Origin of the sequence: Lysinibacillus sp. NPDC056959, assembly GCF_042674095.1 — a bacterium.
GTDB classification, from domain to species: domain Bacteria; phylum Bacillota; class Bacilli; order Bacillales_A; family Planococcaceae; genus Lysinibacillus; species Lysinibacillus zambalensis.
The window spans coordinates 39973-97643 of record NZ_JBHURE010000017.1; the positions used below are offsets into that span (position 1 = coordinate 39973).

Genomic DNA, 57671 nt, shown 5'->3' on the forward strand with positions numbered 1-57671 from the left:
TTCTCAGAATTGTGGACAAATATCACAGAAATAGCCTCTATCGCATGGGAAGAGTTTAGCCTACTACTTTCAGAATTGTGGACGTCAATTGTAGACGGTGCTTTAGTAATATGGGAAGGCATGGTGACCTTCTTCTCAGAATTGTGGACAAATATCACAGAAATAGCCTCTATCGCATGGGAAGAGTTTAGCCTACTACTTTCAGAATTGTGGACGTCAATTGTAGAGGGTGCTTTAGTAATATGGGAAGGCATGGTAACCTTCTTCTCGGAGTTGTGGACAAGTATTACAGAAATAGCTTCTATTGCGTGGGGAGAGTTCAGTCAACTACTCTCAGACTTATGGACGTCGATTGTAGACGGAGCGATAGAAATATGGACTAGCTTTGTAGAAAGCCTATCAGAAATCTGGTCATCAATAGTTGGAGTAGCTACCGAAATATGGGGTACCATTTCATCTGCGATTATCGAAATCGTTACAACTATTATTAATGGAATAGAAGTTGGATGGAATAAATTAAAAGAAACTACCGAAATTGTATTTAATGTTGTTAAGTCATTTTTGAGTGATGTATGGAATAATGTGAAAAATATGATTGTAGGCACGGTAGGAAGTATTGTTGATTTAGTCGTATCGGGATGGACAAGGTTCAGCCAGATGACAACAAATACATTTAATACGATAAAAAACTTTTTGAGTAATGTATGGGAATCTATTAAAAATACGGTAGTAAATACAGCAACTCAATTAGTAACAAGCACTATCCAAAAATTCCTCGATATTAAAGTGGCAATAGAAACAAAGATGAATGAGGCTAAAAGAGTTGTTACTGATATTTGGGATAAAATACTTAGTATTTTCAAAGCCCTCGATTTGCGTAAAATTGGTAAAGATATTATTCAAGGTCTAATTAATGGTATTGGCGACATGGCAGATCTTGTTTGGAAAAAGGCTAAATCAATTGCAACATCAATAGGAGATGCAATAAAGGGAACTTTGAAAATCAATTCTCCTTCACGAGTAATGATTGCAATCGGTAAGGGCGTTGGTGAAGGCTTAGCAATAGGGATTGAGAAAGGCAGTGATGGAGTTAACAGAGCCGCTGAGAAATTAGCAGAGGCTGCAATTCCAGATTTCACCGAGCGTTTATCAATTTCTAAAGAGGCCATCGAAAAAGCCCAGCAAATCGTAAGCAATGTAATAAAAGTAAATGCAGCTGAAATGCAGGCCTTGCAGAAAGAAGCGGAGAATAAAAGAGCTGAGATTTCTCAACAGGCTTCAGACAAAATTACGGCAATCAAAAACAATGCAGCAAAAAAACATGTAGCTCTAACAGCAGATCAGGTAGCCCAAATCAAGAAGATAGAAGAACAATCATTAAAAGAGCGCGAAGCAATTACAAATCAATATGCTGATAAAATGGCAAAAGTGGAATCTAGGTCTGCAGCTGAAAAATTCAGAGCCTTAAAAGAATATGTTGAAGCTCAGAAATCTGCCGGAGAAATGTCGGCAAAACAAGAAGCTGAATTTTGGCGCTATAGTGCAACAGCGTTTAAAGAAGGTACAAAAGAAAAAACAAATGCATTAAAAGAGTTCAAAAAAGCGTATTCTGACATGGTTAAGGAACAATTCGAAAAAGAGAAGGACTACGTTGAAAAACGTAAAAAGTACAATTCAATCTCTCTAGCAGAGGAATTGAAAATTTATGAACGCTATCTAGGACAATATGAGGCTGGTACAGACGAACGCACGTATTATGAAGAAAAATTTTATAATACGAAAAAAGAAATAAGCGAAAAAATTAAAACTATCAACAATGATTATTTAAAGCAGACGCAGGATGTTAACAAAAAATTATTGGATGAAGAGAAAAAGCTTAATGATGATTACAATAAGGCTCTAGAAAGTCGTGTTAAAAGTATCAAAGGTTACTTTGGTTTATTTGATGAAGTGAAAGTAGCCGATCCTATTGATTCTTCCAGCTTAACGCAAAATTTAAGTGAGCAAGTGAATGCCTTATCTCAATGGCGAATTGAGTTATCAAAACTTGAAATTCGTGGATTATCAAGTGCGATTATTGATGAACTCGAGGCAATGGGCCCAAGTGTCCTTGCACAGCTGGAAGCTCTAAATCGAATGACAGATGCAGAAATGATGCAATATCAAGACTTGTATGAGAAAAAGCTACTAATAGCCCGTGAGTCAGCGATAAAGGAACTAGAGCCATTAGAAGCTGAAACGAAGGAAAAAATTGAGGGTTTACGTAAAACAGCAAACTCGGAATTGAACACACTAAATAGCGAATGGCAAATGAAAATCAAGGAAGTTGTTCTGGGAACAGAAGAAACCCTAGGCTCAATGAATGATATTGGGAAAAATGCGATTCAAGGTTTAATGGATGGCATGAAGGGAATGCAATCGGCCTTACAACAAACAGCAAATAACCTTGTCAGAAATGTTTCGGATACATTAAGAGATGCGCTAAATCTAAAACCAAAATCTTCTCTATTGAAAAAGGTTGGAGATGGTGTAGTCGATGGGTTTGACTCTATTATGAATAAAGCTACTAATGTTAGTAAACTTCTAGCAAATAGTGTTACCCACGAGTCTTCTTCTTTATTGCCAATACAAAAATCCAAGAATAACAAAGCATCACAAAATTCAGGGCCTTCAACTATTGTTGTGCAATCCATATTAGATGGACAAGTTTTAGGAGAATCTGTTGTAGATGTCGTAAGCGGCAAACAATATAGCAATGCAAGTATTCATGCATTGACGAGGGGGTTAAGTGGTATATGAAGATGATTTTAAAGGATGGCCGTGAAATACTGATGAGCGACTACAGTTTAAAATTATTAAAATATTACATTCCTTCTGTATCAATAGAGCATCAATCGTCTGAGGTCGATGGCAGTGATGGAGCAATCTTCACGAGCTCACGTTTTAGTGGACGAACGATTACTGCAAAATTTATGTATAAAGCATTTGATTATCATGATTTTAAATTATTCATTGCAGACATCAATATGCTGTTTGCTCGAAAAGAATATTTTTATATTATTTTTGATGCTGAGCCAGGAAAGCGCTGGAAGGTACGTCTGGCAAACAGCTATCAACCAAATGAGCTTTTACGAAAAGTTGGAGAGCTCGACATACAATTTATTTGTGAAAATATTTATGCTGAATCCGTTCCTACAACTTTAGATTTAAAGGAATGGGACATTGACAAATGGGCGTGGGGCATGGGTCTTGATTGGGATGAAGATTTAGCCTACTCATTTAATAGCAACCACTTCACCATTAAAAATTACGGAAATGTTGCTGTGGATCCACGCCAAAATGAGCTTGCTATTACTTTAAAAGGAATTTTCAACGATAGCGTTACTATTACAAATAACACTACAGGAGAAGTGTATCAATGGAATGGTGCTTTATCTTCTTCTGATGAATTAAACATTAGCGGTATTCAATCGTTTAAAAACGGTACTTCTGTTTTTAAACAGACAAATAAAAAACTCCTCTCACTAGCAGTTGGAGATAATAGTTTTTCAATCTCAGGCGGTACTGTTCACAGTATCGTTTTTAATTTTAGATTTTTATATATGTAAATAAGGATGGTGAAGAAAAAGACATGGTCATTAATTTACACACGACACAATCACCGGTCAGTCGATCAGAACGAATGAAAATAAATGAAAACTGGCAAAAGATTATTGAAGGGTTATCAAAATTGCAATTTCAAATAAATCTTTTGGCAGGAGGTGAAGAAGTTGAGGAATTACTTAAACGTATTACAGATGCAATTAATGGTGCAATTGAAGCAGCAACCAATGCCAACGCTGCTACATCAAATGCAAATGTAGCAGCAGACGCAGCAAATCAAATCGTGCAAACAGCAATAGAAAAAATTACAGTAGTTGAAGAATTACTAATTAAACTTGAAGTGCAACAAGACGAATGGGAGCATATAAAGTCATCACTAATTTTAGTATCGGAGGCTGCAAAAGAAGCGACAACAAACGCCAACAGTGCAACTATGAACGCGAATCAAGCCTCGGATGCTGCTAATGCCGCAAAAGAAAATTTAACAAATGCAGTAACTACAAAATTGAATGAAGCGGATACAGCTATCACAAATGCTAATACTGCAGCTACAACAGCTACACAAGCTTCGGAAAGTATCAAGGGTTGGGGCACTGCTACGGCTTGGAATAGTACAACAGGCTATCTCAAAAATAATGTCGTTACGTACAATGGCTCTACATGGCAGGCTAAAGCCGACAATACCAACTCTGTTCCAACAATTACAAATACCAATTGGATTATACTTGCACAGCGAGGGGTAGACGGTAAAGGCTCAGTGGCTTCCGTAAATGGAAAGCTACCTGACGAAAACGGTAACGTTACCTTAGACTTTGGTGCAGGTACAGTACAAAAAGTCAATGGTAAAAACCCTGACGAAAAAGGAGAAGTTACACTTGTAGCAGACGACTTGGGGATGTTTTCAGGAAATCTTCTAGAAAATAACTCAGTTTCGATGCAGAAGTTGACACAGGAAGTAATTGACGCTATTAATGCAGGCGGTTCAGGTGTTGGTAACAGCTTCTTCGTGCCGTACCCTTTAGTTACGACTGAAGTATCACAGAAATCATGGAGCCTGCCCGTAGGTGCTTATGACGCAGCTACAGACTCTCTACTAGTTTTCCATAATGCAGGTGTTTTAGCTCCTGAGTCTTGGACTATCACAGGCACGTCTTTAGAAGGCTATACGGTGAATATTCCTGACAATCCTATCGTAGCGATTGGGGATAATAATGTCTTACTATTAGTGCTGAAGAATACACCTAACAACCTTCCTGAAGACATTTCGGGTACGCGACTGATAGATGATTCTGTAGGTCTGTCCAAGCTTAATCAGGAAGTGCAGGATGCTATTAATAATGCAGGTACTAAAATCGACATTATACCAACTTTAGATTCTAGCCGTACAGATGCAGCATTAGCAGCTTCTGTAGGTAAAGATCTAAAGTCTAGAATCGACAATGTGCCAGTTGTTCAAATATCAGATGACTTTAATGGTGGAACTGAAAAGGCTGCATCTGCTGAAACTGTCAAAACATTAAATCAGAATGTATCTAGTATAAGTAATAAACTGACAACTCATGAAGGTGTGGTTGCAAGTACTAATAATTTAGGACACATGAAGCCTGACGGTACTACTATTACTGTAACAGCTAACGGTACGGCTACTGCTAAACAGGTCACAATTGTGAATGACCTAACTACAGGCGGTTCAGATAAGGCAGCGTCGGCTGAGACTGTTAAGACATTGAACACAAAAGTATCGCAAATTGTTAGCCCTAGTAATTTAATGAATGATACAGTGACAATCTACGTATCTAGTACTGGTAATGACAGTAATGATGGACTTAGTGCTGCTAAACCTGTAAAAACAATAGCTAAAGCTGTTTCGCTAATTAAACCATTAGGCGCAAAGAAACGCACAATTCAATTAAATGGCGGTGATACGTTTAATGAGGTTGTTACACTGGAAGGTGTACACGGAAGTACTATAGAGATTAATGGTACGTATGGCAACAAAGCAACTGTTAAAGGGTTTGACTTTACAGATTGTTCCGCCCCAATAAGGGTTTTGCATATAGACGTTAATGTAAAAGGCAATGTTACTTCCGTAGCAATGTACACAGCTATCATTGACACCTGTGCAAGAGTATCGATGTACTCAGGAAACTATAGTGGTTCATCGATAGGGATAATGATGACAAAATCATATGTGGAATTATCTGGACTAAATTTAAGTAACATAGAAGCTTCGGTAATAGAAGCTAAATCAGGTTCTTATTGCCTGGTAGACAATATAAGCGGTACAAATCCTAGTGCTTATAGCTATAGTTACTCAGCGGACGCTTCAATAATTATAGGAAGTGCAGGAACAGTGACTTCCAAAGTGGCACAACATAAAAGATCTGGGGGACAGATATTCTTCTAATTGAAGGGGGAAATGTAATGACAACATATAAAGGTAATCTGACAGCGAATGAGAACTTATCTCCCTCGCTACAACGAAAGCTAGAATCAATGGAAGTAGAAATCGTTAACGATCTCACAACAGGAGGTAACAATAAGGCTGCTTCTGCTGAAACCGTAAAGATTTTAAAGACCTCTGTGGACACACACTCAAAGGAAGTAGCTACTACCGGAAAATTAGGACACTTTAAACCTGATGGCTCTACTATCACGGTAGATCCTGAAACAGGGATAGGCAAGGCAAATTATGCATCAGCTATTACAACTGCAGTGAATACTTCGGAGCAAAAGATGGTGGCCAAGACTTCTATAGGGCAAGCAAATGGAGTAGCTAGTCTAGGTTCTGATGGTAAAGTACCTGCCTCCCAAATAGTAGCACCAGCACCAACTAACCTTGCTAATGATGCTGTAACGGTTTATGTGGATAATGTCAGTGGAAACGATAGTAATACAGGAGCCTCAGCGGGAACTGCCGTAAAAACTTTGGCTGAAGCCGTCCGCCGTATAAAAGTCCTTGGAGCAAAAGAACGAGAAATTATGTTAGTAGGCGGACGTACCTTCGATGAAGAACTCAATTTGGAAAATATTCACGGAAGTAATGTTCAAGTTAACTGTGAACCCTACAATAACAGGGCATCCGTAAAAACGGTTAAACTTGACGGGTGTTCAGCTCAAATAAGTCTAATGAATTTCGACGTAGAAAAACGTGGGACTATTGCGGCTCTTCCTTCTTATGGTGTGTATGTTTACAACTGTAGTTGGGTCGGTATATACAGCATGAAGATTGTAGCACAAGTGCGTGGAGTTGAGTGTAATCGGGTAGCTTATTGTCGAATGGATAGTCTCGAAATAAATAATGCCCAAGCTGAAGCAGTTCATTGTTCGAATAGCTATGCATTAGTGGCTGGTATGAAGGGTACTGGGAATAGCCGTGGTTACTATGCTACTTCGAGTATTATTATAGGGGAGGCGGGAACATTGTCTGCAACTACTCCTCAACTTAAATCATCAGGCGGGCAGATATTCTTCTAAACAAAAGAGTGGCAGCAATGACTATCAGACAGTCTGGAAGAAAGAACTTATCTCTTACGCTGCAAAAAAGGTAGAGATGTTAAAAATGAACATTGTAGATGGTAGTGATAAAGCTGCCTTAACAGACAAATGCAGTATATGTCTTGATGACATTACGAATCGGGATTACAAACAAGCGTGGAAGATTATAGTTTAACTTCTAATGAAGTGTATAAACATTGCATATTATTCAGTAAGCGTTACTCGATGGGAGTAGCGTATTTTTTATTATAAAAGAAGGTGATATCTTGCTCATTGTCACAAATGGCTCTCAAACAGAACCTCTCCTAGAAACAAATTATGAAAAACTTGAAGAGTTGAATGGAGCGCTACGTATCTCATTCAGCTCTTTTTTACATGAACAAAATTCGGGGCATCAGTTGTTAGATTTTGAAACAATTATTGAAGATGAAGATGGCCATGAATATGTAGTTAAAGACTTCGGTGGTGACACAATTTCTAAAAAGGCGACTGCTGTACACATTTATTTTTCGTTAGCTGATGATTTTAAATATGACATCTATGGAGGTACACGGACATTCGATGATTTCATGTCGTTTATACTTGCAGGAACTGGTTGGACGTTTATAAATGTAGATGTGGAAGGCAATCAACTGTTGCCAAATTTCGGCGAAGCAAATCCAATTGTTTTAATTGACCAATTATGTGCAGCGTTTAATTGTGAACGTCAAATATTACCTGGTAAAGTTCTTCGCTTTACTAAGAAAATTGGTGCGGATCATGACATTCAATTCCGCTATCGTCATAACATCGAAACCTTATCATACAGCGTAAATACTGCAAATTTAAAAACACAAATTCGTGGGTATGGTGCAGAGGGAATTGATATAACTTATACTTCGCCATTAGCCGATTCACCTAGAATTGGGATTCGCGTCGCGGATCCTATTCATGACGAGAAGATAGAATCTGCTGAAGAAATGACAATACGTTTAGCTAGTGAGTTGCCTCCAGCACCTGAAACGAGCATTAAAGTTAAGGTTACGACCGTGGACGGTAACGTAGGGGACATGGTTTGGCTTATACATGAGGATCTTGCGCTAGAATACCAAACTCGAATTCTAAGTAAAAAGACAAAAAGAGACTACAGTAATTCAGAGGTAGAGGTTGGGAATACACAAGCGAAAAGTATTGTAGATAGCCTGTTAAATCAACATGCAACTATTAATGCTAAAGATAAACGTTATCGTTCCAAATTTGAACAAACGAATAATCGAATTGATCTAGAAGTAGAAGAAATTGGCGTATCGATTGCTGCTCTTGATTTTCGTGCTGATAGTATTACTCAGAGCGTCACAAATTTAAATAACAATTTAAGTAGTCGCATCACTCAAACAGCCATTGAGATACGAAGTGAAGTAACTGCTCAAGTAACTACAATTAATAACAATATTCAATCAGTCCGAAATGATGTATCGGCTGTTACACAAACAGCCTCACAAATACAGTCAACTGTGACTAGTCAGCAAACTCAAATTAGTGGATTAGGAACACGAGTGAGTACAGCGGAAAGTAGTATTACACAACAAGCTGATCAGATAGAGTCTAAAGTTAGTGTCAGAGATTTTACGGGTGATACTGTTGTATCTAAGATTAATCAAACAGCAACGACTATTAGCATACAAGCATCTAAGATTAATCTTATAGGTGCTGTCACATTTTTATCTGATATTACCGGGAGATTAGGAAGTATCTATGCAGGTGATATTAACGGGACCAATATTAGTGGATCCACTATTACGGGTTCAACTATTTATATTGATACGGATGCCAGAGTAGGAAATAACCTAAGCATCGGACAATCTTGGAATAGCGGAAGTAAATCTATCATCTTTAACAAAACGTCACGCATTAATAGTAATGGTGATTATGTTGACATATCTGCACCCTCTATAAGTCTAGGTGGTGGAAATATAACAATTGGCAATAATTACTGTACAACAGCGTTTAACGGTACTGTTAATTTTGCTTATAGTAGTGTTGTAGGTGTAGCAAAAGCAGATTCAGAAGGTATTGGTATTTCGTATTCTGGAGGCTATTTATACGTAAAAGTAAATGGAAGTACAGTAGGTTCGGTTAAACTAACTTAAATAAAAGGAGAATGATAACTATGGATTATCAAGTACAACTAAACAATGGACAAGCAATTAATTTAAAAAATGCTGAGTTTGATGCTACGGCATTTACTGCAACATTAAACGATCAAAAAATTTCTTTCGTAAATATTGGTGGGGCTATCATTAATAAGCACATTATCGTGAGTGTATTACCAGCGACAGCCACACAAACAGAAACGCAGTCTTAAGACGGGCGTTATTTTTTTATTCAATTTTGAGTAGATGCCTTCCACATATGTGGAGGGCTTTTCTTATGGACTACAAAAAGGAAGAAGTGGTGGAGTGGACAAATGGATAGCGACTTGGAGTGGTTTTATTGGAGCACTTATTTCTTATTCGGTGAATGGTTTCGGCATGGCAGTAACGGTTTTAATAGGATTTATGGCGATTGATTATCTCACGGGTATTTTGTCTGGTATAGCTAATCATAATTTAAATAGCCGAATTGGTGTGAATGGTATTATTCGAAAAATCTATTATTTGATGTTAGTTGGATCGGTTTATTTATTAGCTTTAGTGATACCAGGGATTGAATATGCAGGGGATGGAGCGGCGATTGCTTTTTGTGTTATAGAGTTTATTTCTATAACAGAAAATGGCACAAAGATGGGGTTTCCTACACCAACTTTCATAAAAAATATTTTAGCGATTGTCAAAGATAAAACGGGTGAGGGGGACAATAAATGAGTACGAATAGTACAACAACGTGCAGAGATTTGGCACAATTATTACTGGCATCACAATTGGCATGTCGACTCTTATTTCAAGAGTGCTACAGGGCAGGCATTCGTAACATTTTTATTACCGAAACATATCGCTCACAGGAAAGGCAAAATTATTTATATGCCCAAGGACGTACTCGACCGGGGCAGGTTGTTACTTGGACGCTTAAAAGCAACCATAGTAGTCGTTTAGCTTGGGATATTGCCGTTGGTCCTCCAAAAACACTTTATGATGTAACTACACTTAATAAAGTAGGAACTATCGCACGCAAGCTGGGCATTACATGGGGCGGGGATTGGATCGGTAGCATTGACCGCCCACATTTTGAAGTTAAATCAACTTGGAAAATGCCAACAGGTTATAAGTTAGAAGGACAAGTAATCGTTCCTAGCAGTAGCAAAACAACGGTGCAATTACTTGTAGAAGACAAGAAGGAGGACAACAAAGTGACACAAGTATGGAATCCTGCATCACCAACAATGCGCACAGCAACAGAAAATTATATAGCGCAAGCAACCAAAGAAGGTATTATTCAAGATTCGCATATAAAAGATTTAAAAAATGGTGTAATGACAACTGACCGGTTATTAGGTCTGTATATTACAATTCAGCAACGTCGAGCTAATTAGTTTTAAAGACACCGCCAAAATAATGGCGGTGTTCATTAGCTTGGCGTAGGTTTATTTTTTGGCAAAGAGATTTTAGTTCAAATGATTCTCCATTATTTAGCCCCACAATCTACATAGTTTTACCCTCTGCTATTTCTTTAGAGTCTTTTTAACTGGTAATATATTCATAATTGCTATTCGTTACAATACTTTATACCTAATAAAGAATGAACAAGTTTACTAATTTTTCTACATAAATTAAAAAGAGAGATATAGCATATTTATAATAGGGTATTTATTCGAAATGAGAAATAATGATACAATTCGTTGGATTTATTGAAAAAAATTCGTAATATATTGTAGAATTATGCAATATATTTCCTGGGTTTACATGGGGATTTAGTAATTTTTTACGTTAGTAGAAATAGGACTTTCTTATAATTTTGAATAACTTACATAATTTTATAGATTTACTAACAGTTGTTTTAGTACACTAAATTTATGAATTGAAAGGGGCAAGAATAATAATGAAAAAGACACTTATAGCTGGTGCACTTAGTATTGCATGTTTTACAGGAGGTTTTGGGTTACAAGCTAATGCACAAGAACATGTACGAGAAAATTTAGATGTTGCTAGCATTATCCATCCAAAACAAGAAGTTGCTGTGGTTATTCCATGGCAATCATTGACTTACCAAGACCTTTATAAACAACTGTTAATTTCCGAATTAGCTATTGATCATCGTGGTATTGTAACAACAAAAAATAGTATTACAGCAAAGTGGACAATAGATCCTACAATGACTCCACAGGAACAAAAAGAATTTAAAGAGTTGTACGGTAACGCTATGCAAGTAAAATTTACTCCATCTGGGAATTCATTTAAAGGAGAAGTTTTGATTAAAGGAAAATGGATACCTTTAGATAAGGAAGAATTAAATGAGTTTATTAAAGAAATATTCCGAGATGAAACGATTGATTTAAAACCAGGCGGTTACTTCACAGATTCTATAGGTCACTGGGCTGAGAGCTATATCCAAGTACTTTATCAATTTGACATTATTAATGGTACATCCGCTACAACATTTAATCCAAACGGAAAAGTAACACGCGGACAATTAGCTTCTATGATTTTCCGTGCTTCTGGATTAGATGTGAAGGAAGAATATGAAGGTCCTGCTTCATATAAGGATTTGGAGAAATTTGCAGGTGCAAAAGAAGTAGCGGTTTTAGAAGCATATGGCTTACTTGATATTTTTGATGGTGCTAATTTTGAGCCAAATAAACCTGCTACACGTGAGGAAATGGCATTTGTAACAGCAAGATATATTGAAGGAACGGACTATGATGTAAGTAAGGTTAGCAAAAATAACCCATTTACAGACAAAGGTAAAATGCGTCAAGAAACTGTTGAATCTATCGGATTATTAAAGCAATTAGGTATAATTGATGGAGTGAACGGTCAATTTAATCCAAAAGGTAATCTTACACGTGCCGAGTTCTCTAAAATTTTCACACTAACATTAGCGTTATTTGATGATGCTGAGTAATTAATAAAAAGCAATCCACAAATTTGGTGGATTGCTTTTTTATTCGACTAGCATATGAAATACGTGACTTAATAAATAACCTAATAAAATATATGCTATAAAGGATGTTCGTGATACTGATCGAATATGATGCAAAATAAATTCTGAAATACTGGCGGTTGCGATTAACCCAATCGATACACCCATTAGTACGCCTTGTGCATTATCGGATAACTGCCAATATTGGCCGATCTGTATAAAAATACTGAAGAAAATCGAAAATGCTACAAAATAAATAAAGAGTCTCCATAGCCTTTCTCCCTGTGATAGTAAAGCTGTTGAAAGTGCAAAGCCTTCTGGTAGATGATGTAGAATAATGGAAGCTGTTATTGCAATACTTAATGCGGATTTCCCTAGTAACTGTCCGACAGTAAGGCTCATCGGAATCGTATGGATAATGATAGCGATGGCAAGTAGTGATACAGAGGGATTTTGTGTATGGGAAGTGTGAAATAAACTATTCAGTATTTCAAATATTAAATAGCCCATCAAAATTCCGAGTAAAAGGCCTAGTGAATTATATAATTGAAAAGAAGAAGGAATGACGTCTACTACAAGTAAGCCCACTAAAAATCCGCCACATAATAATGATAATCCATGAGTTGTATGTTGAAATAGCCTTGAGAATACCCAAGCTAGGGCTCCTCCAATGCTAGCACTAAAAAATAGAAAACCACCAAGTATCATTGCACTCAACTGCAAAATTCCTCCACCCTATATATACTTTAAGTTGTTTTAACTTCTTTCAGCAAATATTTTTTGTACCGAAAGCCTATTTGACACCCGCTGAAAGAGAGGAACTCAGTCTAAGAACGCCACATCCTGTGGCAATTTATCTGTGCGAAAGCGAAGCGACAGCAACACACGACTGAGTGACCAACATCATGTTGTTGCTGACGCTTCGCTTTCGCACAGGCAAAACCCTTTGCTGACGCTACGTTAACACTACGCTTTCGCACAGAAAATATTTGTTGGCCTAAAGCCTTCGGCAGAAGTCACGGAATCAGAAAGGAGTTCACATAGGATGTTAGCCTAAAATCATCGCATCCATGCGATAACGGCTAACTGACCTGCATCGGTAAAAACGCCACGTCCTGTGGCACTACCGAAATGACCGACCTCGTGTCGGCCCTCGTAAGCACAAAGCCGATTCCGGACGCAATTTTGCCGAGGCATAATTGATAAAATATATGCTAAATAGAAACGAATATGATAATAGTCAGTTTTTAGAAAAAGATTCTTTGTATTCATTACTAAAAATTAAAAGATCATTTTCTCGATATATCTCTTTTTAGGCGTTTTATTATCGAATTTTGCGTCTTAGACATGTTGGTGATATTAAATTGACTGAATATTATATAAATTTTATACTTTTTAGTAGTAATACCAGATTCATTGATTTAGTAACTACTAATGAAGGTGAGGAATGGAAGTATGAAATGGGATGCGAGTTATGATGTGGTAGTAGTAGGTTCAGGTGCAGCGGGGCTAACAGCAGGTCTGACAGCAAAGCTACAGGGGATGAAATCATTAGTCATTGAAAAGACAGAGCGTTATGGTGGGGCATTTGCCTTGTCTGGTGGAGCACTATGGATTCCAAATAATCATGTGATTAAGGCTGAAGGTGTTCCTGATACACATAAACTAGCGCGTTTATACTTAGATTCAACTATAGGTGATCGTGTACCAGAGGCTTTAAAGGAAGCTTATATTAAACGAGGACCGGAAATGTTAAGGTATTTCAATAATCATACTCGGCATATGCGTTTCCAATATGCAAAAGGTTATTCGGATTACTATCCTGAAAAACCAGGTGGCCTCCCTCAAGGACGGTCGATTGAGCCACTTATTTTTGATTTGAAGAAAATGGGGACATTAGCAGATACGATGCGTCGTTCTTCATTGTCCACTAAAGGCTTTACGATGAATAGCTCTGAATTTCATAAGGTAAATATGATTAGACGCACGACAGAAGGGAAAACAACTGCGTTAAAGCTAGGCTTACGACTAGTGAAATCGAAAGTAACGGGAAGTCTGCCTGTTGCATTAGGGGAGGCGCTCATTGCTCGATTACGAATGTCACTTGCAGAAGCGAATGGAGAACTGTGGATCTCGACTGCATTTAAAGATTTTATCGTCGAAAATAATCGAGTGACTGGTATTGTAGTTGTACGAAATGGGCAGGAGATGCGGATCGAGGCGAAGAGTGGAGTAGTCCTTTCTTCAGGTGGATTTTCTCATAATCAAGCATATCGCGAAAAATATTTGCCGGCACCAACAAACTCAAAATGGACTTCTACGCCAGAGGGACAAACGGGAGATATTATCGAGCCAAGTGTGAAAATAGGGGCGACGTTAGATTTAATGGATAAAGTATGGGGAGCCCCTTCCGTTATTGATCCACAAGGGCAACCTTTCTTCCTTGTTGCAGACCGCGGAGTGCCTAATATGATCGTTGTGGATGGTGTTGGGAAACGATATTTGAATGAAGCGGCACCTTATCATGAATTTGTAGATAATATGCATAGTCATCATCAAAAAACAAACCAGGCTATACCTTCTTGGATCGTCATCGATGCAACTGCAAAGAGCCGTTATATTTTCACAGGCTTATTCCCAGGACAAGCTTTCCCGAAAAGTTGGTTTGATAACGGTATAGTGAAAAGTGCACAAACAATCGAAGAGCTTGCAGAGCAAATGAATGTTCCAGCGGAAAATTTAGTGGAAACTGTAGAGCGTTTCAATACCTTCGCTCGTAATGGTCGAGATGAAGATTTCCTTCGAGGAGATAGTGCTTATGATAATTATTATGGAGATCCTACTTTGAAGAATCCGAACCTAGCAGAGCTTACTAATGCTCCATTTTATGCACTTGCCTTATATCCAGGAGATATTGGGACTAAAGGTGGCTTAGTGGTAGATGAGCATGCGCGCGTTTTAAAGGCAGATGGTACGGCAATTGAAGGGTTATATGCATCAGGAAATTGCTCAGCCTCTATAATGGGAGAGACCTATCCGGGACCAGGTGCAACATTAGGCCCTGGTATGACATTAAGCTATATTGCAACAACGCATATGGCGAAAGAAGGTAATAAAGAACAATTGACTTTGTTAAAAGTTTAACATGGTAATAATGCCTAAGTTCAGTATTTTACTGAATTTAGGTTTTTTCGTTTGATCTTCATTCAATTGATTATTGAATAAAGGGTTCTATAAGTTAATAGATACGAATATAGATTCAATTAAGTGTTAAATTGGTTCATGCCCAAAAATAGGGATGATATTTATCAAAATGCATGTCAACTATAGGTTATGGTGTAGAGCCTGAGCGACACTACGTAGGAATGGAGATCCCCACTTTATGGAGATGAGCTGTAAAAAATAGAAGGGAGAGATTATGCACGTGCTATCTTATAGACTCGTAACAACGATAGAAGAGTTAGAGTTCTATAAAAGTACTTGGTCACAAATACTTGAACGTGAAAAAAATAATAATCCATTCATTGAATTTGAATGGGTTTCGACATGGTGGACGACGTTAGGTGTTCATGACAACGTAGAGATTTACATAGTCGAGCATAAAGGTATGGCGATAGCCTTTTTCCCGTTTGTTCGTTGTCAACGATTAGGTGGTATACAGTATTATATTTTTTTAGGACAAGGGTTTGCATCGTATATGGACGTCATTGCAGAGAAGCAATGGAAGGAACCCGCAATAAAATACTTACTAAAGGAGCTTTCTCAGAAAGACGGACGGTTTATTATAGCGTTAAATGGCTTGTTAGAAAGTGAACATACATCTCAACTATTAGAAAAATATGCAATAGAGCATCAAGTACCTCATTCTATTTTTCGTACGGTCACGTCTTATATTGATTTTCAATCTATAAAGCTAGAGGATTTTCTTCATAAGCATAGAAAAAAATTTAAATCGATTCAACGGCGTGAAAAAAAGTTAAAGGCGCTTGGTCAAGTATCTTTTCAAGAGGTACATCCTGAAGGCCTAGCTGGCATGTTTGATTTGTTTGCGAGAAGATGGCGGAAGAAACTCGATACAAGTGGGTTTACAGAAGCTAAAACACGACTCTTTTTTGAGCGATTGGCAAAGGAGAAAGGTAACGCGTTTCGAGTAGAAGTAGATAGTCTCCAGTTTGGGGGATATTGGATTGGCTTTACGATCGATCTTTGCTGTAGAGATCGAAATTTTTGCCAAGCTATGGGACATGAACCTGATTTTAATATGTTCGGACCAGGTCGTATAATCGAGAGAGAAAATATGCTCAAAGCACACGCTAAGAACTATCGTTTTTATGATTTAGGCAGCGGTTATGAGCCCTACAAGTTTGAGTGGTATACGGATGTTGATTTTTCAAGAAAGTTTGTAATGAGTACAAACGGCAAAAGAGAGCGTATTTTACGGTTGATGATGGTCTTACGAGACAGATTGCAAGGTCAATTAAAAAATAATCACCAGCTCGTAAAATTTAAACGAAATCGATTAGGGGAGCTGTGCTATTTTTTAAAAAATGCCCGACTAAAGGATTGGTTCCGTTCTTTCAAAAAGGGAATTAATCGCATAATAGCTGTTCATATGTTTGATATTTATGTTGCTAAGAATGGACAATGTAAAACTACATCCAGTTTTAATGAAGTGTTTATTCAGGATGTGATGGCATGGGAGGGGCGGGCTAATTACGTATTAAACTATCATAAAGGCTATCGGATCTTTAGAAATAGCGCGAATGAAATAGCTTATGTAAGACATGATCAGCTATTTCGTGAAGAAGCGACAGGATTTACACTCAAGCTTCCATCAAATGTTTCCTACATTAAAGAAAAAAATCAACAGCTGTCCGATGTAGTTGCCAATGTGCAGAAGGAAGGAATCGCCGTCTGTACATCCGTTTATTGGTATGAAAGAAAAAGACGTAGAGAGCTAGCGCAATTAGGCTTTCAAAGGATAGAGAGGATAAAAATAATTCAATTATTTAATAAGAAAAATGTATACCGCCAAGAAAACAATTGGCTAACATATCTTCAATCTCAAGGACAAAATATTGACCATCTATGGCAATTAGCGCTATTACCTTTATTAATCTAAAAAATCCCTAGCGTCAATACAACGACGCTAGGGATTTTTATGATTAAAAGTGTATGCCTGGTTTATCAGATAGCTTGCAGCCTGTACCATATTTCGCTTTTAGAGCACCTTTAAAATTAGTTTGCTCAAGTTCAGGGTATGCTTGTTTCCAAAGTTCAAACACATTGTGACTTGAAGCAGTACCTTCTTTTGTTAGTCGAACAATATGGAAACCATATTCATCATTGCATCGAGCTAATGGACGATTTACACGCACATTAATGATTCGACCGCTCGCTGTAACTTCATATAAGCCTTCGTAACCTGAAATGGCACGTTTTTCTTCATTAATCTCAGCTGTTTTTTCTACTTTTTCTTTCTTTTCTTTTTTTGCTTCTTTGACTTCATTTTTTTCTACAGGCTTAGTAGCTTCTTGAACTTCTTCTTTTTCTACAGACGTAGCTACTTCTTTAACTTCCTCTGTCTCCACAGTCGTAGCCTCTTCGTTATTTTGAGGTGCAAGCTGTTCCATAATGACAAAATCCTTGTTAGAAGCTTTGTCGCTCATTGTAGCCATTATGTTCATAATAGAGCCTACATAACGCACTGGTTTATCTTTACCTTCTTCAAACACGAAAATATTATAATCGGTTTTATTCATTTTTTTTATAATAATATTTCCTGTTTTAGTAGTAAAACCGATAAATTTGTTCTTTTTAAGTGCTTGTATTGCTTGTTGCTTTGTTAAAATCATTTTTTAAATCTCCTAAAGAATTGTTTTTTCTATTCTACCATAAAATCAGCTTCTCTGTTTTTCTTAAATATTTGATGATATATTATTGCACTTAATAATTCTAAGAAAAGCGTTTATCGCCCTAGTGTGAGGTTGATTTCCGCTCCGGCTGGGCGCTTTCCTGGGGGCGTCCGATGAGCCGCTTGGGGCAACCTTGCAAACTGATTCGGTTGGTAATAGAATTGGTCGGGTAATCAAGAAAACTGATCCGAGCGTGTGGAACTGCTCTAATCATATCCACATAACTAGAAGGAGGATTTTATTATGGTTCAACATTTATTTAATATGAATTTAAAATGGTCAGAGGGGAGAAATGGGACAGGTACGATTGTTGCGGACAATCTCCATACGAAAATTTCTATTCCTCGAGAAATGAATGGACCAGGGGTTGGGACAAATCCTGATGAAATGCTGCTTGGAGCGGCAGCGACGTGCTATTTAATTACACTGGCTGCATTACTTGAAAATGCGAAAGTTGCTCTGTTGGATTTGTCTATGCAAGCTGAAGGTTATGTAGATGTCACGAATGGTGTTTTTACTTATGAGCGAATCGTTCATAAGCCAAAAATTGTTGTACAAAATTTAACGGAGCGAGAACAAAAGAGAATTAATCGATTAGCTGAGAAGGCAGAACAAACATGTATGATTAGTAAGGCATTAAAAGGCAATGTTCACATTGCATGTGATGTACAAATTATACAAGGGTAACATTTGAACATACCCATTCAAGGCAGAATATATAATATTATAGGAGTTTTTCAAAATGATTTTGGAAAACTCCTTTTTTGATGCATCCCCAAAGTTAGGGAAATGTATGCATAAACTGTAAGCTGATTGAAGTGAAGACAGGACGCCTCGGGGAAAGCGCCCAGTCGGAACGGAAATCAACCCACGTCATGGTGATGACCCCTTTTTACTATTTTATTATGAAAATGCTTTATCAAAAGTAGTTCTATAAATGTCCCAAATGAATATATAAAGTTAAGTGCTAAAAAAATGCAAAGGATGATGTATTGCACGGGCAGTTAGCTCAGACTAAAACATTTTATAGTAAAAACGGAAAAAGAATTTTTGATATTGTGGGGGCACTCCTATTACTTTTCATAACAATTCCTCTTATGTTAGTAGTTTTCCTCATTCTACTCATTAGTACAGGTCGCCCTGTTTTTTTTAAACAAATCCGTACTGGACAGGAACATCAGCGCTTTGTTATTTGGAAGCTGCGGACAATGACCATACAGGCAGTTCCAGTAAAAATGCCAAGATTGTGTGCTGACGGAATTCCAGATGATTTTTATTTTAAAACTGAACAGGATGCGCGCATCACAAAGGTTGGGGCTGTTCTTCGGAAGTTAAGTATTGATGAAATTCCTCAGCTCATTAATGTCTTAAAAGGAGATATGAGTATTGTTGGACCACGGCCGGAAGTTCCAACCATTACTAATTCTTATAACAATTTACAGGCACGACGTTTAGAAGTGAAGCCTGGTTTAACAGGGCTTGCTCAAATTAACGGCCGCTCAAATATTTCTCACGGACAAAAAATTTCATATGACCTAGAATACGTTGTTAAATATTCATTTTGGATGGATATAAAAATTATTATCAAAACACTTTTCGTAGTTTTAGCGAGAACAGGTGCTTATTAAATATTAAGGAGTGTTTGGTACTGAAGATCGTTCAGCTTATTACACGGATGGATAAGATTGGTGGAGCACAAAAGCATGTGGAGGCTCTTTCCATAAAATTGAAGCAAGATGCTCACGAGGTAACTATTGTAACGGGCCATTATGATCCATCATTGTGGCGTTTTCAAGAAGAAAAAATTGATGTTATTAGTATTCCAGCTATGCAGCGGGAGATTCATTTAAAAAAGGATTTACAAACCTTTTGGCAATTAAGAACCGAATTTAAAAAAATAAAGCCAGATATTATTGCAGCCCATTCATCAAAGGCAGGAGCAATTGGACGTGTAGTAGGTAGGCTTTTACGTATTCCTACTGTTTTTACAGCCCATAGCTGGAGTTTTACCGAAGGCGTAACACATAAAAAAAAGATGGTGTATCGTCGAATGGAAAAATCAGTTCAGCCGTTCACAGCTAAGATTATTACGGTATCAGAATACGATCGCAAGTTAGCATTAACGAAAAAAATTGCTCCTGCTCAAAAAATGCTGACGATTCATAATGGCATTGATCAAATAGAGAAGCAAGTAGCGCCTAATAGAGAGAAGCAGGAGCACCCATTAATTGTGATGGTTGCTCGTTTTGAAGTGCCAAAAAGACAGGATTTATTGCTAGAGGCTTTAGCGGAGCTTTCTGATATACCTTGGCACCTTCAATTAATAGGTGATGGCTCATTACGTCCTAATTTAGAACAATTTATTGCTACTAAAGGTTTAACGGATCGTGTCTCATTTTTGGGCAATCAATTAGATGTCGCCTCTTTACTTGAGGAAAGTCATTTATTTGTTTTGCTATCAGATTGGGAAGGCTTACCGATTTCAATTATTGAAGCGATGCGAGCAGGGCTTCCGATTATTGCCACGAATGTAGGTGGCGTCAATGAGCTAGTTTCTGATAATGAAAATGGATTTTTAATTAACCGAGATGATAAAGACCTATTAAAGAACAGGCTTAAACAACTGTTGATGGATAAGAACAGTCGTCAAAAAATGGGGGACGCAAGTGAGCGTAGATTTTTAAGGGATTTTACGTTTCTACCAATGTATCAGAAGACTCTATTTGTCTACGAACAAGCTGTATCAAAGTCCGTTAAGAAAGGTGATTAATTTGCAATTAATTCGCATTCGAACAGATGATGAGCTTATGTGGTACAAGGATATTTGGGATGGAATTTTAGAAGCGGAGGGCAATGATAATCCATTTATAGAATTTGCTTGGTTTTATAACTGGTGGCAAATTGTTGGGCGTAGAGAGCGCGTTGAACTCTATGCTGTTGAAGAAAATGGTACGATCATTGCCTTTTTCCCCTTTACGGTTCGACTTCGATGGGGAGTACGAATTTATGCCTTTGTAGGAGAAAATATTGCAAATTACTCCGGTGTTGTAGCGGAAAAAGAATGGTTGTTTCCTGCTACGACCTTTGTATTTGATCAGCTCATTGAAAAGTATAAACATCTACTATTTTCGTTTCATGGATTATTGGAAAGCAAAGACTCTACAAAGGTTATCGAGCAATATTTTGTTGAAAGGCAGTTACGCCCGAGTATTTTTCGGGTAGTAACACCGTATCTCGCCTTTCGCGATATAGATTTTCATAGCTATTTCAATCAACGTAGAAAAATGCATGGTGTGGATCGAAGAGAACGGAAGCTACGGAAATTAGGCTCATTAACGAGGAAAATACCTTCACAGGATGAGCTTTGGCAAATGTTTAAATTATTTAATCGACGATGGGCAAAAAAAATAGACACAAGTGATTTTACGAAGGGCAAGAAAAAGGATTTCTTCGAACAGTTAACGCTTCTTCAAGGGGAAGCGTTGCAAGCTAAGGTAGACGCACTTGTTTTTGAAGACCAATGGATTGCTTTTACCTATGGAATTTGCTGTCGAGGACGTTATGTCACTTATGCACTAGCGCATGAGCCGACATTTAATATATTTGGGCCAGGTAGATTAGTGAATCAGGAAACGATCAAGCGAATCTATTCTGAAGACTATCGCTTGTTCGATATGAGTATTGGCTATGAGCCGTATAAGTTCGATTGGCGCTCTAATATTGATTTTACAAGGCGTATGCTCGTAAGCAGTGGAACGAAACGAGCGAAGCTATTGGCGGGTCATTTTACGCTGAAGGAACGGCTAAAGGAATTATTAAAAGGCAATCATCGTATTGTTGAGTGGAAACGCAATACTCTAGGTCAATTACGTTACTTAGTAAAGTATGGAAAAGTGAAAGATTGGCTAGAATATGGACAACTATTCGTAGAAAAATTTATTCGTTATAAGCAAGTGGATTTGTATGAATTATCCCCATCAGATAGTGTGACACCGAATCGGCCTGTAGGTGATTTGTTTGAGGAGTTGTCGATTCAGGAGGCGATGCAACTCGATGATGAGGAAATTATTTCTTTATTTTATAAGGGATACACTATTTATAAAGATTCTTTTGCAGCAACGAATAAGCCTGCGTTTGCGTTACATGCGGTGAACTGGCGTGTAGATGAATTGCAAATTGTTGAAGCATTGCCGAAGCAGACATGTTTTTTAACCTATGATGTTTATAAAAATATCGATATTATCACAGCCTTTTTCCAAAAAATGAAACCTGCACAAACACTTTGGGTTACTGCAAGCTTTTGGCACTGGCGAAAGCGTAAACGATTATTGCAGCTAGGCTATAAACGTATTTCTCGAATGAAACATTTTAAATGTGCTCGTTATGAGCGAAATCATGTAGAAAAATACACAGAGAGTGGGGGCGATGTTCATTCTGTCCATTAAAAGTAAGCGATGGAATATCGCAATGCAGCATTTTTATTTTGTAGAAAAGCCAGCCAATGTTAGAAAATCAATGAAGGTCGTTGGCTATACAAATTCACTTGTACCGAGCCGTAAGCTTGTAAAAAGTGAAACGGTTCATATTCACCTGACAGATAGTGAGTTATCATTGTATCTTGCTCTTTCCGAAAGTAATCGAAAAATACTTCGTCGTGCACAAAAAGAGTCCTATCAAGTTTTTATTTATAAAGAACCATCAGATGAAAATTTACGAGCCTTTCAACAGTTTTATAATAATTTTGCGAAAAGGAAAAAACTCGAGCTTATAAGTAAGTCTCAAATGGAAGCTATTACGCTCTTAAAAGATAAAGGAGCGTTATGGTTGTCTGAGATTCGAAGTATTTGTGGACAAACACTTTGCTATAGACTCGATATTGTTTACGGTAAAAAAGCAATGTCCTATTATGTAGCGACTTGTCATTCTCAATCGGTGCCAGATCATTTAAAAAGACCAGTTCGTTATGCAAATCGTTTCTTACTCTGGCACAATTTATTGCATTTAAAGGAGCAGGGCTTTAGTTTATATGATATGGGGAAGCTAACGGATGACCAAAATGTTCGTGCATTTAAGCAAGGCTTCGGTGGACAAGTCGTCGATGTATACTCTGGCTACATTACTCAATCGAAAATACGTGCACTGTTATTGGGCGTGCAAAAATGGAGGAAGTAGTAATTGAAGGGAATCGTGGAGGACTTGTTATATCATTGGATTTTGAGCTGAATTGGGGTGTCCACGATGTATTTAAGTACGGACAATACAATAAAAATTTATATGGTGTGCGTGAGGCACTGCCTAAAATACTAGAGTTGTTTGAACAATATGGCATTCATGCGACTTGGGCTACGGTTGGTCTATTGTTTGCAGAAACAAAAGCAGAAATGGCTCACTACTTAAGAGGGATCCCTGTAAAATATAAAAACAGGCATTATGCAGCACATACACAATTTGCAAAAGTAGGAGAAGATGAGCAAGATGACCTCTTACATTTCGGCAAATCTTTAATTGAGAAAATTAAACATACACCACATCAAGAAATAGGAAGTCATACATTTTCACATTTTTACTGTTTAGAAAGTGGACAAACTGAAGCAGATTTTCGTGCAGATTTACACGCAACTGCAATGATTTCTGAAGAATATATCACACCGATGAAATCGATTGTTTTTCCACGAAATCAAGTGAATGAAGCATATTTCCCAGCATGTCAGGAAGTAAGGTTAATATGCTATCGAGGAAATGAAAAACATCCGTTATACGATCCTCAAAAATTCACAAAAAAAGGTCGACTATTAGGTGCAAAAAAATGGCTGGATAGCTATGTGAATGTAACAGGAAATCATCTAGTAACACTAGAAGAAATGCAAAAGGATTCCTTTATTAACATTCGTTCAAGTGCATTTTTAAGACCTTATTGTAGCCCATTACGATTATTTGAAGGCTTCAAGGTTAAACGTATTAAAGAGGGAATGCATGCAGCTGCAATGTCTAAAGCTTTTTATCATTTATGGTGGCACCCTCATAATTTTGGCAAGAACATAGAAAAAAATTTAGCAATGCTTGAGGAACTTTTACAGTACTATCAGGAATTGCGTCAACAATATAACTTTCAAAGCTATACGATGCACGAGGTCGCAGAGCTTTGCCAATCTTTATCCCGCAAAAGCCCAATCGGTGAAGACTAATAATCGGTGAGGTGAAAAACCCCACTGTATAGGAAAAGGAGCAAACTAGAAAATTGCCTAGTTTGCTCCTTTTTATGTTCTAGGGCAAATGGAGTGTGGGGAATTTTTTAAAATTAAGAGGAAAAATCCTGAACTTTGACGAAATTGTATGTACTAATGGTACTATTAATGTTAAAGGTAATTCTCTAGGTATTTTTAAAGGGGACGATAAATTAATACATGGCAATTGACTTTAATTTTGCTCATCACCTGAAAGATGGGGATGACATTTTGTTAGAAATATCATGTGGATAAATTGATAGTTATTGAAAAATGCGTGAAGGTGGTCGTTAACATGTTTATTCAACCAGAATGGCAGTATAAGCAAGAAAATGGTTCAGCTATGCATCAATGGATTAAACAAAAAGAAAATCCGGTTCCAAGTGATGTAGATATTATTTTGTACGGAGCTTTATTATCGTATAGTAGTAAACCATCCGAAAAAGCACTATATCCAACAGCATTTCGAAAGGCTTGGCCAAGCTTTCAATCTTATAATTTAGATGAGCAAGTAGATTTGCGCTCGTTGGCAGTCGTTGATGTAGGCGATGTGGCTATCCACGAGACGGATAGAATGCTTTCAGAGTCAGCTATTGAAGCTGCTGCAGAAAGCTTAAGTACCGCATATTCTAAAAGTTTCACCTGTCTTATAGGTGGAGATCATGCGATTACAGCTTGCTCCTTAAGAGGAATAAAGAATGCTTTTCCAAAGGATCGCATAGGGATTATTCAAATTGATACGCATTTGGATGCTCGGAATCAGGATGAAATTGGTCTAGCCATGGATTCTCCAATGCAGAAGCTCATTGCAGAAGGGATTGTAGAGGGAAAACATGTTTATAATGTCGGGTTACACGGCTTTTTTAACTCCCCAGAAATGATTCACTATGCGAAAGAACAAGGAATACATATGATTACGTTAAAGCAAATGCGTCGTGATGGCATTCAATTAACCATTCGCGAAATGCTCCGTCAGCTTATGTATGAAGTGGATCGTATTTATGTATCTGTCGATTTGGATGTACTCGATATTACATTCGCCCCAGATGTACCTGCAGCAACACCAGGTGGATTAACGGCCTATGAATTATTCGATATCCTAAAGCTCATTGGAGAAAATGAAGGAGTCCGCCATATTGACTTTGTTTATGCGGATCCAAAAGAGGGGGACCTACGTCCAGAAACCGTAAAGATGGGCGTAACAGCATTTTTGCAATGGTTAACAGGTATTCGACTGGATTACCGCAATCGAATTCAAAAAAACTACCGAGGTGTAAGTAAATAGTCTAGTAAAAGTAGATTTCTCACGCAGGTCGTGGAGTTGCTTCTACATGTGATGCAATCCACTTAAACTAGATCCTTGATTTTATTGCATTTAAAAAGCTATCGTTTTGAATAAAGATTGACCAAAACGATAGCTTTCTTTTAGTTTAAGGAACTCTTTTTTTGCTCCTTTAATTAAAATTCATATTCCATTAAATATGTTCCTGTATCTACTAATCGTTCAGGCAATGTATAAATATTAGTTGCAATAGCCCCGGAAATTATAGCTAGAACCCAAAAAGTCATTTTTTCTACTAAAGACATATCTGAAAAACTAATAACAATTGCGCCGAAGAAAAAAATTCCAGTAATGATATTCACTAAAATGCTCGAAATTGCTGCGAGTAATACTAAACCCTGCCCTAAAATTATTAATAAAAGTCCAACAATCTTAAATATAAATTTTATTATTGTTTTAATAACTATCATATACGGTTACTTTCCCTCATTCCATCTTTATACAAAAAAAGTATAACACAATTATAGTTAATGTGGTTAAATATGACATAAAACTTTGGGACGGCCTTTCTCCAAGTGGAAACCCCAAAATGATTCTAAAATACTCCGCTCAAAGCCCCACTGAGGGAATTTTGTTTTCTGCATAAAATTAACACTTTGCTATATATTGTAGATGTTCTCATATAGTTTGCTATAATAGACAATGCTTAATAAAAGAATTATAGATGAATACAATCATTGTATTGTTATAGAGAGGATTATTTATCATGACAACAAAACCAAAACTACTAATTGTTGATGGCATGGCGCTGTTATTCCGTTCTTTTTTTGCGTCTGCAGCGATGGGGCATTATATTCGCCTTGCGGATGGGACACCTTCTAATGGCGCCCAAGGATTTGTGCGTCATGTATTAATGGCACAATCTATTATGAAGCCGACACACCTTGCTGTTTGTTGGGATATGGGTGCACACACATTCCGCAATGAATTATTTGATGGCTATAAGGCTAATCGACCATCACCACCAGAGGAAATGCTACCGCAATTTGATATGGCGAAAAATTTATCTCAACAAATCGGCTGGCAAAACTTCGGTGTGAAAGGGATGGAGGCAGATGATTTAATTGGCTCAATGATTACAAAATTTCAGGATGAGGCTGACATTACGGTAATTAGTGGAGACAAGGATTTACTGCAGCTTTTAAGACCGTCAACGGAAATTGCTTTTACGAAAAAAGGCTACACAGAATATGACGTTTATACACATACACGCTTTCAAGAGGAATATGGCATTGAACCTATTCAATTTGCACAGGTCAAAGCTTTTATGGGGGATACGAGTGACGGTTACCCAGGCGTTAAGGGAATTGGACCTAAGCAGGCACTTACGTTAATTCAAACATATGGTTCTATAGAAAATGTTCTTACATCACTAGATGAATTAAAGCCTGGTCAACGTACGAAAATTAAAGAGCATTTAGAGATGCTAAAATTGTCACATGAGCTTGCAACGATTCAAACGAACGTGCCAATCGAGGCAGATTTAGCGAGCTTAGTATTACCGAACTACGAGCCCCAAACGTTCAAAGAAATAGAACAAAGTGGCTACACATTAATCGCAAAGCAGGCACGCTCGTTGTATTCACTTATTTAACTTCTTTCAGCGGATGTCACGGAAATCGAAAAGGAGTTCCAGAGGATGTTAGCCTATAATCATCACATCCACTGACCTGCATCGGTAGAAACGCCACGTCCTGTGGCATTACCGAAATGACCGACATCATGTCGGCCCTCGTGCAGGCCTAAGCACAAAGCCGATTCCGGACACAATTATGCCGAGGCATAATTGATTAATAAACTTCAAGTTATTCACGCAGAGTATAGAAATATGCTCTGCTTTTTTTATAGCTATAAACAAGATCTCCATGATCATGCTTTTTTGCACAAGTTCTAAAAAGTATTCTTGAAGAGAGATATTGATGAAAAAAGAGCGTGTCAAAACATTGTAGGCACGCTTTCGTTAGTTCGGTTTGATTTTGACGAAGCTCAATACTTTCTCATTATCTTTAAACGGAGCCGTTCGAATTTTACTTTCACGATTAGGACCACCATTATCATGGAACATTAACAACAGCTCATCATTTCGTATTTCATAACCAATCAGAGGTACCCAATGATACGCGAAGGCAGCCTTTTTATCGCACCAATTCAGGCTGAAATATCGGTCAAAGCGCATGGCGACAGATCGACCTGCATCGATTTCCTGCATAGCCTCCTTTAAAGTACAATCACGAATATCCCATGTCGGACGGAGCTGACGAAGATTGCGAATTAGACGCCACTTAAATAACCCGATTTTCGTGCCACCGAGAAGTTTATAAAGCTCATTTACCGAAGGAGCTTGATCTTCCAAGTAGTTTAAGATTACGTGTACCGTTGTAGGTCCACAAGCGGAATTACGATAGTTGGGTGAAATGGCTGCATCATATTGTGATTTTCCAAGTAGCGACAATTGTTGGCGCATCATAATCTCCTTTCTAAAAAAGAGCTGCATTTCAAAAAGAAATGCAGCTCTTTCATCGCAGATAGAATTCTGTAACTTGCGGCTGATACTTCGCTTTCGCCACAGATACGTAGCTCTTCTACGCTAATATAGCCTATCTAAATTATTGTTGTGCAGATAAAAACTCAGTAACTTGCTGAGGTGTTTTAGCATTAGCACTATGTAAGTGTGCTAATTTTTCACCGTTTTGGAAAATTAGTAGGCTTGGAATACCCATTACATCATATTTGTCCGCAATTTCTGGAAGTTCATCACGGTTAAGTTCATACCAGTCAAATTGGTTGTACTCTTCGATAATTGGATCGATGAACATATTCATGCGTGTGCAATCTGGGCACCATCCAGCGTAAAATTTTACTAGCACTTTTTGGTCACCAGAGATCAGTTCATTAAATTGGTCAGCAGTTGTAATTGTTTTCATTTGTTATTTCACTCTCCTCGCTTACCATTCTACACATTTTTAACGCAACCTGAAAGTTTTCTGTTTGGAATAATCGCTATCTGCTTATTGTCTTGTTTTCGCTCGTAAAAAACGAAAAAAGTTGTATATTGCAAAAATAATTGGTGAAAAAAGATTGCTAAATGAAACAAAATATTCTACACTGAAAACAGAAAAAGTAGTTTTATCTTCATTCAACGGAAAAAATTACCACAAAAACTAAAACGGTAGTTGAACGAAGATAAGCCTTAGTTGTATGTCACAGATTAAATTTGAATAGAGCTAGACTGATTCAAATTCTGGACAAAAATACACGAAGGCAAACTTTGATATTTTTTTGGTCAAAAAATGAATGGCTATTCATTCAATGGGAGAATAAGGGGGAATTGCTTGTGACTTACAACATTAAAAAAGCAGCTGTTCTAGGTTCTGGGGTAATGGGCTCTGGAATTGCAGCACATTTAGCAAACATCGGTATTCCAACATTATTATTAGACATTGCGCCGAAGGAACTAACAAAAGAGGAAGAAGCGAAGGGTCTTTCCTTAGAGCATCCTGCTGTGAGAAATCGTATCGCCAACGGAGCTCTGCAAAAGTTATTAAAGCAAAAGCCAGCACCACTTACTTCTAAGAAAAATTTATCACTACTAACGGTTGGTAACTTTGAGGACGATTTAGAGAAATTAAAAGATGTAGATTGGGTTATTGAAGTTGTCGTTGAAAATTTAGCGATTAAACAAAGCCTATATGAAAAAGTTGATGCTGTACGTAAGCCAGGCACAATTATTAGTTCAAACACATCTGGCATAAGTATCGATGCAATGGCGGAAGGGCGTTCAGAAGATTTTAAAAAGCATTTCCTAGGAACTCACTTCTTCAATCCGCCGCGTTATTTAAAATTACTTGAAGTCATTCCAGCAAACACAACAGCGCCAGAAGTTGTCAGCTTTATGAAAACATTTGGCGAAGATGTGCTTGGGAAAGGTGTCGTACTTGCTAAGGATACACCGAACTTCATTGCCAATCGTATCGGAACGTACGGTTTACTAATTACTTTACAAGAAATGATGAAGGGTAGCTATTCAGTTGGCGAGGTGGATTCTGTAACAGGTCCATTAATCGGTCGTCCAAAATCAGCAACTTTCCGAACGTTGGATGTTGTTGGTTTAGATACATTTATCCATGTAGCGAAAAACGTTTATGATCAAACAGCTGGTGAAGAGCAGCAAGTATTTGCAGTACCAGATTTCCTACAGAAAATGGTCACAAATGGCTGGCTCGGAGCAAAATCAGGTCAAGGGTTCTTCTTAAAGCAAGGCAAAGAAATACTTGAAATTGATCCAAACACTTTAGAGTATAGCCCAGTTAAAAAGTTAAAAACTCCTTCTATCGAAATGGCAAAACAAACTCGTGGATTAGCAAATAAAGTGAAAGCATTAACTTATGCTAAGGATCGTACCGGAGAATTATTATGGGGTATCTTCGCTCCGACGCTCATTTACTCTGCACAGCTACACGGTGAAATTGCTGATGATATTGTTGCCATTGACAATGCTATGAAATGGGGCTTCGGCTGGCAGCAAGGGCCATTTGAAATATGGGATGCAATTGGCGTCAAAGAGTCCGTAGCTAAAATGGAGGAAGAAGGTCGTGAGGTACCGGCATTCGTCAAAGATATGTTAGCAAGCGGCTTAGAAACTTTCTATTCCGACATGGACGGTGACCTAGCCTATTATAATGGCTCTGAATACGTAAAAGTGCCAGTGAATGAGAAGGAAATTAACTTAAAACGCTATAAGAAAAAGCACGGCGTTATTAAATCAAATACAGGTGCTAGTTTAATAGATATAGGTGATGGAATTGCATTACTTGAATTTCATTCCCAATCAAATGCAATTGGCTTAGACATTATCCAAATGATTAACTTTGCAATCGATGAAGTAGAAGCGAACTATAAGGGCTTAGTCATCGGTAACCAAGGGAAAAACTTCTGTGTTGGTGCAAATCTAGGAATGATTTTAGTAGAAGCACAGGATGATAATATTTTTGAACTAGATTTCGTTATTAAAGCATTCCAAGATGCGATGCAAAAGATTAAATACTCTCGCAAGCCTGTTGTAGCAGCGCCTTTTGCTATGACGCTAGGTGGCGGAGCAGAGGTTTGCTTACCAGCTGCACATATTCAAGCAACAATGGAAACGTATATGGGCCTAGTCGAAGTTGGCGTAGGATTAATCCCTGGTGGAGGCGGTAATAAGGCGCTTTACCAAAAATTCCTAAAAGGGTTACCAAATGGCGTTGAAGTAGACTATCAACATATTGCTAATAAAGTATTTGAATCGATTGCGATGGCAAAAGTTTCGACATCTGGTGAAGAAGCACGTGAAAATAACTTCTTAAACTTTGCTGACGGGATTTCTGTTAACCCAGATCACCAACTATATGATGCAAAACAAGCTGCACTAGCGCTTTATGAGGCAGGCTATTTACCACCTGTTCCTACGAAAGTTCCTGTAGTCGGTGCATCAGGATACGGTACGCTATTAATCGGTGCTCAAGGAATGTTTGAGTCAGGCTATATTAGTGAACACGATTTAAAAATCGCTAAAAAATTAGCGTATGTCATTGCTGGTGGTAAAGTTCCATATGGCACATTAGTAGATGAACAATACCTATTAAACCTTGAGCGTGAGGCGTTCCTAAACTTAGTGGCAGATCCGTTATCTCAACAAAGAATGCAGCACATGCTTTTAAAGGGAAAACCACTGCGTAACTAACTTTAAGACTGAATTCACTATACTTGCACATGAAACAAAGGGGGATTAATACGATGCGTGAAGCCGTTATTGTAGCAGGAGCACGAACTCCGATTGGAAAAGCGAAGAAGGGTTCTTTAGCAACAGTTAGACCAGATGATTTTGGAGCGGTTGTTGTCAAAGAAACATTAAAAAGAGCGGGCTATGAAGGTCCGATTGACGATTTAATTTTAGGATGTGCAATGCCGGAAGCCGAGCAGGGCATGAACGTAGCACGTAGTATTGGAGCGCTTGCTGGACTACCAGATACAACGCCAGCGCTAACAATTAATAGATTCTGTTCGTCGGGTTTACAAGCAATTGCTTTTGCAGCAGAGCGTATTATGCTAGGACATTCTAAGGCAATTCTTGCTGGTGGCGTCGAGTCTATGAGTATGGTGCCAATGGTAGGTAATACACCTCGCTTAAATCCAACATTAGCTGAAACTGCTCCACAATATTATATGGGGATGGGGCATACAGCTGAGGAAGTGGCACGTCAATACAATGTTAGTAGAGAAGATCAGGATGCTTTTGCTGTTCGTTCACATGTGCTTGCGGAAAAGGCGATTAAAGAAGGTAAATTCAATGATGAAATCGTACCAATTGAAGTGGAGCAACATTATGTAGATGACAACAACAAACTACAGGTGAAAAAATTCACGTTTAGCATGGATGAAGGTGTACGTCCAGGTACATCTGTAGAAGGTTTAGCGAAGCTTCGTCCGGCCTTCCATGTTAAAGGTAGTGTTACAGCAGGTAATGCTTCTCAAACTTCAGATGGTGCAGCAGCGGTACTTGTGATGGACCGTGAAGAAGCAGAAAAACAAGGGCTTACTCCGATGGCGAAGTTTTTAGGCTTTGCAGTTGGTGGCGTACCTCCTGAGGTGATGGGTATTGGACCAATCGTGGCAGTACCTAAAGCGCTTGAAATCGCAGGCTTATCAATAGATGACATTGATTTATGGGAAATTAACGAAGCATTTGCGTCACAATCCTTACAAGTCGTACGTCATTTAGGCATTGACCAAAACAAAGTAAACGTTAATGGTGGAGCAATTGCCCTTGGTCACCCACTTGGTGCAACGGGAGCTATTTTAACATTAAAGCTCATTCATGAATTGAAGCGTCAAGGTAAGAAATATGGTGTCGTAACAATGTGTATCGGTGGCGGTATGGGTGCTGCGGGAGTATTTGAACTTCTATAATTTTTGCTAGATCAGCTTGGAGTGCAGTGTTTTCGGTTGCCTCCGAACGTAGTACTTCAAGCTTTTCTATATATTGGGGATAAAAACTATTAAAAATAGATATATAGGGAGGAATTTAGAATGACAGAAAAAACAACGGATTTCATTAAAGGCGGCGGATTTATTATTGAAGATGTGGAATTAGATCGTGTGTTTACACCAGAAGATTTCACAGATGAGCATAAAATGATTGCTAAAACTACTGAAGAGTATGTAGCAAATGAAGTGTTACCAGTCGTTGAAAATTTAGAAAACCATGAATTTGAGCATTCGGTTCGTCTACTAAAAAGTGCAGGTGAGCTCGGCTTACTAAGCGCGGATGTACCTGAAGAATATGAAGGTCTAGGATTAGACAAAGTTTCTTCTGCATTAATCGCAGAAAAAATGTCTGTTGCTGGCGGCTTCTCTATTACACATGGTGCCCACGTAGGTATTGGTTCTTTACCAATCGTCCTATTCGGAAATGAAGATCAAAAGAAGACGTATTTACCAAAGCTTGCGTCAGGTGAATTAATCGCTGCTTACGCATTAACAGAGCCAGGTTCAGGTTCTGATGCATTAGGTGCAAAAACGACTGCGAAGTTAAACGATGCAGGGACACACTATATTTTAAATGGTGAAAAACAATGGATTACAAATGCAGGCTTTGCAGATGTATTTGTTGTCTATGCAAAAATCGATGGCGATAAATTCTCAGCATTTATTGTAGAACGTGCCTACAATGGCGTTTCAGTAGGCGCAGAAGAGAAAAAAATGGGAATCAAATCTTCATCGACACGTACTTTAATCCTTGAAGATGCAGAAGTACCTGTAGAAAACCTTTTAGGTGAAGTAGGTCGCGGACACGTTATTGCCTTTAATATTTTAAATATCGGTCGCTATAAATTAGGGGTTGGAACAATCGGTGGCTCGAAACGTGCATTAGAGCTTGCTATTCAATATACAAACCAACGTCAGCAGTTTAAAACGAAGCTGTCTGATTTCAATCTAACAAAAGAAAAATTATCGACAATGGCATCACAATTGTATGCGTCTGAGTCATTAAACTATCGTACAGTAGGTTTATTTGAGGACCGCTTAAGTCAGCTAAGCCCAGATGAGCAAAAGCAAGGGAAAGTGATTGCTAGTGCAATTGCTGAGTATGCTATTGAATGTTCTATTGCTAAAGTATTTGGTTCTGAGACTTTAGATTACATTGCGGATGAAGCGGTTCAATTACACGGTGGTTACGGCTTTATGGCTGAATACGAAGTAGAGCGTATTTATCGTGATTCTCGTATTAATCGTATTTTTGAAGGTACAAATGAAATTAACCGCATGATTGTACCAGGTACATTTATGAAAAAGGCAATAAAAGGTGAATTGCCATTACTACAAGTTGCTCAAAATTTACAACAAGAGCTTCTTATGCTAATGCCTGAAGATGTAGGCACAGAGCCGTTAGCACAGGAAAAATATCTTGTGAAAAATGCGAAGAAAATTGCTGTATTAGCATCAGGTTTAGCAGCACAACGCTTCGGTGCGAAGCTTGATCAAGAGCAAGAAGTATTAGTGAAGATTGCAAATATCGCAAACCAACTATTCGCAATGGAATCTGCTGTATTGCGTACAGAAAAAGCGATTGCTCGTGACGGTGCTGAAAAAGCTCATCAAAAATTACTGTACACTCAAATCTTCTGCCAAGAAGCATTTGCAGAAATTGAAAAAGAAGCAAAAGATACGATTCTTGCTTCAGCAGACGGCGACGCTGCACGCATGACATTGTCTGCACTACGTAAATTAACTCGCAACAACCCATACAACTTAATCGCGAAGAAACGCGAAGCTTCTGTTAAATTAATTGAAGCAGAAAAATTTGTAGTTTAATATGCAAAATAACCCTAGCTATCCATAGAGATGTGATAGCTAGGTTTTTTTGTTGGAAGTAAAAGTATAGCTCTTAAAATGAGGGGGTGATTTCCGTTCCAGGCTACTCGCTTTCCTGTGGGCGAGCGTCGAGCCGCTTCCTTCGCTAAAGGAACGAATGCTAAATGCGTCACGTCCTGTGACAATGCCTCCGTGACCAACATCATGTTGGCCTCAGGGTCTCGCCTGTTTCACTTTCCCACGGGAGTCGAGTAGCCTTCCACTCCAATCAACAATATCGTAGAACTTTAATAAATTTTATGAATGGCAAATGAGAACGCTAAGGCTACACATCATAATCAATCAGAATAGTAAGGGCGATTGTACATCTGTTGTTGATTCTGCTACGATAACACTTCGCTTTCGCACGAAAAAACACCGGTAGCTAAAGCTTGGTTTTATTACATTAAATCGGATAAATATGCAAGAAACACACGCTATATGAATTGGTTGATTGGAGTGGAGGCTGGGCGACTCCTTGGGGATCAGCGTCACAGATGAGACCCTGCAGCGAAGCGAAACGGCTCATCGGACGCCCCCAGGAAGCTCTGCTCTGCGCGAAAGCGAAGCGTCAGCGGCAAAGCGCCCAGCCGGAACGGAAATCAACCCCACGCTATGGAAGGAATAAGTTAATAATTGTTTCATTTTGGTTCGTAACGGTTATGATGGTATACTACAGAAAATGAGGGATACACTGAAAATGTAGTTCCTAAAAATGATAGTAGAGGAGCCTTTAAATGACGATTCAATTTATTCAATATCCGAAATGTACTACTTGTAAAAAAGCACAAAAATGGCTAAATGACAATGGAGTTTCATATGAAGATGTACACATTGTCGAACAACCGCCAACAAAGGACGAACTATCAAACTTATGGCAAGTAAGTGGACTACCTTTAAAGAAATTTTTTAATACTTCTGGTATGAAATATCGCGAGCTTGGCTTGAAAGATAAGCTTGCTGAAATGACTGAAGAGGAGCAACTTGAACTGCTTGCTTCAGATGGTATGTTAATTAAACGTCCAATCGTAACTGATGGAAAAAAAGTTACGTTAGGGTTTAAAGAATCAGATTTTGAGCAAGCTTGGAAATAACCGCTTTTAATCGCTTTTAATCTTGTTTTTATGGAAGAAGTATGGCACACTGAAAGTGAATATATTACATATTTATGGAGGGGTTTTTGCATGAACACACCTAAAGACTTACGTTACTCTGAAGAGCACGAATGGGTTAAAGTAGAAGATGGAAAAGTACGTATCGGTATTTCTCATTTCGCACAATCTGAACTTGGAGATATCGTTTTCGTTGAACTTCCACAAGTTGGTGACGAAATCAAAACAGATGATCCATTTGGTAGCGTAGAATCTGTAAAAACAGTTTCTGAATTATATGCACCAATCTCAGGTACAGTAGTTGAAGTAAATGCAGATTTAGAAGATAGCCCAGAATTCGTTAATGAATCACCATATGAAAAAGCATGGATGATCGTTGTAGAGCCTGCTGATGCATCAGAAGTTGAAAAGCTTATGACAGCTGAGCAATACGATGAAATGATTGCAGAATAAGACAAGCCTGTAAAGAAAAACGTCGGAAACTACCGACGTTTTTTATTATCTTCATCCATTCTGCCATCATAGTGGATGAGTGTGAATGCAAGTATATTCCCTTAACAATAGGTGTCTAACAGTATCAATGACAAGATTTATTGATATAATAATGATAAGGGATATGTCTAAACGGGGGTGGCTTTATGTTCGAGGGGAAATGCTTAATTGTCGAAGGCCGTTCGGATAAGCTTCAAATTGAACCTATTTTAAATGAACATGTTAAAATACTTTGCACGAATGGTACAATTGGTGTGCATCAATTAGAAGAGTTACTTGATCCATATGAAGGCTGTGAGCTTTATACATTTTTTGATGCAGATACATCGGGTGATAAGCTACGAGCATTAATGGACAGACATTATCCAGAGGCTGAGCATTTACGTACTATGCCAACATATAAGGAAGTAGAGACAACTCCGAGAAAGGTGTTAGCGGCAATCTTAATTCGTGCGCATTTCTCAATCCATAATGAATATATTTTGTAAGGTTGCGTGAAAAAAATGGAAGAATGGTCAAAAGAGCAGTGGAACGTGGCTATCCAGTCGGGTGAAAAGGCTGCTTTTTATTTATATACACCAATGTGTGGAACGTGTGTAGTTGCATCGAAAATGATGTCGGTTGTTGAGCAATTGCTACCACAGCTACAGGTTGGTAAAGCGAATATTAATTTTATCGAACAAATCGCTTATGATAATAAAATCGAAAGTGTACCGTGTTTACTTGTATGTGAAGGCGGAAAAGTGACGGAAAAGGTTTATGCTTTTCAATCCGTACCGTATTTATACGAATTGTTAAAAAAATAAATTGACTGAACTTTACTCACGTGGTAAAGTACGAATATACTAAAAAATATAAATATATCGAACTCTTATAAAGAGCGGCGGAGGGAAGTGCCCTATGAAGCCCGGCAACCATCACAAAGTGAAAAGGTGCCAAATCACCCAAAGATTTTATCTTTGAAAGATGAGAGAACGGTTCAACGTATAAGTTACGTGACCCCTTCTACTTGTCTATAGTTGAAGGGTTTTTTTTACTTCTTTCACCGAAACACCCGCTGAAAGAAGTAAAAGCCTCCGGCGGATGTCATGGAATCGAAAAGGATTTCTTTGTGCAAGCACAAAGTCGATTCCGGACGCAATTATGCCGAGGCACAATTGATAAAAAAAAGGAGAATTCGCTATGATTCAGCTTCAAAATATTACGAAGAAATACAAAACCTCGAATGGCGAATTAACAGCAGTTAAAGACGTCAACCTTTCTATCGATAAAGGTGAAATTTATGGCATTATCGGCTATAGTGGCGCTGGTAAAAGTACAATGATTCGCTTGTTAAACGGTTTAGAAAAGCCTACATCAGGTACGGTAACGGTTAACAATCAAGAATTTTCATCCATAAAGGGGCAAAAGCTTAGAAATGCTAGACAAAAGGTTAGTATGATTTTCCAACATTTCAATTTACTTTGGTCTCGAACTGTTGCGGAAAACATTGCTTTTCCACTAGAAATCGCAGGTGTTCCAAAGGCAAAACGTGAGGCACGTGTGAAAGAATTGATCACACTAGTTGGCTTAGACGGACGTGCTAATGCGTATCCATCACAACTATCAGGGGGACAAAAGCAACGTGTAGGCATCGCTCGTGCACTTGCTAATAATCCAGAAGTATTGTTATGTGATGAGGCAACATCCGCACTCGATCCGGAGACAACAGATGCTATCCTAGATTTACTTGTCGATATTAATGAGCGACTAGGTTTAACGATCGTGTTAATCACACATGAAATGCATGTTATTCGTAAAATTTGCCACCGTGTAGCGGTTATGGAAGCTGGAAAAATTGTAGAACGTGGTGAAGTATTACAAGTATTCCAAGCGCCACAAGCTGACATTACAAAAAAATTCGTTTCTCAAATTACAGATACGAAGGAAACACAGGAAACTGTGGCACAAATTAAAGCAAACTACCCTAATGGACAACTTGTAAAGCTAATATTTGTAGGAGAAAAAACAGAACAGCCTGTCATCTCACATCTTGTGAAACAGTGTGATGTAGAAGTAAGTATAGTACATGGTAATATTTCGCAAACTAAAAATGGCGCGTACGGTACACTTATCGTACAAATTGAAGGCACAGAGTCGAATGTTGCAGCTGCACTGAGCTACTTGCATACAGTCGAAGTACAAACGGAGGTGATTGCCAATGCTAACTAGTCTCTTTCCGAATGTTGACTGGGAAAAAATGTGGGAAGCTACGTATGAAACGTTGTACATGACAACAATCTCTACGGTGATCACATTTATACTTGGATTAGTAATTGGGATCTTATTGTTTTTATCAAGTCCTAACCAAATATGGGCCAATAAACTGGTGAACTTTTTAACAGGCTCAATCGTTAATATTTTCCGTTCGATTCCGTTTATCGTTTTGATTATTTTATTAATTCCGTTTACGAAATTTTTGCTCGGCACAATTCGTGGCGCAGATGCGGCTTTACCGGCACTAATTATCGGAGCTGCACCATTTTATGCGCGTATGGTATTAATTTCATTACGTGAAATCGATAAAGGCGTTATTGAAGCAGCTCGTTCAATGGGTGCTAAAACGTCAACGATTATTTGGAAAGTATTAATTCCAGAATCGTTACCAGCGCTTATTTCTGGTCTTACTGTAACGGCTGTAGCACTTGTTGGCTATACTGCGATGGCAGGTATTATCGGTGCAGGTGGTCTAGGAAACTTAGCATTCTTAGATGGTTTCCAACGTAATCGCCAAGATGTAACCTTAATGGCGACTATATTAATCTTAATAGTAGTATTTATTATTCAATGGATTGGCGACTTAATTACAGCCAAAACAGATAAACGCTAAAAAGGCGCTAATGACAAAAAAGCGTAGCTCGCTACGGACATCCAAAAGGTTATTTCGGTTTTATACCGCTAACATATTTTAAATTAGTTAAAAGGGAGTGCAATAAAATGAAGAAATTATTAGCAGGATTATTTTTATCAGTATTAGTATTAGCCTTAGCTGCTTGTGGTGCTGGTAAAAAAGATGATACAAACTCAAACGCATCATCTGGTGATAAATCAGACAATAAAGAAAATGTAACATTAACAATAGGTGCTTCTAATACACCACATGCGGTTATTTTGGAAAAAGCAAAACCAGCTTTAGCTAAAGAAGGTATCGATCTTAAAATTGAAACGTATCAAGACTATGTATTACCAAACCAACATTTAGAATCAGGTGAACTTGATGCAAACTATTTCCAACACCTACCTTTCTTAGAACTTAGCATGAAAGAAAATGGCTATGACTTTGTAAATGCTGGTGCCATTCACATTGAACCAATCGGAATTTACTCTAAAAAATATAAATCTCTTGAGGATCTACCAAAAGGTGCAACAATTTTACTTTCTAGCTCAGTTTCAGATCACGGTCGTATGCTTTCATTGTTAGAAGCTAAGGGCTTAATTAAATTAAAAGATGGCGTCGATAAAACAGCGGCAGAAATAAAAGATATCGCTGAAAACCCTAAAAACTTCAAATTCGATGCAAATACAGCTCCAGAAATGCTTGTACAAATGTATGAAAATAATGAAGGCGATGCAGTTTTAATTAACTCGAACTTTGCAATCGACAACAACATTAATCCATTGAAAGATGCAATTTCTCTTGAAGATAAAGAATCTCCTTATGTAAATATTATAGCTGTACGTGCTGATGATGAAACAAAACCAGAAATTAAAAAATTAATAGAAGTATTAAAATCTAAAGAAATCCAAGACTTCATTATTGAAGAATGGAAAGGTTCAGTTGTACCAGTTAAATAATTTGAAATTTATCGATAAGGGTATGTAAGTATAAAACTTACATACCCTTTTTTATCTTGTTATCAAAAGAATTTTAAAAGTTGATTTTCACTCCGAGTTGGCGCTTTCTCCGGGTTTGGCTTCACTCTCCCCATCACAGTATAAGTCGACAAACTGGAATAAAATAGTGTTTTTTTGAGTTTGAAAGGGTATGTAATTTAAAAGATTACATACCCTTTCTTCTTACTGTAAAAAGGCTGTCTTTTATCAGAAAAATATAACTTTTTGTTGGAAGAGTTATTATTCTGTAGTTTATAGCAAAAATATAATAATATTTTACAAGTGATCGATTTACCGAAAATTTTATGTAGAAATTGTTTAGTCATATTTATTACTATAGTTGTTGTGTTTGTAAATCAAAAGAATGATAGAAAAATAATGAAGAAGAATACAATGCTTCTTCCATCAACTGGAGTGAACACAAATGAATAAATTAATCGTTGCGGAAGATATCATGCAGGAGCATGAGGTGAAAGGTTATTTTGAAATTTTGCGTGAGAGTGTTATTCGTTCACGTTTAACAATGACTGCAGTCTTTTTAAAAGTAGCGAATTCCTCACAAGAAACTGATATAGATTGTAATCAAGTGAATCATCAAATTTCAGCTTTTCTAAAATCTAAAATACGAAAAACAGATTTACTTTTCCAACTAGCAGATGGCATGCATTGGGGAATATTTTTTCTGCAAAGTAGTGAAGTAGAGGTAAAAGCATTTTTAAAACGGATTTTCGCAATTCTAACGCAAGAAAGGGAATTTCAACAAATAGCTTTAAAAGCTTCCATTACTGAAATAAGGAATAATAATGTTGATTTTGAAACATTGTTAGAGAAAAATAAGCACAAACTAGCTGATGAAGAACAGCCAACTTGGTCAGTAGAACAGGTTACAGATTATCGTGTACAACCGATGGAGCAAGTAAAGGTTAGCATTATTGAACAGAATGAAATCTTTAGAAAGGTGCTAGAAACGACACTCGAAAATTTAGACATTCCTCATTATACTTTTGACGTGTCGACCTATGAGGATGGCTATGATTTTTTACAGTCCAATCACTATAAATCTGGCCATATGCATTTAGTTGTGATGAACGATATTTTACCACGTAAAAATGGCTTAGAAATTTTGCACATTTTGCGAGAAATGCCGAATGAAAAAAAGTTCATCATTTATATGATGTCTGAACGAAACTCAGAGGGTGCAACACTGAATGCTTATGAAGGTGGTGTCGATGAATATATCGTCAAACCATTTAATTTACGTTTGTTAGAAGCAAAAATTAAGAAGACTTTTGCGAGGTTCTGGCTATGATCAAGCTGTCGATCCCTTTTCTTTTAACGGTCAGCGGTGTTTTATTAACAGTTCTATTTTTATTTACGATCTATATACTTGTTCAGCGCAAGCGGGAGATTCGTTTTGCAGAAGTACGTGATACTTTTTTACAAAATTCTTCACAGCAATGGTACAACTATTTAATCAATGATGAAATTTTCTCTATAGTGCTTGTACCCAGAGGGAGAGCTCAAGTAGCAGCTATAGAAATAATCTTTTCATCTTATTTGAAAAATATAAGCAATGAAATAGTTGAACACAAAATAAAAGAGTTTTCTAATCTCTATTTAAAAAAGTTTTATGAAAAGGATTTGTCCAGTAAACGATGGAGCATTAGGATGAATGCTTTATATCATATTGCTGATTTACAGATAGAGGATTTATTAGAGGCATGTCTTCAATTCGAAAAAACCAAAATTTCGGAGGAGGAATATTTTCAACTGTTAAAAATTTACTCTCTCTTCCAACCTGAAATGTTTATCGAAAAAATTAAAGAATCGAACATTCATTATTCTGAAAGCGAGTATAGAAGAGTATTTGTCTTGTTAGAGGATGACGTATTTATTCGATTATTTGAAGACTTTAATAGTTGGACAACAAATATCCAATTTGCTGCAATTGATACTGCAGCTGTCAAAAGAAATATACAATACATTGATCAGTTAAAACAGCTATTAACGCATGAGGTTCCAGAAATACAAATCAGAGCATTAAAAGGTCTTTATGAAATTGGTGTAATTGATGAAATCAATCCTTATGTCCCATTTGTGACATCAGATATTTGGGAAATAAGATTAATGGTTGCGAAAATCTTTAAGCATGTACCACTAAACTATACCTATGCTTATTTAGAACAGCTTCTTCAAGATGAAAATTGGTGGGTTCGCTCACAGGCTGCTAAAACAATTGCAGAAAATAGAGATGGAATTGCGAAATTACAGCAATTTATGGAGTCCTCAAATGACCCATATGCAATTGACATGGCTCGTGAAACAATCGTCAGAAAGCGAGGGAACAAATGAAAGTATTTTTAGATTTTTGTATGTGGTTCTTTGGTGGATTTATTCTATTTTATATGTTGTTTGTTATTGTTTCGTATTGCGCCATGTTTGTTATCGCCATGCTAGTTATGCGAAAACGCTATAAATTAGACCCCTCAGAGTATGATGATGCGCATACAGATGCCTTTTACTCAAAACCAGTATCCTTATTAGTCCCTGCTTACAATGAAGAGATTGGCGTTGTAGACACAGTCTATTCATTGTTAAATTTACGATATCCACAAACGGAAATTATCATTATTAACGACGGGTCTACTGACTCTACACTACAAACCGTAATCGAGCATTTCCGAATGAAGCCCGTTGATAAAATTGTTCGTACACATATCCCTACAAAACAAGTTAAACAAATTTATGAATCTGAAATCTATAAAAATTGTATTTTAGTAGATAAAGAAAATGGTGGTAAGGCAGATGCATTAAATGTAGGTATTAATGTATCTCAATATCCATATTTCTGTTCTATTGATGGTGATTCAATCTTAGATGAAAAATCATTGCTTCGTGTGATGAAGCCGATTGTTTTATCTGATGGTGAAGTGATTGCAGCAGGAGGAAATATTCGAATTGCCAATGGCGCAAAAATGCAGCTTGGTTCCGTTACTGAAACACACTTATCAAATAATTACTTAGTGATCATGCAAATAATAGAATATGCGCGAGCCTTTTTAATGGGGCGAATAGCTTTAAGTAAATACAATCTTGTGCTTATTATTTCGGGAGCATTTAGTGTGTTTTCGAAGGAATGGGCTGTGAAAGCGGGCGGTTATTCAACGAATATTATTGGAGAAGACATGGAGCTTGTCGTGAATATTCACCGTTTGATAAGAAAGAAAAAAGAAAAGAAACGTATAGAATTTGTTCCAGATCCTGTGTGCTGGACTGAAGCACCTCAGTCATTAGGGGTTTTGCGAAACCAGCGTAGACGTTGGCATCAAGGACTATTTGAAAGCCTATGGAAGCATAAGACGATGACGTTGAATCCTAAGTATGGCTTAATAGGTTTGCTTTCATTTCCATACTTTTGGCTAGTAGAATGCCTAGGTCCACTAGTTGAGCTAGGTGGTTATATTTATATCGTAGTGGCATTTTTCTTAGGGAAAATCTATTATGAAATAGCTATAATTCTGTTACTGCTTTTCGTTATTTATGGGGTGATTTTTTCAATAGCTTCTATATTATTCGAAGCATGGATTTTGAATACTTATCCGAAACCGAGAGAGCTACTACGCATGATACTTTTAGCATTTACTGAAATTTTCTGGTATCGACCACTCACTCTTTTTTGGCGCTGTGAGGGATTAATTCGGTTTGTGCTAAGAAGAAGCGATTGGGGCAATATGAAGCGTGTCGGCATCGGTGAAAAGGAGAAAAGTGTATGAAGCGTATATATATAGGAATTATAGTCGTTCTAATTCTCGTTATTACACCTATAGCATGGTGGTATTTCAGCGATGAAAAACCGCTCAACGTTGCGATTCTAGATAAAACGGTTCCGAATGAAACTTATCGAGAGCATTTAGGTGTGAACTGGTTTTTAAACCATTATAAATACACGATCGATGAGCATCCGTATGATGTACAAAAAAATTACTTTGGTACACTTCCGAATGATAAAACGAAGAACGTGTCAGAAAAAAAGTTTCCGACTGACTATAGTAATTATGATGTTATTTATTTGGCTGATACGTACGGCGTTTATAAGGATGATTTAGATGAAAAAAAGCGCTTAGGTAAACGTTCAGAAAAAATTGTAGGCGGCTTGGAAATGGATGAATGGCAGTCTATAGTAGATCGTTTAGCAAGCAACAAGAAAAGTATGTTAATTGCTGAATACAATACATTTGCATCACCGACGTCAGCGGAAGTTAGAAAAGAGTTACAGGATTATTTAGGAATTTCATGGTCTGGATGGATTGGGCGATATTTTGATGAGCTTGATTATCATAAAAATACAGAAATTCCACAATGGGTCATAGATGAACATGGTGATAATTGGCCATACAAAGGCGGAGGCTTTCTTCTGTTTAATGAAATTACAGAAAAGCTCATTGTGTTAGAGTTGGACAAGCATGTAAACACAGAAGGTATTCAGGTGCAATTTACTGAAGAAGGGAAAAAGTTCTTCAACACCTCTGCTCGTGCAGAATATGGCTATTGGTTTGATATTATCACACCTAAATATGCAGAGGATGCTCTCGCTAATTATGAATGGGACTTAACAAAAGAAGGGGAAAAACTATTAGAGGACAACGATATTCCACAGCAATTTGCGGCAATCGTTTCACAGGATAAACGCTACACGACAAGCTATTATTTTGCAGGAGACTTTAACGATATGTCCCGTGTGCCGACCCTTTACAAAATAAAAGGATTACCGACCATTTATAAATATGCTGAGAAGTATGCAGATAGTTCGTTTTATTGGTCAATCTATATACCAGTCATGCATAAAATTTTCGAAACGTTTGAGCAAAAAGAAGTTCAAGAAACCGTTAATCATGGCAAATTAAATTATAACGCACGTATTAAGGGCGAATCATTTGAAGTCTTACGAGATGGAAAATGGGAGCCGATAGTCTTTAAGGGCGTTAATATCGGTATGGGTAAACCAGGAGCATTTCCTGGCGAGGCTGCTATTACGGAAGAAGAATACTATCGATGGTTCCGTCAAATTGCTGACATGAATGCCAATACGATTCGTATATATACATTACACCCGCCAGGTTTTTATCGGGCACTTGCAAAATACAATGAAGAAAATCCAGATAAACCACTGTATGTATTGCATGGTGTATGGATTAATGAAGAAGGTTTGGTTGATTCATTAGATGCCTATGATGAAGCTACTCTAAAGGATTTTCAACTTGAAATGAAACGAATGGTGGACGTTATCCACGGTAATACTTATGTGAAGCCAGTAGCAGGACATGCCTCAGGATTATATGATGTGGACGTTTCAAAATATATAATAGGCTGGGTGCTAGGAATCGAATGGTATCCGCAAATGGTTGTTGGTACGAACGAGAAACACGCTAATATAGGCGAATACAATGGGACGTATTTTGAAACGAAAAATGCTGCACCATTTGAACATTGGTTAGCCGAGCAAATGGATCTTATTACTGTTTACGAGAAGGACAAGTATAATTGGATCCGTCCAATGAGTTTCACAAACTGGGTAACAACCGACTTATTAGACCATCCATCTGAGCCTTCTGAGGATGAGGATTTGGTAGGCGTAAATCCAAATGTCATCTATACGAAAGGTGAGATGCAGGCGCCAGGTCAATTTGCTTCCTATCATGTTTATCCTTATTACCCTGACTTCTTTAACTACGATCAAAAATATTTAAATTATAAAGATTTCCGGGGCAATAAAAATAGTTATGCAGGGTATTTAAAAGAACTACATGAAGCGCATAAAATGCCTGTTCTTGTTGCGGAATTTGGAATACCTGCAGCTCGTGGTATGACACATGAAAATGTTTATGGCTGGAATCAGGGCCATATGTCCGAACAGCAACAAGGTGAAACGCTACAACATTTATATGAAGATATTATGCATGAAGGCTTGCTCGGAGGCCTAGTCTTTACATGGCAGGACGAGTGGTTTAAGCGGACGTGGAATACGATGGATTATGATGATCCAAACCGTCGACCATTTTGGTCTAATGCACAAACAAATGAACAGCAATTTGGCGTACTAAGCTTTGATCGATTTAAAGTAAAAGTAGACGGCGATACTAAGGAATGGAAAGGTACTCAAATGTACAATACCTCACCTTCTGACTCAACAGATTTTGCTGTCGATTATGATGAAAGATATTTGTATCTCAAATTAAAAAGTGATGTTTTAGAAAAAGCATCACCTCGTATTTTACTTGATGTAGTACCAAATCAAGGGAATACTTCAGCTACATCAATAAAAGATATGACGTTTTCAAATGGCGTAGATTTTATTGTGGAATTAAATAAAAGTGGAGACTCTCGAGTGGTCATAGATGAATACTATGATTTCTATGATTATTTTTACGGTCATAATATAAATCTGATTCCACCTCGTATGGCAGTTCCAACAAAAAATAGTGGTAAGTTTGCACCAATTTATTATGTGTTAAATAAAGAGTTGTACTTACCAGAGCAAAACATTACTACTGATTTCAGTCATTATGAAACAGGGAAGCTGCTTCAAGGGAATGCCAATCCAAAAGCAAAAGATTATAATTCGTTAGTAGACTATACGTGGACGGATGATAATGTGATTGAGCTACGAATTCCTTGGCTACTAATCCAAACTAGAGATCCAAGCCAGCGTGAGTTTATGGGGGACTTATATAAAGATGGAGAGACAGCTTCGACGAAAGTCGATAATATTTATATTGGTGCGGTCTTTGTAGATAAAGAGGGCAAAACTATAAAATCTTTACCAGAGACAAATGGCCAAGTCTTACCGAAACTCTCACCTTATACTTGGGAACCATGGCAAACACCTAAGTCTGAAGAGCGTTTAAAACAATCATATTATATTTTACAAAAATTATTTAAAGCATATTAAATGAGAGCTTAGGATAGGTGTTTTTTGCCTATTCTAAGTTTTTTTGGCTCATTACTAAAAGTTGGGATGTTATTTGTTAAAACGTATGATATATACGTTGATCTTCGTTAGGACTGGGCGACTCCTTGGAGATTAGCAATAGAGGAGCGGAGGTTAAAAACATCACATCCTGTGATAACGCCTCCGTGACCAACATCGAATGTTTTAACTGTGCGAAAGCGAAGCGACAGCAGCAAATGTTTTAACTGTGCGAAAGCGAAGCGACAGCAGCAAATATTTTAACTGTGCGAAAGCGAAGCGACAGCAGCAAATGTTTTAACTGTGCGAAAGCGAAGCGACAGCAACAAATGTTTTAACTGTGCGAAAGCGAAGCGACAGCAACAAATGTTTTAACTGTGCGAAAGCGAAGCGACAGCAGCAAATGTTTTAACTGTGCGAAAGCGAAGCGACAGCAGCAAATGTTTTAACTGTGCGAAAGCAAAGCGACAGCAACAAATGTTTTAACTGTGCGAAAGCGAAGCGACAGCAACAACAAAGCGTCCGGTCGGAACGGAAATCAACCCCGCATTATGCTGAGGAACTATTTTTGTTTGAAAATACAAAAATATTTTACAATTCCGCCTATTTCGCAAGCTGTATATTCTTGCAACTGTTTATGTTAAATTACTACTAATACATTCGAGAAAGACAGTTGTTTTTTTAAGGAGGACATTTTAGTGAAGTTTAAATTTGGTCTATTGGCAAAAATTATTGTCGCTATCTTTTTAGCGGTAATACTTGGAGGTTTTATGCCAGAGCCATTTGTACGTATATTTGCAACATTCAATGGCTTATTCGGTAATTTCTTAAATTTTGTTGTACCACTTATTATTATTGCATTTATTGCACCGGGCATTGCCCAGCTTGGGAAAGGCTCAGGAAAATTATTAGGTTTGGCAACATTCTTTGCCTATTTCTCAACAATCATTGCAGGCATGTTCGCCTTTTTAGTAGCGCGAAATGTGTTGCCTAACTTCATATCAAATGGTGCTATGGAAAGTATGAAAAACCCAGAGGAATTTTTAGCACAGGCATTCTTTAAAGTTGAAATGCCGCCATTAATGGGTGTGATGTCAGCATTAATTTTTGCATTCATCGTAGGGATTGGTATGACAGTCATCAAAGGTGATGTGATGAAACGTGGTTTTGAAGAGTTTAATGTAATCATTGAAAAGTTAATTTCATTTGTCATTATTCCACTTTTACCATTTCATATTTTTGGGATCTTCTTGAACATGACATATGGAGGTCAAGTAGCAAAAATATTATCTGTCTTCGCAATTGTCTTCGTACTTATAATTGCGATGCATTGGGTCATCTTGCTAGTGCAATACACTACTGCGGGAACTTTAAATAAGAAAAATCCGCTTAAGTTACTTCGAACAATGCTACCTGCGTATTTTACAGCATTAGGCACACAATCTTCAGCGGCAGCTATTCCGGTTACGTTGCGACAATCACAAAAAACAGGGGCTTCAGAAAAAGTAACGAATTTTACAATCCCACTGTTTGCAACTATCCATTTATCAGGTAGTACAATTACAATCGTAACTTGTTCTTTAGGTGTTATGATGATGAACGGTATGGATATAGGCTTTACACAATATATCGGCTTTATATTTATGCTAGGTATTACAATGGTTGCTGCACCTGGCGTCCCAGGAGGAGGAGTCATGGCAGCAATAGGTTTACTGCAAACAATGCTCGGCTTCGATGAAACAATGGTTGCACTAATGATTGCACTGTACATAGCACAAGACAGCTTTGGTACAGCTACAAATGTGACGGGAGATGGTGCATTAGCCATGATTGTTGACCGTTTCAACAAACCAACAAATTAATAAATAACAGAGTGAACGGATAGAATCACTAAAGAAAAAAATCGCCTGCTATGGCGATTTTTTTTTTGCTTAGGACGCGAAATAATGTGGAAATTCTCTTACAGATTAATTAGAGAGTGCTACTTTTCAAGATAAATAGCTAATGGTGAACATAAAGCGTTACGGATTTAATGGTTAATTAAATAGCGCACATTTTTTAAGACTAGTAAAAATTTTTAGTGATAAATAATTAAAAATATTTCTTGTTGAAATTTAATAAAATTACATGTTTATGTAGGGATATATCAAAAATTTATAGTTCTAAAGAAAGGGAAAATGGATTTAGTTAGGAGACTGGTTATTGGTAAAATAGTTATTTTTTCATTTAAAAAGTAAATTGTATAGAAAATGTTAAGTTTTGTTTAGTACTATATATATATTAGAGAGATTCGCGTTTTGGATTTTAGGATAATGTTACTTCGTTAGATGTGCGATGAGGGAATACATGTACGAAAAATGAATCATAAATGAAATTACAATTGTAGAGATAATCTTCGAATTAGGCTTTTAACTTTCTTTCAGCAAATGTTTTCGTAGCGAAAGTGAAACGCCAGCTACAAGTGTTTTTCGTAGCGACGTGTAGGCCTATGCACAAAATCGATTCTGGGCGCAATTTTGCCGAGACATAATTGATAATAACTTAGACAAAGGAGGAATTTGTTTATGGGGATAAAAATTGAGTTAAGGGGATTGGCTTTATCAAAAAAAATCAAAACAAGAAGTGCAACAATTGGAATTGTTGGACTTGGTTATGTGGGGCTCCCATTAGCCCTGGAAATTGTCAATAAAGGCTTCGCAGTAATTGGCCTCGACAAAGATAATGAAAAAATCACCAAATTAAAAAGCGGTAATAGTTATATTGCTGATATGTCTAATACAGCCATAGAAAAGGCGGTTAATGAACAGAAATTTAAGCCGACAAATGATTTTTCTAAACTTGCACAAGTAGATATTATTATTATTTGTGTACCAACACCTACAACTGCAGATGGAACACCTAATATCTCGTATATTGTTGATGCATCAAATGCAATCGTACAGAACGTATCCTCAAATACTTTAGTAATTCTTGAAAGTACAACTTACCCTGGAACAACAGAAGAAGTAGTTCAACCAATCTTAGAAAATGGTAACTTTGTTATTGGACAAGATCTATTTTTAGCTTATTCACCTGAACGTGTCGACCCTGGAAATTTTAATTTTTCAGTTTCGAACACGCCTAAAGTAGTTGGTGGAATAACACCATCTTGTTTAGAAATTTCTAAGCTTTTTTATGAATCAGTAATCAATACAAATGTATTTGCTGTAACAAGTCCAAAGGTTGCCGAAATGGAAAAGTTACTAGAAAACACATTTAGGCAAATTAATATTGCTCTTGTTAATGAATTAAGTCAGATTTGTCATAAGATGGATATTGATGTGTGGGAAGTTATTGAAGCAGCTTCGACAAAGCCTTATGGTTTTATGCCATTTACACCAGGCCCAGGAGTAGGTGGTCATTGTATCCCGGTGGATCCTAAATATTTATTATGGGCGGGCCAGCAACATGGTATTGCTGCAACATTAATTGAGACCGCTGATAAAATAAATGATTCCATGCCAAGCTTTGTAGTTACAAGACTTGAAAGTTATTTAAATGCGCAAGGTAAGGAGATAAGTGATGCGGAAATTGTAGTGATTGGAGTTTCCTATAAGCCAAATATTAATGATTTTAGAGAATCACCAGCATTACATGTCATAGACGAATTAATGGACAAGCAATGTGGGCTAAATGTTATTGATCCATTTATTGACACGTTTACAGTTGATAATTACATGTTCAACACAGTTTCACTTACAAGAGAAATCATTCAAAAGGCAGATGCTGTAGTCATTTTAACGAATCATACAACTATTGATTATTCATTAATTGATCAACACGCTGCTTTAATTTTTGATACACGTAATACCCATTATTTATTCGAGAATGAAAAATACTACAAATTATAGGAGGGATTCTGTGAACGCGAGTCGACTAAAAATATGTAGTCTATTATTCATTTTATTTTTAACAGGATGTCAATCGTCTGCTCAAACTAATCAGATTCAACCAGTGGATTCAACAATTGAGGTGAAGGAACATGATGGGACAATGAGTGAAATTTATAGTCATGCGAGTATTCTTAGTCCGAAGATAGCATTAACCTTTAATGGGCTTGCTGACAATGAAACAATGCAGAAGCTATTAAAGGTATTAGACCAATGTAACATGAAGGCAACATTTTTTGTAGAAGGAACGCGAGTGGCACAAGATCCTGAGTTAGTGAAGGACATTTTAGCAAAAGGTCATGAAGTAGAAAATGGTACGCTGACGTTTCCTGATATGACCGATTTAAATTATGAAGAAACCTATAAAGAGATTTATTTAGCAAATCAAGTTTTTGAAGAGCATCTAGGTTATACACCGAAGTACGTCCGAAGTCGTTCTGGTGACTCAACTGACAATATGCGTTTAGCAACTAAAACGCTCAATATGAAGGGAGTCGTAGAATCTTCCATTAATCCGAAAGATCGGAATATGCAAAGTGCTGAGGAAATAATGGATTATATTCATCGCTTTATCAACAGTGGATCTGTTATTCATTTAAACACGTACATTAATCCTGCGATTATTGATGTTATTCCACTTCTGTCTCAATTAGGGGAAGAGAAAGGATATGTATTCTCTACATTAACGGACTTATTAGGTGAGCAATATTTAGTAAAATCCTTAGAGGAAATTGAAGGCTATGACGCGATTAAAGTGAACCCGGATTATGAAAATGTTAAAGCAAATATGTTCTACCGTAAAGATACTTCCAAAAAGGAAATTGCTTTAACCTTCGATGATTGGGCAAGTGAGGGGAGAATTAAAGAGATTTTGGATGTTCTTGATAAGTATAACGTTCAATCTACATTCTTTTTAATTGGCAAAGGTGTGGAAAAGGATCCGCAATTAGCGCGATTAATTGTTGACAGAGGCCATGAGATTGCAAGCCACTCCTACAATCACCTTGATGTTACGACCATGACACCGGAAGAGTTACAAGAGGATATGGTGATGGCACATAAGGCGTTAACATACGCCTTACAGGAAGAACCTTTGCTGTATTTCAGACCTAATAAAGGTGCTATTAATGAAGAATCAGCGAAAATTATTGCCGCTACAGGTGTCAAATCGATTGCTATGTACGATATAGCATCATTCGATTGGAATTTAGAACTTACCACTCGAGATATTTATAATCGTGTGATGAGTAGAATTGCCCCAGGAAAGGTGATTGTTATGCACATTTTAGACGGTACAAAAACAGTTGAAGTACTTCCATTAATCATTGAAAAACTACAAAAAGATGGATATAGCTTTGCAAAAATGTCGACTTGGATTGAAGAAGATTCAAATAAGAAAGTGAATTGATAATCATGAATAAGAAAAAAGAGATTTTAACGATACCGCGCTCTGATCGACGAATTTTATCGAATATTCCTGACCCAGAAAATGTGCGAAATCTCGTTAATCGACGAGGTGCTTCGTATCAAAAGGAAGAAATCGATCCTACAGATGTCAATGAAATATATCGTTTACAGCTGTTAAGTTTACGCTATGAAACTAATTTTGAAGTACAAATTAAAAGAGCAAAGCAAAAGGTTAGTGACAAACATTATGCGGAGGATATTTCGGTTACAGGTATCCTTATATTTTCAAATAGTCCTACTAATTTTGAAATAGATGAAATTATTACGATGAAATTCACCATACCTGGTGGTGCAATGCCGGAGGGCTATGAATCTAAGGTAAAGGTAAAAGCGAAAGTTGTTCGTCATTTTACGAAAGAAGTAGATGGTGAAACTAGATGCTATTATGCATGTGAATTTCTACAGCCATTAAATGACTATATGACTAAAAAACGTTGGGGACTATCAATCTTTGTGGCAAGTTTATTTCTATTGATTGTTTCTCTTATTGTGGTATTAATGAGGGCTGAAAGTGTTATTTATTTCAGATTCAATAAATTCCTATATCTATATAGTATTATTGCTGCAACATTTCTTTTAAGTCGATATTTATTCGGAATTTTCTATAGGAATGTCCCGATAAATCCTCAATTTGAACCGGGCGTTTCTATTATTATTCCAGTGTTTAACGAGGAAGAGTGGATTCATAGAACAATTTTAAGCTGTATTAATCAGTATTATCCTGTAGACAAATTAGAGGTCATTGTCGTAGATGACTATTCAACAGATAGAACTGAGGAAAAAGCAAAGGAAATGATTGAACTTATTCATAGCGAGGGTGAGCGATTTAAAACAAAGAATCGCTTAAGTTTTCATAAGCTACCTCAAAATGGGGGGAAACGTGAGGCTCTAGTGGCCGGAGTGCATCTAGCCAAACACGATTTAGTCGTTTTCGTAGATTCAGATAGTTTTCTAGAACCTCATGCTATTCGAAATATAGTGCAGCCTTTCCAAGATCCTAAAATGGGCGGTGTGGCTGGAAGAACAGAGGTTGAAAATAAATTTACAAATGCTCTGACGAAATTGCAAACCGTTCGCTATTATATAGCCTTCCGGATAATGAAAGCTGCTGAGTCTTGGTTTGATACAGTAACTTGTTTATCTGGTCCATTAGCATGTTATCGCAAAGAGCTTATTTTAAAGAATGAAACAGCATGGTTAAACCAAAAATTTCTTGGACAACCGGCAACATTCGGTGATGACCGTAGTATGACAAACTATATTTTAAAAACACATCGAACGGGATATCAAGACAATGCCGTATGTTCTACAATTGTTCCATCAGATTCAAAAGTCTTTTTATCTCAACAAATGAGATGGAAACGATCATGGCTACGCGAATCGTTACGAGCATTTTTATTTATGTGGAAGAAGGAACCTTTTATGTTTCTTTTCTTCATTATCGGTTTAATCGTACCGATAGCAGCACCTATTGTTGTTGTTTACAATCTACTTTACGTGCCAATTATGCATGGCGTTTTTCCAACTACGTTTTTAATGGGCTTGTTATTGATGGCAATGCTAATGAGTTTGGCCCATCTTTTCTTTAGAAAAAGTAAGTTATGGACATTTGGCTTTATCTTTGTACTTTTCTATGAATTTATTTTGCTGTGGCAAATGCCTGTTGCATGGGTTACATTTTGGAAATCAACATGGGGTACGAGAGAAACACCTCAAGATGTCATCGCCAAAGAAAAGAAATTGGAAAAACAAAAATTGCGAAAATCCCGATTTTCGATTCTAAATAGAAAAATGGGTGAGAAGAAATGAGTGAAAAAAATGTTGTATTAAATCCAGCGAAAAAAAATCGAAGGAAAATAATACGATCCATTGTTCAAGCGATTATCGTTATATTTTTAGCGATTATTTTAATACGTGTAGTGTTTTTAACAGAAAAAAGGGTAGAGGAAACGGTTCCTCTAGAAAATAAAGATGGTTTCATCGCATTATCATATTTTGGTGTGAGCAGAGGCGAGTCTCCTAAATACGTATCTAAAGAGAATTTAAAAAAACAACTAGCATTACTTGAAAGTCAGGGTTATCAAACAATTACTCAGCAAGATATTTTAGATTTTTATCAGAAAGACAAACCGTTGCCAGAAAAAGCTTTGTTTTTATCATTTGAAGATGGACGGACAGATTCTAGTATATTTGCTCAAAACATCATGGAGGATCTAAACTATAAAGCTACGATGTTTACGTACGCCAATAAAATGGATACACGGGACAACAAATTTTTAAAGCCGAAAGATTTATTGCTCATGGAGAAAAGTGGGTATTGGGAGTTGGGCTCTAATGGGTACCGTCTAACATATATAAATATTTTTAATAATAAAGGACAGTCGTTAGGTGTAATAGATGAAAATAATGTGCCAAATAAAACGACTATCGAATATTATAATCATTATTTAATGGACTTCATTCGCAATCAATATATGATACCAAGTGAAACGCGACAGGAAATGGAAAAACGTATCCAAAAAGATTACAAGCTAATGCAAGATATTTATGAGGAGGAATTAGGAGAAGTTCCTAAAGCTTATGCGATTATGCATGCCAACTCACTTTATAATAATATGGATTCGTTAGTTGAACGTGCGAATAATAAAGAAATTAAAGATAAATTTAAAATGCATTTCAATTTGGAGCTGGGGGCATATAATGATGCGGATGCTAATCTTTACAACTTAAGTAGATTGCAAGTTTCTCCTTATTGGTCTACCAATCACTTGATGATGAAAATACGCCAAGCTAGTAAGCAAAATGTAGAATTTGAAGTCGGAGATCCTAAACGAGCAAAAGAATGGTCTGTCATGAATGGTGCAGCAGAATATGAAAATAATGCAATTACTATAACATCTGCACCTGCTAGTGAAGGTCGGGTAATATTGAAGGAAACACTTCCAGAGCAATATAATATTAACTTTGCCTTTAAAGGGAATGTCGTTGGACAACAATCTATTTATTTAAACTATGATGAAAAAAATGATAGCTATATTCGGGTAGCATTAATCGATAATGAGATTGTTGTTTTTGAGAAATCACCAGAATCAAGCGTTGTTGAGAAGGGGCGTTTCCCGTTAAATGAAATAAAGTGGAATGAAGAAGAGTATGCATTTAATAAGGCTACTGTATACAATTATCAGGATACCCAAAAAGGCTCTAGAATTGATAAGGAAGAATATCCACGAAACCTAACAAAAACAAGAGAATTTAACATTGCTGTTAATAAGGATAAAATTAAGATAGACGTAGATACGGTATTATCCAAAACAATACAAGTAAATCCTGATATTCAAGGATCACAAATTGGATTTGGTGCGATGTTCAGCACAAAAGAAACTTCGCATGAACAGTATGCAGATGATATTTATGATACATTCATCGAAGATATTTTGATTACAGATAGTAACGATCGTACACTTTTTACTAACCAATACACGAACTTCGATAAAGTAAAGCACAAAACAATGACTTTAATTAATAGCGTTGTGGATTTCTTTATTGAAACCTTCTAAAGCGGGGGGAACTAAATTCAAGTGAAAAAAATTTTATTGTTTACCTGTCTAGCACTACTAATTATCACGGCCTGTAGTAATAGTAAAGAAGAACCTGTGAAGGCGAGAGAACCATTGAAGAACAAAGAAAAGCTTCAACTATCTATTTGGTTACCTGAATGGCAAATCAAATCTGCCATCGAGGATGTAGAAAATTCAGAACATGGCTTACAAGACATTCGCGTTTTTGGTGCTTATTTTAATGAGAATGACCAATTATTATTAACTGAAGATACGATAGAAATGTTGAAACAAACACAGCAACAATTTAATGAATCACATCAAGTGATACTTACGTTAATTAACGACACTGTTACAGATAACACCCCTTCAGTTCAGAAGGATAGCACGTTATTAAATCGGTTGTTTCAAAATGCGTCATCAAGGCAGCGACATATTGATAATATTTTGCAAGTTGTTGACCAATACAATGTGAATGGTATCGAAATTGATTATGAAAAGGTTGCTAAAGAGGACCTTCCTGGGTATGTCCGTTTCCTAAACGAACTTTATAAACAGTTATCAAAAAAAGGTATTTCATTACATGTCGTACTAGAGCCTAGCTTCCCATTTGATGTTAAATTGCCAAATGGACCTAAATATACAGTGATGGCTTATAATGTGCACGGATATCATAGTGGTCCAGGTGCAAAGGCAAACTTTTCATTTTTAAATGACTTAATAAAAAAAATTAAGAAGTCCAATCAAAAACTAGCGATTGCTTTTGCAACTGGCGGATTTGAATGGGTAAATCAAGGCGAAACAGTTGCATTAACAGAGATAGAGGCAGAGGAATTACTGAACAAAACGAAAGCGGTTAAACAACGAGATAAAGCAAGTGGTGCTGTATATTTCACGTATGTAGATGAACAAAAAGTGAAGCATGAAGTTTGGTATGCCGATCAGGAAACACTTGAAAAATGGACAGCACACGTACGAAAGAAACGCTACAATGAGATTGTTTTATGGCGTGCCGGAGGCCTAAGTTCGAAAACGTTACAATGGATTAACGAACAATCAGTGGAGTGACGGATTCGATTGCCAGAGAGACAGATGGAACAGGCGAAGTAGTGGATAGAGAAGCCAAAATCGTGGATAGAACAGTTAAAGTCGTGGATAGAAACGCCAGAGAGACGGAAAGAATTATCAAAGCGACGGAAAGAACCGCCAGAACGACGGATAGGATTATCAAAGTGACGGAAAGTACTGCTAGAATGACGGATAAAATCGCTAGTGACGGTAAGAACCATCTAAACCCACAAAAAAATCGCCACATACGGCGATTTTTTTTATTGGAATTGAGAAAGTCGTGAAAAGAAATTGGTAACGAAGTCTAAAAAAATTTTTTCTGATGGAGCAATTTCGCGGTTTACAGGTGAAATAATACCGACTGTTCTTGGAATTGTAGGTGATTTAATCGGTACCTTTACTGTGAAGCGAGCGGCTGAATCATATAGGGAGCTTTCTGGTAATAAGCTAACCCCAATGCCCGCAGCGACAAGACCTTTTAGTGCATCTAAGTCCTCACCCTCAGAGATGATGTTTGGTAAGAAGCCGGCAGCGCGACAGGCATCCATAGCTACTTTATGTAATATATAGCCATCTGGGAATAATACAAATAAATCATTACGTAAATCAGCAAGTTGAATACTTTCTTTTTTGGCTAATGGATGTTTTGCTGGCAGTAATGCAGCGATATTTTCAGTAAA

The 57671-nt window shown here is 37.3% G+C and carries 45 protein-coding genes and 1 riboswitch (1 of these 46 running past the window's edge); of the genes, 39 read left to right on the forward strand and 6 right to left on the reverse strand.

All coding sequences use genetic code 11. The annotated features are described in order from the left end of the window. The 9 genes from ACFTQ7_RS17520 to ACFTQ7_RS17560 form a co-directional block, all read left to right on the forward strand. Positions 1-2799: phage tail protein (locus ACFTQ7_RS17520; RefSeq protein ID WP_483869439.1), on the forward strand; the 2799-nt coding region annotated here is incomplete at its 5' end. Further along, entirely contained in the window at positions 2796-3608 is an 813-nt protein-coding gene (locus ACFTQ7_RS17525; RefSeq protein ID WP_386830161.1) for a distal tail protein Dit, read from the forward strand. The genes ACFTQ7_RS17520 and ACFTQ7_RS17525, both read left to right, overlap by 4 nt. Before the next feature lie 23 nt (positions 3609-3631). Continuing rightward, positions 3632-6010, forward strand: a complete 2379-nt coding sequence (locus ACFTQ7_RS17530; protein WP_386830162.1) for a hypothetical protein — start codon at positions 3632-3634, stop codon at positions 6008-6010. Between the two features lie 17 nt (positions 6011-6027). Further along, a complete protein-coding gene (locus tag ACFTQ7_RS17535; protein WP_386830163.1) occupies positions 6028-7080 on the forward strand; it encodes a hypothetical protein in 1053 nt (350 codons plus the stop codon). Positions 7081-7367: 287 nt separating this feature from the next. Continuing rightward, the gene (locus tag ACFTQ7_RS17540; RefSeq protein ID WP_386830164.1) at positions 7368-9230 is read left to right on the forward strand and encodes a phage tail protein; all 1863 of its coding nucleotides are present in this window, start codon (positions 7368-7370) and stop codon (positions 9228-9230) included. A 20-nt stretch (positions 9231-9250) separates the two neighbouring features. Continuing rightward, entirely contained in the window at positions 9251-9445 is a 195-nt protein-coding gene (locus ACFTQ7_RS17545; protein ID WP_049669061.1) for a hypothetical protein, read from the forward strand. A gap of 94 nt (positions 9446-9539) precedes the next feature. Continuing rightward, positions 9540-9944, forward strand: a complete 405-nt coding sequence (locus tag ACFTQ7_RS17550) for a phage holin family protein (RefSeq protein WP_386830165.1) — start codon at positions 9540-9542, stop codon at positions 9942-9944. Next, positions 9941-10609, forward strand: a complete 669-nt coding sequence (locus ACFTQ7_RS17555) for a M15 family metallopeptidase (RefSeq protein WP_386830166.1) — start codon at positions 9941-9943, stop codon at positions 10607-10609. Before ACFTQ7_RS17550 ends, ACFTQ7_RS17555 begins: the two co-directional genes overlap by 4 nt. Positions 10610-11115: 506 nt before the next feature. Next, the gene (locus ACFTQ7_RS17560) at positions 11116-12138 is read left to right on the forward strand and encodes an S-layer homology domain-containing protein (RefSeq protein WP_386830167.1); all 1023 of its coding nucleotides are present in this window, start codon (positions 11116-11118) and stop codon (positions 12136-12138) included. A gap of 39 nt (positions 12139-12177) precedes the next feature. Here ACFTQ7_RS17560 and ACFTQ7_RS17565 read toward each other — a convergent pair whose 3' ends face one another. Then, positions 12178-12864, reverse strand: coding sequence for a ZIP family metal transporter (locus ACFTQ7_RS17565; protein ID WP_349661701.1), 687 nt, complete (start codon positions 12862-12864; stop codon positions 12178-12180). 747 nt (positions 12865-13611) lie between these two features. Between ACFTQ7_RS17565 and ACFTQ7_RS17570 the strand changes: the two genes are divergently transcribed. Together ACFTQ7_RS17570 and ACFTQ7_RS17575 are read left to right on the forward strand one after the other, a co-directional pair. Beyond that, entirely contained in the window at positions 13612-15300 is a 1689-nt protein-coding gene (locus ACFTQ7_RS17570) for an FAD-binding protein (protein WP_386830168.1), read from the forward strand. A 274-nt stretch (positions 15301-15574) separates the two neighbouring features. After that, positions 15575-17278 (forward strand): GNAT family N-acetyltransferase, encoded by a 1704-nt coding sequence (locus tag ACFTQ7_RS17575; protein ID WP_386830169.1) that lies wholly within the window; start codon positions 15575-15577, stop codon positions 17276-17278. 43 nt (positions 17279-17321) lie between these two features. On the opposite strand, the gene ACFTQ7_RS17580 is transcribed toward ACFTQ7_RS17575, so the two are convergent. Next, positions 17322-18011, reverse strand: coding sequence for an NUMOD4 domain-containing protein (locus tag ACFTQ7_RS17580; RefSeq protein ID WP_386830170.1), 690 nt, complete (start codon positions 18009-18011; stop codon positions 17322-17324). A gap of 303 nt (positions 18012-18314) precedes the next feature. Here ACFTQ7_RS17580 and ACFTQ7_RS17585 point away from each other — a divergent pair, with 303 nt between their 5' ends. The 7 genes from ACFTQ7_RS17585 (at position 18315) to ACFTQ7_RS17615 (ending at position 25580) form a co-directional block, all read left to right on the forward strand. Further along, positions 18315-18758, forward strand: a complete 444-nt coding sequence (locus tag ACFTQ7_RS17585) for an SACOL1771 family peroxiredoxin (protein ID WP_386830171.1) — start codon at positions 18315-18317, stop codon at positions 18756-18758. A 305-nt stretch (positions 18759-19063) separates the two neighbouring features. Then, on the forward strand, positions 19064-19699 hold the full coding sequence (locus ACFTQ7_RS17590) for a sugar transferase (protein ID WP_386830172.1): 636 nt from the start codon (positions 19064-19066) through the stop codon (positions 19697-19699). Positions 19700-19713: 14 nt separating this feature from the next. Next, positions 19714-20841, forward strand: a complete 1128-nt coding sequence (locus ACFTQ7_RS17595) for a glycosyltransferase family 4 protein (protein ID WP_386830173.1) — start codon at positions 19714-19716, stop codon at positions 20839-20841. Next, positions 20795-22516, forward strand: coding sequence for a GNAT family N-acetyltransferase (locus tag ACFTQ7_RS17600; protein WP_386830174.1), 1722 nt, complete (start codon positions 20795-20797; stop codon positions 22514-22516). The genes ACFTQ7_RS17595 and ACFTQ7_RS17600 overlap by 47 nt, the downstream gene beginning before the upstream one ends. After that, the gene (locus ACFTQ7_RS17605) at positions 22497-23243 is read left to right on the forward strand and encodes a hypothetical protein (RefSeq protein ID WP_386830175.1); all 747 of its coding nucleotides are present in this window, start codon (positions 22497-22499) and stop codon (positions 23241-23243) included. The genes ACFTQ7_RS17600 and ACFTQ7_RS17605 overlap by 20 nt, the downstream gene beginning before the upstream one ends. Beyond that, positions 23231-24256 (forward strand): polysaccharide deacetylase family protein, encoded by a 1026-nt coding sequence (locus tag ACFTQ7_RS17610; RefSeq protein WP_386830176.1) that lies wholly within the window; start codon positions 23231-23233, stop codon positions 24254-24256. The genes ACFTQ7_RS17605 and ACFTQ7_RS17610 overlap by 13 nt, the downstream gene beginning before the upstream one ends. Positions 24257-24590: 334 nt before the next feature. Further along, complete coding sequence (locus ACFTQ7_RS17615; protein WP_386830177.1) at positions 24591-25580, forward strand: agmatinase family protein; 990 nt, start codon at positions 24591-24593, stop codon at positions 25578-25580. A 173-nt stretch (positions 25581-25753) separates the two neighbouring features. Here ACFTQ7_RS17615 and ACFTQ7_RS17620 read toward each other — a convergent pair whose 3' ends face one another. Further along, on the reverse strand, positions 25754-26047 hold the full coding sequence (locus tag ACFTQ7_RS17620) for a hypothetical protein (protein WP_386830178.1): 294 nt from the start codon (positions 26045-26047) through the stop codon (positions 25754-25756). A gap of 296 nt (positions 26048-26343) precedes the next feature. Between ACFTQ7_RS17620 and ACFTQ7_RS17625 the strand changes: the two genes are divergently transcribed. Continuing rightward, the gene (locus ACFTQ7_RS17625; protein ID WP_386830179.1) at positions 26344-27231 is read left to right on the forward strand and encodes a 5'-3' exonuclease; all 888 of its coding nucleotides are present in this window, start codon (positions 26344-26346) and stop codon (positions 27229-27231) included. Between the two features lie 366 nt (positions 27232-27597). Here the strand turns inward: ACFTQ7_RS17625 and ACFTQ7_RS17630 are convergent, their stop codons facing one another. Both ACFTQ7_RS17630 and ACFTQ7_RS17635 read right to left on the reverse strand, forming a co-directional pair. Continuing rightward, complete coding sequence (locus ACFTQ7_RS17630) at positions 27598-28101, reverse strand: C39 family peptidase (protein ID WP_386830180.1); 504 nt, start codon at positions 28099-28101, stop codon at positions 27598-27600. Between the two features lie 142 nt (positions 28102-28243). Beyond that, positions 28244-28561, reverse strand: a complete 318-nt coding sequence (locus tag ACFTQ7_RS17635; protein ID WP_349661643.1) for a thioredoxin family protein — start codon at positions 28559-28561, stop codon at positions 28244-28246. 410 nt (positions 28562-28971) lie between these two features. Here ACFTQ7_RS17635 and ACFTQ7_RS17640 point away from each other — a divergent pair, with 410 nt between their 5' ends. From ACFTQ7_RS17640 to ACFTQ7_RS17735, 20 genes are all read left to right on the forward strand, one after another. Beyond that, a complete protein-coding gene (locus ACFTQ7_RS17640; protein WP_386830181.1) occupies positions 28972-31356 on the forward strand; it encodes a 3-hydroxyacyl-CoA dehydrogenase/enoyl-CoA hydratase family protein in 2385 nt (794 codons plus the stop codon). A gap of 53 nt (positions 31357-31409) precedes the next feature. Further along, a complete protein-coding gene (locus ACFTQ7_RS17645; RefSeq protein ID WP_386830182.1) occupies positions 31410-32582 on the forward strand; it encodes an acetyl-CoA C-acetyltransferase in 1173 nt (390 codons plus the stop codon). Positions 32583-32702: 120 nt separating this feature from the next. Continuing rightward, positions 32703-34487 (forward strand): acyl-CoA dehydrogenase family protein, encoded by a 1785-nt coding sequence (locus ACFTQ7_RS17650; RefSeq protein ID WP_386830183.1) that lies wholly within the window; start codon positions 32703-32705, stop codon positions 34485-34487. Positions 34488-35263: 776 nt separating this feature from the next. Beyond that, a complete protein-coding gene (locus ACFTQ7_RS17655; protein WP_386830184.1) occupies positions 35264-35620 on the forward strand; it encodes an arsenate reductase family protein in 357 nt (118 codons plus the stop codon). 90 nt (positions 35621-35710) lie between these two features. Beyond that, positions 35711-36091: a glycine cleavage system protein GcvH gene (gcvH, locus tag ACFTQ7_RS17660; RefSeq protein ID WP_079561463.1), complete on the forward strand. Its 381-nt coding sequence runs from the start codon at positions 35711-35713 to the stop codon at positions 36089-36091. 185 nt (positions 36092-36276) lie between these two features. Next, entirely contained in the window at positions 36277-36618 is a 342-nt protein-coding gene (locus ACFTQ7_RS17665; RefSeq protein ID WP_349661369.1) for a toprim domain-containing protein, read from the forward strand. 15 nt (positions 36619-36633) lie between these two features. Beyond that, positions 36634-36936, forward strand: coding sequence for a thioredoxin family protein (locus ACFTQ7_RS17670; RefSeq protein WP_386830185.1), 303 nt, complete (start codon positions 36634-36636; stop codon positions 36934-36936). A gap of 62 nt (positions 36937-36998) precedes the next feature. After that, a riboswitch (SAM riboswitch) is annotated at positions 36999-37103 on the forward strand. Between the two features lie 209 nt (positions 37104-37312). Further along, positions 37313-38341 (forward strand): methionine ABC transporter ATP-binding protein, encoded by a 1029-nt coding sequence (locus ACFTQ7_RS17675; protein ID WP_386830186.1) that lies wholly within the window; start codon positions 37313-37315, stop codon positions 38339-38341. After that, positions 38331-38999 (forward strand): methionine ABC transporter permease, encoded by a 669-nt coding sequence (locus ACFTQ7_RS17680; RefSeq protein ID WP_349661366.1) that lies wholly within the window; start codon positions 38331-38333, stop codon positions 38997-38999. The genes ACFTQ7_RS17675 and ACFTQ7_RS17680 overlap by 11 nt, the downstream gene beginning before the upstream one ends. Positions 39000-39106: 107 nt before the next feature. Next, entirely contained in the window at positions 39107-39964 is an 858-nt protein-coding gene (locus ACFTQ7_RS17685; protein WP_386830187.1) for a MetQ/NlpA family ABC transporter substrate-binding protein, read from the forward strand. A 463-nt stretch (positions 39965-40427) separates the two neighbouring features. Then, positions 40428-41312 (forward strand): response regulator, encoded by an 885-nt coding sequence (locus ACFTQ7_RS17690; RefSeq protein WP_386830188.1) that lies wholly within the window; start codon positions 40428-40430, stop codon positions 41310-41312. Beyond that, on the forward strand, positions 41309-42355 hold the full coding sequence (locus tag ACFTQ7_RS17695) for a HEAT repeat domain-containing protein (RefSeq protein WP_386830189.1): 1047 nt from the start codon (positions 41309-41311) through the stop codon (positions 42353-42355). The genes ACFTQ7_RS17690 and ACFTQ7_RS17695 overlap by 4 nt, the downstream gene beginning before the upstream one ends. Further along, a complete protein-coding gene (locus tag ACFTQ7_RS17700) occupies positions 42352-43776 on the forward strand; it encodes a glycosyltransferase family 2 protein (protein ID WP_386830190.1) in 1425 nt (474 codons plus the stop codon). Before ACFTQ7_RS17695 ends, ACFTQ7_RS17700 begins: the two co-directional genes overlap by 4 nt. After that, a complete protein-coding gene (locus ACFTQ7_RS17705) occupies positions 43773-46952 on the forward strand; it encodes a hypothetical protein (RefSeq protein WP_386830191.1) in 3180 nt (1059 codons plus the stop codon). The genes ACFTQ7_RS17700 and ACFTQ7_RS17705 overlap by 4 nt, the downstream gene beginning before the upstream one ends. Before the next feature lie 716 nt (positions 46953-47668). Next, entirely contained in the window at positions 47669-48832 is a 1164-nt protein-coding gene (locus tag ACFTQ7_RS17710; RefSeq protein ID WP_386830192.1) for a dicarboxylate/amino acid:cation symporter, read from the forward strand. Between the two features lie 702 nt (positions 48833-49534). Then, positions 49535-50860, forward strand: coding sequence for a nucleotide sugar dehydrogenase (locus tag ACFTQ7_RS17715; RefSeq protein WP_386830193.1), 1326 nt, complete (start codon positions 49535-49537; stop codon positions 50858-50860). Between the two features lie 10 nt (positions 50861-50870). Then, entirely contained in the window at positions 50871-52307 is a 1437-nt protein-coding gene (locus tag ACFTQ7_RS17720) for a polysaccharide deacetylase family protein (RefSeq protein WP_386830194.1), read from the forward strand. Positions 52308-52312: 5 nt separating this feature from the next. Further along, on the forward strand, positions 52313-54175 hold the full coding sequence (locus ACFTQ7_RS17725; RefSeq protein ID WP_386830195.1) for a glycosyltransferase family 2 protein: 1863 nt from the start codon (positions 52313-52315) through the stop codon (positions 54173-54175). Then, positions 54172-55923, forward strand: coding sequence for a polysaccharide deacetylase family protein (locus ACFTQ7_RS17730; RefSeq protein WP_386830196.1), 1752 nt, complete (start codon positions 54172-54174; stop codon positions 55921-55923). Before ACFTQ7_RS17725 ends, ACFTQ7_RS17730 begins: the two co-directional genes overlap by 4 nt. A 21-nt stretch (positions 55924-55944) precedes the next feature. Next, complete coding sequence (locus ACFTQ7_RS17735; RefSeq protein ID WP_386830197.1) at positions 55945-56991, forward strand: glycosyl hydrolase family 18 protein; 1047 nt, start codon at positions 55945-55947, stop codon at positions 56989-56991. Between the two features lie 260 nt (positions 56992-57251). Here ACFTQ7_RS17735 and gltC read toward each other — a convergent pair whose 3' ends face one another. After that, positions 57252-57671: the final stretch of a glutamate biosynthesis transcriptional regulator GltC gene (gene gltC, locus ACFTQ7_RS17740; RefSeq protein WP_349661353.1), read on the reverse strand. 483 nt of this gene lie beyond the right edge of the window; 420 of the gene's 903 nt are visible here — the last part of the coding sequence; the start codon falls outside the window, past its right edge — the gene reads right to left on this strand; its stop codon occupies positions 57252-57254.

What these genes read in the sequence shown, in the direction of transcription:
- ACFTQ7_RS17575 (WP_386830169.1), top strand. Translation starts at nt 15,575, where the DNA reads ATGCACGTGCTATCTTATAGACTCGTAACAACGATAGAAGAGTTAGAG.
- ACFTQ7_RS17730 (WP_386830196.1), top strand. Translation starts at nt 54,172, where the DNA reads ATGAGTGAAAAAAATGTTGTATTAAATCCAGCGAAAAAAAATCGAAGG.
- ACFTQ7_RS17625 (WP_386830179.1), top strand. Translation starts at nt 26,344, where the DNA reads ATGACAACAAAACCAAAACTACTAATTGTTGATGGCATGGCGCTGTTA.
- ACFTQ7_RS17615 (WP_386830177.1), top strand. Translation starts at nt 24,591, where the DNA reads ATGTTTATTCAACCAGAATGGCAGTATAAGCAAGAAAATGGTTCAGCT.
- ACFTQ7_RS17585 (WP_386830171.1), top strand. Translation starts at nt 18,315, where the DNA reads ATGGTTCAACATTTATTTAATATGAATTTAAAATGGTCAGAGGGGAGA.
- ACFTQ7_RS17725 (WP_386830195.1), top strand. Translation starts at nt 52,313, where the DNA reads ATGAATAAGAAAAAAGAGATTTTAACGATACCGCGCTCTGATCGACGA.
- ACFTQ7_RS17570 (WP_386830168.1), top strand. Translation starts at nt 13,612, where the DNA reads ATGAAATGGGATGCGAGTTATGATGTGGTAGTAGTAGGTTCAGGTGCA.
- gcvH (WP_079561463.1), top strand. Translation starts at nt 35,711, where the DNA reads ATGAACACACCTAAAGACTTACGTTACTCTGAAGAGCACGAATGGGTT.
- ACFTQ7_RS17635 (WP_349661643.1), bottom strand. Translation starts at nt 28,561, where the DNA reads ATGAAAACAATTACAACTGCTGACCAATTTAATGAACTGATCTCTGGT.
- ACFTQ7_RS17690 (WP_386830188.1), top strand. Translation starts at nt 40,428, where the DNA reads ATGAATAAATTAATCGTTGCGGAAGATATCATGCAGGAGCATGAGGTG.
- ACFTQ7_RS17620 (WP_386830178.1), bottom strand. Translation starts at nt 26,047, where the DNA reads ATGATAGTTATTAAAACAATAATAAAATTTATATTTAAGATTGTTGGA.
- ACFTQ7_RS17650 (WP_386830183.1), top strand. Translation starts at nt 32,703, where the DNA reads ATGACAGAAAAAACAACGGATTTCATTAAAGGCGGCGGATTTATTATT.
- ACFTQ7_RS17630 (WP_386830180.1), bottom strand. Translation starts at nt 28,101, where the DNA reads ATGCGCCAACAATTGTCGCTACTTGGAAAATCACAATATGATGCAGCC.
- ACFTQ7_RS17685 (WP_386830187.1), top strand. Translation starts at nt 39,107, where the DNA reads ATGAAGAAATTATTAGCAGGATTATTTTTATCAGTATTAGTATTAGCC.
- ACFTQ7_RS17560 (WP_386830167.1), top strand. Translation starts at nt 11,116, where the DNA reads ATGAAAAAGACACTTATAGCTGGTGCACTTAGTATTGCATGTTTTACA.
- ACFTQ7_RS17705 (WP_386830191.1), top strand. Translation starts at nt 43,773, where the DNA reads ATGAAGCGTATATATATAGGAATTATAGTCGTTCTAATTCTCGTTATT.
- ACFTQ7_RS17645 (WP_386830182.1), top strand. Translation starts at nt 31,410, where the DNA reads ATGCGTGAAGCCGTTATTGTAGCAGGAGCACGAACTCCGATTGGAAAA.
- ACFTQ7_RS17535 (WP_386830163.1), top strand. Translation starts at nt 6,028, where the DNA reads ATGACAACATATAAAGGTAATCTGACAGCGAATGAGAACTTATCTCCC.
- ACFTQ7_RS17680 (WP_349661366.1), top strand. Translation starts at nt 38,331, where the DNA reads ATGCTAACTAGTCTCTTTCCGAATGTTGACTGGGAAAAAATGTGGGAA.
- ACFTQ7_RS17565 (WP_349661701.1), bottom strand. Translation starts at nt 12,864, where the DNA reads ATGATACTTGGTGGTTTTCTATTTTTTAGTGCTAGCATTGGAGGAGCC.
- ACFTQ7_RS17580 (WP_386830170.1), bottom strand. Translation starts at nt 18,011, where the DNA reads ATGATTTTAACAAAGCAACAAGCAATACAAGCACTTAAAAAGAACAAA.
- ACFTQ7_RS17715 (WP_386830193.1), top strand. Translation starts at nt 49,535, where the DNA reads ATGGGGATAAAAATTGAGTTAAGGGGATTGGCTTTATCAAAAAAAATC.
- ACFTQ7_RS17700 (WP_386830190.1), top strand. Translation starts at nt 42,352, where the DNA reads ATGAAAGTATTTTTAGATTTTTGTATGTGGTTCTTTGGTGGATTTATT.
- ACFTQ7_RS17695 (WP_386830189.1), top strand. Translation starts at nt 41,309, where the DNA reads ATGATCAAGCTGTCGATCCCTTTTCTTTTAACGGTCAGCGGTGTTTTA.
- ACFTQ7_RS17655 (WP_386830184.1), top strand. Translation starts at nt 35,264, where the DNA reads ATGACGATTCAATTTATTCAATATCCGAAATGTACTACTTGTAAAAAA.
- ACFTQ7_RS17675 (WP_386830186.1), top strand. Translation starts at nt 37,313, where the DNA reads ATGATTCAGCTTCAAAATATTACGAAGAAATACAAAACCTCGAATGGC.
- ACFTQ7_RS17555 (WP_386830166.1), top strand. Translation starts at nt 9,941, where the DNA reads ATGAGTACGAATAGTACAACAACGTGCAGAGATTTGGCACAATTATTA.
- ACFTQ7_RS17665 (WP_349661369.1), top strand. Translation starts at nt 36,277, where the DNA reads ATGTTCGAGGGGAAATGCTTAATTGTCGAAGGCCGTTCGGATAAGCTT.
- ACFTQ7_RS17525 (WP_386830161.1), top strand. Translation starts at nt 2,796, where the DNA reads ATGAAGATGATTTTAAAGGATGGCCGTGAAATACTGATGAGCGACTAC.
- ACFTQ7_RS17610 (WP_386830176.1), top strand. Translation starts at nt 23,231, where the DNA reads ATGGAGGAAGTAGTAATTGAAGGGAATCGTGGAGGACTTGTTATATCA.
- ACFTQ7_RS17670 (WP_386830185.1), top strand. Translation starts at nt 36,634, where the DNA reads ATGGAAGAATGGTCAAAAGAGCAGTGGAACGTGGCTATCCAGTCGGGT.
- ACFTQ7_RS17605 (WP_386830175.1), top strand. Translation starts at nt 22,497, where the DNA reads ATGTTCATTCTGTCCATTAAAAGTAAGCGATGGAATATCGCAATGCAG.
- ACFTQ7_RS17530 (WP_386830162.1), top strand. Translation starts at nt 3,632, where the DNA reads ATGGTCATTAATTTACACACGACACAATCACCGGTCAGTCGATCAGAA.
- ACFTQ7_RS17545 (WP_049669061.1), top strand. Translation starts at nt 9,251, where the DNA reads ATGGATTATCAAGTACAACTAAACAATGGACAAGCAATTAATTTAAAA.